Here is a 55757-nt window from a genome sequence, read left to right as displayed (position 1 = left end):
CCAGGACGAATGCAGGCAGCTGCTGAGCTGCTTTCACATACCGTTGCAATACACTGATTCCGGGGCAGACTGCGATCACGATCCAGGCTGGCCGATGGCAATACGTGTGCAACGCGACAGCAATCTGGGCCCATACATCATGTTCGGTGCCGGCGGGCAACCCGCCCTGATGGCCAACGCCCACGAGGCGGTCGAGCTACCGCCGCTGAACAGTTATCTGGCCCGCAAGCTGGTCTTGCGCAGCAGTTTGTGGAGCCGTGTCCTGTCACGAGAGCTAAGCCCGTCAGCATTCGAATGTTTGCTGGACGTGCTTGAGCGTGTCTCCGGGCTGGTCAGCGAGTTGCCGGGCCTGGAGTCGTTGTCGATCGATCCTCTGTACGTCGACGACTCGGGTTTATCGGCACGTGGGGTCAGCGTGACATTAACCAGCTCGTCGATGCTGGTGTCCCCCGAGACCTCGGGGTATCGCCACATGGCCATTCACCCTTATCCGCGCCGGCTGGTGCAGTCCAAAACGTTTTCTGACGGCATGGCCTGGATGCTCAGGCCGATACGGCCCGAAGATGCCGAAGCCCTGCAGACGTTCATACGTGGCCTGTCCGACCAGTCACGCTATATGCGCTTTGTGTCCATGATGCGCGAGCTGACCCCCCGCATGCTGGCCCGCTACACTCACATCGATTACGACCGTGAACTGGCACTGGTGGCCACCGTGCAGGTTCCCAACCCCGAGAACCGTGGATTCCCCCAAGAGCAGATCGTGGGTTTTGCCCACTATTTGCGTAATGCTGACGGACGGGGCGCGGAATACGCACTGGTCATCGGCGATGACTGGCAGCGGCGCGGCCTTGGGGCGCAACTGATGAGGGGGCTGATAGACGCCGCGCAGGAGCAGGGGCTGACCTATATAGATGGACTGGTGCTGTCCAGCAATCAGCCCATGCTGGGCCTGATGACCTACCTGGGTTTTCAGGTGGATGCCGATCGCGACGATCCAACCATGCGGCGCGTCTGGCTGGATCTGGGTGAAACGCGGCAGTACAGCTAGGGCCGGTTGATAGGCCCTAGGCCAATACCTTGCGCAGGAAGGCCGCGATGGCGACGACCTCTTCCAGGCATACCGAGTGCGGCATGTTGTAGGTATTCCAGGCAAGTGAGTAGCCCATGTCCTGCAAAGCCTGGCGCGAAGCTTCGGCGCGGGCCAGTACCACGACGGGATCCATGACGCCATGGGCCAGGAAGATGGGGGTGTCCTGGTTGGCAGGGTGTCGTTCGTGGTCGACCTTGTCGATCATGGGCAGATAGCCCGACAGGCCGATCAGGCCGGCCAGCTTCCGTGGGTGGCGCAAACCGGTTTGCAAGGTCATGGCGCAACCCTGCGAAAATCCTGCCAGCACGATCCGTTCGTCGGGAATCCCGCGCTGGTTCTCACGTGCAATCAGTGCTTCGATGGCCTGTTGCGATTGGACCAGCCCGGCTTCATCTTCGCGGCGTACCAGCTCGGGGGTGAATATGTCGTACCACGCACGCATGGACATGCCATTGTTGATGGTGACGGGGCGTACGGGAGCATGTGGAAACACGAAGCGGATGGCGGGCATGTCGCCCAGCTTGAGCTCCGGGACCAGCGGTGCAAAGTCGTTGCCGTCTGCCCCAAGGCCGTGCAGCCATATCACGGCACGCTCCGGATTGGGGCCGGTTTCCATCTCTATGCATTCCAGCAGTTCTTGGTCGTTCATTGGGACTCCGAGTCATTAAGCGATTTAAGCGCCTGGAACAGCGCCCGATAGTGTTTGCGTTGGGGATCCTGCCCCGGCTGCAGCAAGGCGTTGGCCTTGGCTTCCTTGCGTCCTTCCCGGATCAGGGTGCGCAGGCGCTGGATGTCGGCACCGGGGTATTCGTTCAACAGGCCGGTCAGCGCGTCATCGTCGGTCAGCAGCAGGTCGCGCAGCGCTTCCAGGCGATGCATTGCACGAGTCTGTTCGCGCGAGCCATTCTTCCAGATATCAAGTTGCTGTCGTATGGCATCGGCATCTGCTTCGCGCATCAGTTTGCCGACATAGTGAATCTGCCTTCGCCGGCCCTCCCGGCTGGTCGTGCGCTGTGCCAGACGTACTGCGTCGTGGAGCTTCTCGGCCAGGGGCAACTGCTTGAGCTGATCGGGCGAGAGCTCGACCAGCTGCTTGCCCAGCTCTTGCAGCGCCAGCATTTCGCGCTTTACCTGCGACTTGCTGGGGCCGTCGTAGCCGTGGTCGTCATCTTCTGGAGTATCGGTAGGAATATTTGACATATGAATGGAAAAAGGTGCGATGACCGAGAGTCTTTTCTGCACAGAAGGAATATAAGGCGTATCGTATCTTAAACCTGAAACCGGGCCGAATTACGGCGCGGTACAGCAGGTACAATTCCAGACCTAGTCTTTTGCCTGAGCCTCCATGAGCGACCAATCTGCATCCTTTCTTCCTATCGCCCAGAACCAGGCGCGTTTCCGCGAACTGGTCAGCGAAGCGTTGTCCCATGCCAAAGCCCTGGGAGCCTCTGATGCGACCGCCGAAGTGTCCGAAAGCCGCGGGCTTTCGGTCTCGGTGCGCAACAACGATATCGAAACCGTCGAACAGACTCGCGATCGCTCGCTTGATGTCACTGTGTTTGCCGGCCAACGGCGCGGTTCGGCGTCTACTTCCGACTTTTCTCCCGAAGCGCTGCGCGAGACGGTTGCGGCTGCCTGGCACATCGCGAGCTATACCGCTGCCGATCCGGCAGCAGGTTTGCCCGAGGCCGGCCTGCTCGCCACCGAGTTCCCCGACCTGTCACTGCATCACCCGTGGGATATTTCCGCCGAGGGTGCCGCAGAGCTGGCCATTCAGGCCGAGCGTGCTGCCAACAAGACCAGCAAGCTGATCACCAACACCGACGGCGCTTCAGTCGACACCTACGAAGGCCATTTCGTGCTGGGCAACAGCCGGGGCTTCATGGGAGGGTATCCGTATTCCCGCCACAGCCTGTCAGTAGCGCCGATAGCAGGGCGCGGCGCCAACATGCAGCGTGACTACTGGTATACAACGGCACGTGCGGCAAGCGATCTGGCCGACCCGGCCGCTGTGGGGCGCTACGCTGCCGAACGTACCCTGGCGCGCCTGTCGGCGCGACGCATCAAGACCGGACGCTTTCCGGTGCTGTTCGAAGCTCCGCTGGCTATCGGCCTGCTGGGTGCGTTGGTACAGGCCACCAGCGGCGGGGCGCTCTATCGCAAGGCCAGCTTCCTGCTTGATTCGCTGGGCCGGCAAGTACTGGCCGATCACCTTGACGTAACCGAGAACCCGCACATTCCGGGCGCCATGGGTAGTTCTGCCTTTGATAGTGAAGGGGTACGCACCGCTGCGCGTGACGTGGTCGTTGCCGGAGCGCTGCAAGGTTATTTTCTGTCTACCTATACCGCACGCAAGCTGAACATGCAGACCACCGGCAACGCGGGCGGCTCGCATAACCTTTCCCTCACCTCGCGACTCACCCGGCCAGATGACGACTTTCGCGCCATGCTTAAGAAAATGGATACGGGCTTTCTGGTCACCGAACTGATCGGGCAGGGGGTCAACTATGTGACCGGCGACTACTCGCGCGGTGCCTTCGGCTATTGGGTGAAAGGCGGTGAAATTCAGCATGCGGTACAAGAGGTCACCATCGCAGGCAATCTGGCCGATATGCTGCGCCAGATCGTTGCGGTAGGGGCCGACACCATTACCCGGGGATCCAAAACCACGGGGTCCATACTCATAGAGCAAATGGCTATTGCCGGGCAGTAATTGGTTACAACCCGTGTGGCTCGGTGTAATATCGTGGCTGTCGTACTTTGCAAAAATATTTGAATGCCGAAAGGAGAGCTTTACATGCAGCGTCGTTCATTTCTAAAAAAAGCGGGCTTCGGAGCCGTGGCAGGTTCCGCTGCCGTAGCCGCACCCGTCTTTGCCCAAAGCAACCCCAAGATCAGCTGGAAGATGACGTCCACCTACGGGCCGTCGCTTCCTCCTCTTTTCTCCACGGCGGAAATGTTCTGCAAGATGGTCGAAGAAGCTTCCGATGGCAACTTCTCGATCCGTCTGTATCCGGCCGGTGAAATCGTTCCGGGCTTTGGCGTCATGGACGCCGTCGGCAATCGCACGGTAGAGTGTGGCCAGACCGCGTCTTACTACTACTATGGCAAAGATCCTTCTTTCTGCTTCGACACCGCAGTTCCATTTGGGCTGAATGCCCGTCAGCTGAACGCCTGGATGTACGAAGCCGATGGCCTGAAGCTCATGCGTGAATTGTTCGCGCCGCGTAACATCATCAACTTCCCCTTCGGTAACACCGGTACCCAAATGGGTGGCTGGTACCGCAAGGAAATCAAGTCCATCGCCGACCTGAACGGCCTGAAAATGCGTACCGCCGGTTTTGCCGGAGAAGTTCTCTCCCGCATGGGCGTGGTGCCTCAGCAAATTCCTCCTGGCGATATCTATCCCTCGCTGGAAAAGGGCACGCTCGACGCGGTCGAATTTGTCGGTCCGGTCGATGATGAAAAGCTGGGTTTCCAGAAAGTCGCCAAATACTACTACTACCCCGGCTGGTGGGAAGGCTCCGCACAACTTTCCTTGTATGTCAATGACACGGCCTACAACGAACTGCCCAAGCAGTATCAGTCGCTGATCGATACCGCCACGCGCGCTGCAGGTTCACGCCTGATCAGCAACTACGATGCGAACAACCCGGCTGCGCTGCGTCGCCTGATCGGCAGTGGCGCCGTGCTCAAGGCCTTCCCGCGCGATGTCATGGATGCTTCCTTCAAGGCTTCCAACGAAGTCTATAAAGAATTCTGCGACAAGAATGCCGGCTTCAAGAAAATTCACGACAGCTACATGGGCTTCCGCGACGGCATCGTGCCCTGGTTCCGTGTTGCCGAAGGCTCTTACGATAACTACCTGGGCCTGGCTCTGGCCAACCAGAAGAAGTAAGGTTTTTGCCCTGGCCCGGTTCACCGGGCCGCAATTGCCCCGCCAGCCAGTCGCTCATCTGGTTGCCGGGGCTTTTTTCATCCCCTGAAATCTGCGGGGGCATGGATTTTGTGGCAAGGCCGCCTCGTTTTGCTGTCTGCCGGCGCTTTGGCTTGGCTCTTGGCTGGCAAAAATGCGCTAATGTGTTAAGATTATGGGCTTTTCTGGCTAATTGCACGGGCGAAACACAACGCTTAGGCAGGTTGGAACGAATATTCCGGCTGGAAAAATCCTTTGTTTTTTGCTGAAAACCCGGCAAAAAGAGTTTGCATGACGCCATCACGGTTGCCTTGGGCGCCGGGCACGCAAACTATTTTCTTCTATTAGGAACCATCATGAAGACCTTTGTGGCCAAGCCGCATGAAGTCAAACGTGACTGGTACGTGATTGACGCCAAGGGCAAAGTCCTCGGTCGTGTGGCCAGCGAAGTCGCACGTCGTTTGCGCGGCAAGCACAAGCCAGAATTCACGCCCCACGTTGACACCGGCGATTACATCGTCATCATCAACGCTGCCGATATCGTTGTTACCGGTAATAAGTCGCAAGACAAAAAATACTATCGCCACTCGGGCTTCCCCGGCGGTATTACCGAGACCAACTTTCAGAAACTGCAAGAGCGTTTCCCCGGTCGCGCCATCCAGAAAGCCGTCAAAGGCATGCTGCCCAAAGGGCCGCTGGGTTACGCCATGGCCAAGAAGCTCAAGGTTTATGCCGGCGCCGAGCATCCTCACAGTGCTCAGCAGCCCAAACCGCTGGAAATCTAAGGATAGGTCATGATCGGTAATTGGAACTATGGAACTGGGCGCCGTAAAACGTCGGTCGCTCGCGTGTTCTTGAAAAAGGGCTCGGGCAAGATCGTGGTAAACGGCAAGCCTGTTGATGAATACTTCGCTCGCGAAACCGGCCGTATGGTCGTGCGCCAGCCGCTGGAACTCACCAACCACCTGGAATCGTTTGATTTTCACATCAACGTTCACGGCGGCGGTGAAAGCGGTCAGGCAGGTGCAGTGCGTCACGGTATTACCCGCGCACTCATCGACTACGACGAGTCGCTCAAGTCGCCTCTGAAACAGGCCGGCTTCGTCACTCGCGATGCTCGTGAAGTCGAACGCAAGAAAGTCGGTTTCCACAAAGCACGTCGCCGCAAACAGTTCAGCAAGCGTTAATCTGCTGTACTCGGGCCTCAGGGCCTTGCAACACAAAGCCCTCAGCCCAGCTGGGGGCTTTTGTCTTGGACGTCCGCCAGCGTCGTACCGTGCAACAGCAAGTTTGTGCTACGGGAATACCCCATACGCCTCGCGCTTGTTGCATAATCTTAATTGTTGATGAACGTTTTTTTGGGATTAATTATGACTTCGGCAGCGGTATCACGGATCAAAGTGGGCATAGTAGGTGGCACAGGCTATACGGGCGTCGAGCTCTTGCGTCTGCTTGCCCAGCACCCCTATGTTGACCTGACGGCCATTACTTCCCGCAAGGAAGACGGCATGCCGGTGTCCGACATGTATCCCAATTTGCGCGGCCACGTGAACATCAGCTTTCAGTCGCCCGACAAGGCTGCGCTCGAAGAATGCGACGTCGTGTTTTTTGCCACACCCCACGGTGTGGCCATGAGCCAGGCCGAACACCTGCTCAAGCACAACGTGCGCATCATCGACCTGGCCGCCGATTTTCGCCTGCAAGATACGCAGGTGTTTGAACGCTGGTACAAAATGCCGCATTCATGTCCGTCGGTGCTGGCTGATTCTGTCTACGGCCTGGTCGAGCTGAATCGCAATCAAATCGCCAATGCCAGGGTCATCGGTAATCCGGGTTGCTATCCCACTACGGTCCTGCTGGGGCTTGCCCCCGTGCTCGAGGGTGGACGCAAGCTGGTCGATACCGCCAATATCATTGCCGATTGCAAGTCGGGGGTGTCGGGAGCGGGTCGCAAGGCTGAAGTCAGCACACTGTTCTCCGAAGCCAGCGATAACTTCAAGGCCTACGGTGTGGCCGGCCACCGCCATCATCCTGAAATTTCCGAGCAGTTGCAGAAGCTTGCCGGCGGGCCGGTAGGGTTGGTGTTCGTGCCGCATCTGGTCCCCATGATACGCGGCATGTTCTCGACCCTGTATATGCGCATCCTGCCTGAAGCCCGCGATACCGACTTCCAGGCACTGTTCGAACAGCGCTACGCCAACGAAGCCTTTGTCGATGTCATGCCGGCAGGTAGCCTGCCTGAAACCCGTTCTGTGCGTGCTTCCAACCAATTGCGCATTGCCGTGCATCGTCCCGGTGGCGGCGATCAGCTGATCGTTCTGGTCATCCAGGATAATCTGGTCAAGGGCGCATCCGGGCAGGCTGTTCAGAACATGAACCTGATGTTTGGCTTTCCGGAGTCGGCCGGGCTTACCCATGTGGCAGTCCTGCCGTAACACCTGATTGCCGTATAAGGGGAACTCGCGCTCGTCCAGGCAGTCTGTTCCTGCATGAATCATAAAAATCCGGCACCAGAAGGTCAGGCAGTACCCGCATCCAGTCGTTCGGCTGCGGTGCTGCTTGCCGTGCTGGCACTGCTGCTGGGCCTGGCAGCGGGTATATTCGGCGCCAGGTACTGGCTTCAGACCGAGGCCAGTCGTGAGTACGACACCATGAGGCAGGGCCTGCAAAGCCAGCTTGATGAGCGCGATACGCAGCTGGCGGGGGCGCTTGCCCAGGTCGACGCGCTTACCGGCAAGCTCGTGGTCGAGGAAAGTACACGCAAAGGGCTGGAAGCCAGCCTGCAGGCCGCTCAGACCGAGCTGGGGGCTGCACGAGATCAATTGGCTTTCTTTGACCAGTTGCTGCCGCCGGGCCCCAAAGGGGCTGTCAGCATCCGCGCTCTTGAAGTCCTGCGGCTTGGCCCCAGCTTACAATACAAGACCTTGCTGATGCGCAATGCCCCCGAAGACAGCCTGTTCTCGGGCGAGCTGCAGTTTACGGCGAGCGGCAAGCAGGCCGACGGAAAAAAGGCCAAGGTGATACTCGAGGCCGTGCTGGCCCCCGGTTCTGATGAGACAGCCGCATCAGAAGCCAATCCCGAGAACAGCCGGCTTGCCATCAGCTTCGACGAGTTCCAGCGCTCCAGCGGCTTGCTGGCTATCCCCCAGGGGTTCACGCCGGAAAGCGTAACGCTGAATGTGCTGGAAGGAAAAAAGGTGCGTGTGTCGCGCACCGTGAAATTGCCCGACCTGCCTGCGCCCGAATAGCGCAACCCGCAAGCAGGCACTGAATATTTCATCACTGGCAGGGTGCCCTTGTCGGCATTGCTTCATGGCCAGTGGTATAGTTGTTTCATATCTAGCAACCGCCTTATGGTTGCCACGGAGTACCAAATGATTGCTCAAACCGAAACCGTTGACCTGCAGGCCCCGCCGTCACCCCTTATTTTCACCGACGCTGCGGCAAGCAAGGTAAAAGAACTCCTGGCCGACGAAGACAACCCCGATCTCAAGTTGCGCGTATTCGTGCAGGGCGGTGGTTGCTCGGGCTTCCAGTATGGCTTTACGTTCGACGAAACCATCAACGACGACGACACCACCATCGACAAGGAAGGCGTACAGCTGCTGGTCGACCCCATGAGCTTCCAGTATCTGGTCGGCGCAGAAATCGACTACAAAGATGACCTGGAAGGCGCCCAGTTTGTTATTCGCAACCCCAACGCCAACTCCACCTGCGGTTGCGGCTCTTCGTTCGCGCCCTGATACACCTGCCTGCGTCCCGGCCTAGGCCGGGTATTTGCATCCCAGCACCGTAACCTGACCGGCCCCTGTTACTGCAGGCAGGCCGGCGGCGTGCCCGTGGTCGTGCGCCCAGGCCAGCCAGGCAAAGGCCAGCGCCTCGACCAACTGCACCGGTACACCAAGGTCCGAACTGGGACGGACGTGCGCCTGCAACAGGCTTTGCAGATCCCGCATCAAGCCTTTGTTCAGTGCACCTCCGCCGCAGACAATGACCTCGCAGGTGTCGGGCGCTTGCCCGGCAATAGCCTGAGCCACCGTATGTGCCGTGAGTCGTTGCAGCGTTGCCTGGATGTCCTGGTCGCCGGCAGCGCGTGCGCCAAACTGTTCCAGACGCTGAGTCAGCCATTGCCAGTTGAACAGGTCACGGCCTGTGGACTTGGGTGGGGCCAGCGCAAACCATGGTTCACTGCCCACCAGATATTCCAGCAGCTCGGGGCTGTACTGCCCTGTGGCGGCCCAGGCGCCATCCGCGTCATAGGTATGGCCTGTTTTCGCGTGCACCCACAGATCAAGCAGCACATTGGCCGGCCCCGTGTCGAAACCACGGATGCCGTTTTCGGCATCGAGCAGGGTGACGTTCGCGATACCGCCCAGATTCAGCACGGCGCGAGGCTGCGTATCGGAAAAAATCGCATGGTGAAAGGCGGGTACCAGGGGCGCGCCCTGGCCCCGTGCCGCCACGTCGCGCGAACGAAAGTCGGCAATCACGGCAATACCGGTACGTTGGGCAAGCAGGGCGGGTGAGTTGATCTGTATGGTATAGCCCGCGGCGGGGTTATGTCTTACGGTCTGGCCATGCGCGCCGATTGCGCGAACCTGGGCAGGTTTAACGCCGGCCGATTCAAGCATCGCCAGAGTGGCCTGTGCGTACAGCTCTGCCAGCGCATTGCCGGCCAGTGCAGCGCGTTCCAGCTCGTTCGGGCCGGGCATGTTCAGCGCCAGAAACTCTTCACGTAGCGCCCGGGGCATAGGCAGAGAGATCGAGCCCAGAATGGCGGGCCGATCGCTGGCGGCAAAGTCGGCCAGGACGGCGTCCACGCCGTCGGTGCTCGTGCCCGACATCAGGCCGATATACAACGAAGCTTGGGTCATGAGGAAAGAGGCTGCGGCGCGCCGGTCAGTTGCGGGCGACCTGGACGGTCCCGCCCTGCATCTGTGCCAGGTAGCCGATGTGATCCTTGTATTGCGCTATGGCCTTATCAAACGCTTTCTTCTGCGCCGGCTCGAGTGTGCGCGCAACGGGCAGCTCGATGGACAGTGGGTCGATAGGCTTGTTATTGACCCGGAACTCGTAGTGCAGGTGTGGGCCGGTAGCCCAGCCGGTGGAACCTACATAGCCTATCAGCTGACCCTGGCTTACCTTGTCGCCTTTCTTCAGGCCTTTGGCATAGCGGCTTTGATGGGCATAGAGCGTGCTGTAGCCATTGTGATGCTTGAGGATGATGGTGTTGCCATAGCCTCTTTTCGAGCCTTTGAATTCAACCACGCCGTCGGCGGTGGCATGGATTGGGGTGCCGGTGCGAGCCGCGTAGTCGACCCCGCTGTGGCCGCGCCAGCCGCCGTGCACGGGATGCTTGCGCATGCCGAAGGTGGAGCTGATGCGAGTGAACTTGAGTGCAGTGCGCAAGAAGGCTCCCTTCAGGCTGGCACCGTTGAAATCGTAGTAGCTGCCAGACTGACCCTCTGGTGCGAACCATACCGCTTCATAGGTTTTGTTGCGGTTGGTGAATTCAAGCGCAAGGATGCGGCCGGCACCGACTTCCTGGCCTTCGTGCGAGTATGTTTCGTAAATGATGCGGAAGTGGTCGTCCGTGCGCAGATCGCGGATGAAATCAATCTTGCTGCCCAGAATTTCAGTCATCTGCATGGTGATGGCGTCAGGAATGTCGGCCTGGTCGGTGGCGCCGAACAGGGAATTCTTGATGGTGCCTTCGGCGATTCGCGTTTGTACGCTGACTGCCTGGGTTTTCTCGGCGGCGGTGAAGCCGCCCTGCTCGTCGGGTGTGATCTCCAGCCAGCGCGAGACGGCCTGACCTTTTTCCGTGGCGTAGGGTGTGTGCTGGTAACGCAGCCAGGCCAGGTTGCCGTGCTGGTCGTGGGCCGCCTGCACATTGCGCCCTGGATAGAGCTTGTAGATGGAGCGGGCGTTCTTGTCCTGGATAAGGAAGGGCAGCAAGCCCGATTCACGCACGCGCAAGCGCTGAAGCAGTGCCGCCAGCGTATCGCCCGAGCGGATCTCGGTCTGGCTGATGAATGGAACGGAATAATTGTTCTGTGCTTCAGGGAAGGGGCTGGGCAGATCCAGGGTAAGTCGGGCTTCGTAAACAGCAGGGGTTTCAGGCGGTTGGACCACGGCCAGGGCCGCAGCAGCCGCAAACAGCGCCAAGGCAACGAAAACAAGGCCGTTGCGAAACAGGTGATGAGGGCGGTGGTTACGAACAATGGTTCGATAAGAGGGATTGGGCGGGGTCCCTTTCTTGAACATAAAGCAAAACCTAGAAATGCGCTGCTGAATTAGACGAATATTGCGCCGGCACGTTATGCTAGCGTATTAAGCCTGATTTTTCGAGCATTTTTTTACCTTTCCCCTTTTTTGAATCCTGTTCTTATGTCGTCGACCGAAGCGCCCATTACCCCACAAATCGAAGAATACCTGCGTATTGCCAAAAGAGGTTGCGACGAATTGCTGGTAGAGTCCGAGTTTGCCAGGAAGCTCGCCCGCAGCGAGAGCACCGGCACACCCTTGCGTATCAAGCTGGGGCTGGATCCTACCGCGCCGGATATTCACCTTGGCCACACGGTCGTGCTCAACAAAATGCGCCAACTGCAAGACCTGGGCCACACAGTGATTTTCCTGATCGGTGACTTCACGTCCATGATCGGAGACCCCAGCGGACGCAACGCCACCCGGCCCCCGCTGACCGCCGAGCAAATCCAGGAAAATGCCAAAACCTATTACGCCCAGGCCAGTCTGGTGCTGGATCCCGCGCGTACCGAAATCCGCTACAACTCCGAATGGTGCGATCCCCTGGGCGCGCGCGGCCTGATACAGCTGGCGTCCCGCTATACGGTGGCGCGCATGATGGAGCGTGAAGACTTCACGCGGCGGTTCAAGGGCGGGATACCCATTTCGGTCCACGAATTCCTGTATCCGCTGATGCAGGGTTATGACTCGGTTGCCCTGAAGGCCGACCTTGAACTGGGTGGCACCGATCAGAAATTCAACCTGCTGGTAGGCCGCGAGCTGCAAAAGGAATACGGACAAGAGCCGCAATGCATTCTGACCATGCCGCTGCTCGAGGGCACCGATGGCGTGGACAAGATGTCCAAATCCAAAGGAAATTACATAGGCATTACCGAGGCGCCGGAATCCATGTTCGGCAAGCTCATGTCCATCTCGGACACCTTGATGTGGAAATATTTCGAGTTGCTGTCGTTCAGGTCCATGGATGATATCGCGCGGCTGCAAAATCAGGTAAAAGAGGGCATGAACCCACGGGATGCCAAGGTCATGCTGGGTCAGGAAATCGTCGCGCGCTTTCATACGCAGCAGGCGGCACACGATGCACTGGCTGCGTTCGAAGCACGGTTTCGCGATGGCGCCATCCCCGAGAACATGCCGGAAGTGCAATTGGGGGCGGCTCCGCTGGGCATACTCAAGGTGCTGCGTGAAGCAGGGCTGGTTGCCTCGGGCTCCGAAGCGCAGCGCAATGTCGAACAAGGGGGTGTCAGGGTTGATGGCGTCCGCATCGAGGATAAATCGTTGCAGCTTGCGGCCGGCACCTATGTAGTTCAGGTGGGCAAGCGCAAGTTTGCCCGTGTCACATTAACTGGCTAAAACGCCATCTGGCGGCAGCCGCCATAGGAGTTCACCATGAAACTTACCAGTGAATCTTTTGCAGACCAGGGCAATATCCCGGAACGCAATGCCTTCGGCAAGATCGACGGACAAAATCATGTCGCGCTTGCAGGCAATGCCAATCCCCATCTGGCCTGGTCAGACGCGCCTGCCGCAACCCAATCGTTTGTCGTGATCTGCCACGACCCCGATGTACCCAGCAAACCCGACGACGTCAATCAAGAGGGCCGTGAGATTCCCGAGACCTTGCCACGTGTGGATTTCTACCACTGGGCTCTGATCGACCTGCCGGCGACTACCGTCCAGATTGCCGAAGCGGCATACTCCGACGGTATTACGCCGCGCGGCAAGGCCGGGCCGCTGGCGCTTGACGGTACGCGTCAGGGGGTCAATGACTTTACGGTATGGTTCGCAGCCGATCGCGATATGAACGGCGATTATTTCGGCTACGACGGACCATGCCCTCCCTGGAACGACGCCATCGTGCATCGTTATATTTTTACGGTTTACGCGCTGGATATCCCCGAACTGCCCTTCGAGGGCCGGTTTACCGGGGCGGATGTCATCAAGGCCATACAGGGGCACGTGCTGGCGCAGGCCTCGATCACGGGCATCTATACACTCAATCCACGACTGGCCGGATCTGCTGCTTAAAACTAACGCGCATAAGGCCATGAACCCGGTGTGCACTTGAACGGCGCACCGGTGTATTCAAGCTAAAATATGCGCTTATTCTTCGCCATACGCGCACTAACCTTCAGGATATATCCATGTTTGACCGCACTCGTACTCTCGATCTCGTCGATGCCGACGTCTGGGCAGCCGTTCAGAAAGAAAACGTTCGTCAAGAACAGCACATCGAACTGATCGCGTCTGAAAACTACACCAGTCCCGCAGTCATGCAGGCGCAGGGTACGCAGCTTACAAACAAGTACGCCGAAGGTTATCCCGGCAAGCGCTATTACGGCGGTTGCGAATACGTCGACATCGTCGAGCAGCTGGCTATAGACCGCCTGAAGGAAATCTTTGGTGCAGAGGCAGCCAACGTGCAGCCCAACTCGGGTTCCCAGGCCAACCAGGGCGTGTACATGGCGGTGCTCAAGCCCGGTGATACCGTTCTGGGCATGAGCCTGGCCGAGGGCGGACACCTTACCCATGGTTCGCCTGTCAACGCTTCCGGCAAACTCTACAATTTCGTGTCCTATGGTCTGGACGCTAACGAAGAGCTCGACTACGACCAGCTGGAAAAGCTGGCCAAAGAGCACAAGCCCAAGCTCATCGTGGGTGGCGCTTCGGCCTATTCGCTGCGCATAGACTTCGAGCGCATGGCACGCATTGCACACGAGAACGGCGCCTTGTTCATGGTCGATATCGCCCATTACGCCGGCCTGGTTGCCGGTGGCGTGTATCCCAACCCGGTACCGCATGCCGACTTTGTCACGTCGACCACGCACAAATCGCTGCGCGGTCCGCGCGGCGGCGTCATCATGATGAAGGCCGAGCACGAAAAAATCATCAATTCGGCCATCTTCCCCGGCATACAGGGCGGCCCCCTCATGCACGTGATCGCCGCCAAGGCGGTTGCCTTCAAGGAAGCGCTGTCTCCCGAGTTCAAGGACTACGCAGCCCAAGTTATCAAGAACGCCGACGTGCTGGCACGCACCCTGGTCGAGCGCGGCCTGCGTATCGTGTCGGGCCGTACCGAAAGCCACGTCATGCTGGTCGATCTGCGTGCCAAGGGCATCACCGGCAAGGAAGCCGAAGCCGCGCTGGGCGAAGCCCATATCACCGTCAACAAGAACGCCATTCCCAACGATCCTGAAAAGCCGTTTGTCACCAGCGGCGTGCGTTTGGGTACGCCGGCCATGACTACCCGCGGATTCAAGGAAGCCGAGGCCGAACTCACCGGGCATCTGATTGCCGATGTGCTTGATAATCCACGCGACGAAGCCAATATTGCCGCTGTACGCCAGCGTGTTAACGAGCTGACTGCACGCTTGCCGGTTTACCGTTAATACCCTCAGCCACCATGAAATGCCCATTTTGCAGCAGTTTCGATACCCAGGTTATTGATTCGCGGGTCTCGGAAGAGGGCGACACCATACGCCGCCGACGGCGGTGTACGGCATGTGACCGGCGCTTCACCACCTACGAGCGTGCCGAACTCGTCATGCCGGCGGTGGTCAAGCGCAACGGCACGCGGGTCGAATTCGACATCAACAAACTCCGTGCGAGCCTGAGCCTGGCGCTGCGCAAGCGCCCGGTCAGCACCGAAGACGTTGATGCCGCGGTTGCCCGCATTGAGGAAAACCTGCTGGTAAGCGGCTTGCGCGAAGTCGAGTCCGGCAAGGTCGGCGAACTGGTCATGAGTGAACTCAGAAAACTCGACCAGGTTGCCTATGTACGATTTGCATCGGTGTACAAAAGCTTTGAAGACATAGGCGAATTCGTCAAGGCCATCGATGAAATTCAGGTTCCGCCCAGGCCGTGACGCTGGAACAGACGCTGCGTGACGAACGCTGGATGCGCCAGGCCCTGACGCTGGCTGCAAGCGTGCTGTATGTTACGGCGCCCAATCCGCGTGTTGCCTGCCTGATCGTGCGCGATGAGCGGTTGCTGGCGTCGGGCGCGACCCAGAAGGCGGGAGGCCCGCACGCTGAAGTCATGGCGCTGCGCCAGGCGGCCGAGCAGGGCGTATCAATAGCGGGTACCACCGTCTATGTCACACTCGAACCTTGCAGCCATCATGGGCGTACACCGCCATGCGTGGATGCCCTGATCGCAGCCAGGCCGGCCCGCGTGGTGATCGCCATGACTGACCCCAATCCACTGGTGGGCGGGCAGGGCGTGGCCAGGCTCAGGGCTGCGGGCATTCCCGTTACCACTGATATCTGCACCGAAGAGGCATTGGCGCTTAACCCGGGCTTTGTTGCCCGGATGACCCGCAAGACCCCATGGGCATGGCTCAAGCTGGCGGCTTCGCTCGACGGACGCATTGCCTTGCCCAACGGCGAGTCTCAGTGGATTACGGGCCCGGCGGCGCGGGCCGACGGCCATCATTGGCGCGCCCGCAGCTGTGTGGTGCTGACCGGCGTGGGGACTGTCCTGGCCGATGACCCGCAGATGAACGTCAGGCACGTCGAAACTGCCCGGCCACCCATAAAAGCCATCGTCGATACCCGGTTCCAGGTAGCAGAGCATGCACGAATTTTCGATGGAACGCCGGCCTGGGTGTTTACCTGTCTGTCAGATCCGGAAAAAGCCGCAAGGCTTGCTGACCGTAATGTCCGGGTGATCGAGTTGCCGTCGGCCGGCGGTCGTGTTGATCTGTCTGCCATGATGCGCTGGATGGGCGAGCAAAGTATCAACGAAGTCCACGTCGAAGCCGGAGCACGGCTGTCGGGTGCGCTGGCGCAGGCGCATTGCGCCGACGAGCTGCTGGTCTACATGGCCCCCATGCTGCTGGGCGATGGCATAGGTATGGCCAGCCTGGAGCCCTTGCAGAAATTGGCGCAAGCGCAGCGTTTCGAGTTCGTGGAGACTACCAGGCTGGCGCCCGATGTGCGCTTGAGGGCGCGCCAGCCGGATCACTGGAATACTTTGCTGCAGGCGTTGCAGCATTTGAATTGAAAGGTAAGGTATGTTTACAGGCATTGTGGCTGCGGTTGGCAGCATCACCGAGGTTGTTCCCTTCAATGACGGCCAGCAGGACGCGGGTGTTCGTTTGAAAGTGCAGGTGCAGGATTTCCTGTGCGAAAGCACCAAGCTGGGTGATTCCATCGCCATACAGGGCGCATGCATGACGGTGGTGGCCCTGGCACACGACACCTTCAGCGTGGACGTATCGCGCGAAAGCCTTAACCGCACAACCGGCCTGGACGCCGTAGGCGAAGTCAATCTTGAGCACGCGTTGCGGCTGGGCGATACACTGGACGGCCATCTGGTCTCGGGACATGTCGATGGACTGGGAGAGGTCAGCTGGTTCGAACCTGTGGGTGAATCCTGGGATCTGCGCATAAGCGTGCCGCAAAACCTGGCCAGGTATATGGCCTACAAGGGATCGGTGACGGTCAATGGTGTGAGCCTGACCGTCAACCAGGTGGATGACCAGCCCGAAGGCTGCGAGATCCGTATCAATCTCATCCCGCATACGGTGCAAGTCACTACCCTTAAGAATCTGGTTGCAGGCGCTCAGGTTAATCTTGAAATCGACACCATCGCGCGTTATGTGGAGCGTATGGTTGCACTGGGAAGCGCCGGCGGCTAGCCTGGCCAGACCTGTTCCAGCGCCGTCAGGCCATTGGCCATGGCAGGCGTTCCTGGCATTGAATGCAGGGGAAATCTCGATGGTATTTCGTCGCCGGCATTGCTACAGTAGCAGGCAAAAGGAGAGAAAATGCCAGAACTGGAGTTCGACTACGTTATCGTGGGCGCCGGAACCGCGGGCTGCCTGCTGGCCAATCGCCTGAGCGCCGATCCGTCGAATCGTGTCTTGCTGATCGAGGCCGGCGGCAAAGATAACTATCACTGGATACGCATCCCGGTCGGTTATTTGTACTGCATCGGCAACCAGCGCACCGACTGGCTCTATAACACCGAGCCCGATCAGGGGCTGAATGGCCGGGTGCTGCGATACCCGCGCGGCAAGACACTTGGCGGATGCTCCAGCATCAACGGCATGATCTACATGCGCGGCCAGTCCCGCGATTACGACGGCTGGGCAGAACTGGTCGGCGACGATGACTGGGCCTGGGAAAGCTGCCTGGCCGATTTCAAGGCCCACGAAGATCACTACAAGCTCGATCCGGCCGGCAAGGAAACCACGGCGGCGTCATTTGGCCAGTTCCATGCCGCAGGCGGTGAATGGCGCATCGACAAGCAACGCCTGCGCTGGGATATTCTTGACGCCTTTGCGGCTGCGGCGCAGCAGGCAGGCATTGCCGCGACCGACGATTTCAACCGTGGCAACAACGAAGGCGTAGGCTACTTCGAGGTCAACCAGAAAAACGGCTGGCGCTGGAATGCAGCGAAGGCGTTTCTCAGGCCCGCTTGCACATCACGCGCCAACTTCACAGTCTGGACACACTCCCAAACCGAGCGTCTGGTATTCGAGCGCCTGCCAGACGGGCGCCCCCGATGCGCAGGCGCCCTGGTGCGTCGCAATGGAAGCACTGTTACCGTCAAGGCAAGAAAAGAACTGGTGCTGAGCGCCGGCAGCATAGGCACGCCACAGTTGCTTCAACTTTCTGGAATAGGCCCGAGTACCCTTTTGCAACAACACGATATTCCGGTGCTGGCCGACCGGCCGGGCGTAGGTGCGAACCTGCAAGACCACTTGCAAATACGCACTGTGTTCAAAGTGCGCGGCGTAAAAACACTTAATGACATTGCCTCCAGCTTGTGGGGCAAAGCCATGATAGGGCTGGAATATGCCGTCAAGCGCAGCGGGCCCATGAGCATGGCGCCATCGCAGCTGGGCGCATTCACGCGCAGCGACCCCGCGCAGCCCTACGCCAACCTTGAGTACCACGTCCAGCCCCTGAGCCTGGAAGCCTTCGGCGAACCCCTGCATCGCTTCAACGCCTTTACCGCCAGCGTATGCAATCTGAATCCGGGCAGCCGGGGCAGCGTCAACATCAAAAGCGGCAACATAGACGACGCACCGGCCATCGCCCCAAACTATCTAAGCACACCTCAAGACCGCAAAGTCGCTGCCGACTCGCTGCGTGTTACGCGCAATATTGTTGCCCAGCCGGCCCTCGCCGCCTACCAGCCCGAAGAATACAAGCCAGGTGTGCAGTTTCAGACTGACGAGGAACTCGCCAGGCTGGCGGGTGACATCGCGACAACCATTTTTCACCCGGTGGGTACGGCAAAGATGGGCCGGGCCGATGATCCGGCTGCAGTGGTCGATGCACACCTGAAGGTATACGGCGTGGAGGGGCTGCGAGTGGTCGATGCCAGCATCATGCCGACCATTACCAGTGGCAATACCAACAGCCCGACGCTGATGATCGCGGAAAAAGCCGCCAAATGGATATTGGCGGGAGTGTAAGATCGCCGGCAAATGCACAGAAGGCTCAGATTCTGATAGAATGGCGGACTTCGCTTTATCTAGATGCAAAGATAAGCCAAAATCAGGACAGGTGGCCGAGTGGTTGAAGGCGCACGCCTGGAAAGCGTGTATACGTGAATAGCGTATCGGGGGTTCGAATCCCCCTCTGTCCGCCAGGAATTCGTCTACAACAGTAGATAACAGTATCAAAACCCGCATGTTTAACGCATTGCGGGTTTTTTTACGTACGCCAGAATGGCACAGATTCTGCCAAATTGACCATAAATTGTTGATGCATTACGATATTTAAAATCGTAATACCCTCATTTTTTAAGGCTCACCATGGCGGATGCAACCACTCTGACATCAAAAGGGCAAGTCACTGTACCCAAGGAAATACGGCAACGTATGGGCCTGAAGCCCGGCGATAGAATTGCTTTCTCGCTGCTTAGCGATGGGACCTTGGTCGTGCGTCCCAAAGTTAGGCGTGTAACAGACTTGGCTGGACTGCTGCATCAACCAGGCCAAAAGCCAGTGCCTCTCCAGGGCATGACTGTTGACCTGACGGTCGATGACGCCGCTTCATGAGCATCGCCGTAGATACGAACGTACTCGTCCGCCTCTTGACTCGCGACGATGAGGCTCAGTGTGCAGCAGCCGTTCGAGCTGTACAGGCCGCAGCAGAAGTCGGTGCACCGGCGCTGATCTCATCCGGGGTGCTGCTGGAAACGGAATGGGTGCTCCATAGTCGCTACAAGCTTTCGCCGGTGCAGATCCAGCAAGCTTTTGGTGCAATCCTGGAGACATACGAGCTTGTAGTGCAGGAACAGGCCACAGTGGAAGAAGCTCTTATGCTTTGGCGCAATTGGCCTGGCTCCGACTTCGCCGACTGCATGCATGTTGCCAACGCGGCCCGGCATGCGTGCACTCTGGTGACGTTTGATCAGGGTGCCGCGAAGTTGCCAGGGACTGCAATCGTCCCCTACTAAGTAAATCGCAAGCGGCCTTGTACCTGTGTACTTGGCGCGCCTGCACAAAGTCTGATGGTGCGCAATGCGCTCAAGCGATCTCGGGAATGGTTTCCTTGATCGCTTTCAGCAGCTTAAGCGACAGCTCATCCAAATCTGCTGCTGTCATGGCAAGGCTCAAATAGACATCGCCTCGACCGGCCAGCCGTATGCCCTGTTCCATGCATCGTAATAGCAGCAATCGACGGAATGCTATTGTTTTTTCGGTGACATCGGCTGCGCGTAGCGGGCGATCCTGACCATAGTGCAAGGAGAACATTGAGCCATGGCCAGTCAAATGTACGGGAAGGCCGGCAGCGGCAATTTGTGTTTCCAGCGACTGCTTGAATGCCTCTGTCAATTCATGAAATGCCTGGGCGCGCTCTGGTGTGTATACCGTGGTCAGCCCCGCTAGGCCGGCAGACATTGAGATAACATTGTTGTTGAAAGTCCCGGCATGTTTCAGGCTGGCTGTGGAGCGCGGGTCAAAGCGCTCCATGATTTCTTGTTTGCCACCAAAAGCACCAAAGGGCATTCCGCCTCCGACATACTTACCCAGGGTTGTTAGGTCGGGAGTCAACTTGACGAGACCTTGCACACCTTGCGGGCTGCAGCGCGACGTCTTCACTTCATCAAAAATGAGCAGGCTCTTGGAGGCACTCGTAGCTTCGCGCAAAACTGTCAGAAACTCATCAGTACCGGGAATGTTTCCGCCTGCGCCGAGTATGGGTTCCACCAGAACAGCGGCAATCTGTTCTCCTTGTTTCTCGAACAGAGCTCGAACCGCCGCAGGGTCGTTGTAGGGCAAGACGATATAGTCAAAAGGGACATTCATGGGGCTGCCACCCCCCGCGAATGTCATAACACCGCCATGGTAGGCGCCGTCGAATACGACGATATAGTCGCGTTTTGTATAGGCTCGTGCTGTAACGAGTGCAAAGAGATTGGCTTCAGTTCCCGAGTTGCAGAAACGCACTTTATCGATCGAGTCGAAACGCTTGCAAATGAGTTCGGCCAGCTCCGCTTCCCACGTATTGGGCCCGCCCAGGGTCAGGCCACCCTTCAAAGCAAGCTCTATCGCACGATGGATGGCCGGTTGCTGATGCCCATAGAGCCCGGCAGAGAACTCACCAACGCAGTCAAGATATTCCAAGCCGTCCACGTCGATTACCCGGCTGCCTTTACCTTCTCTGATTACGAGCGGAAAGGGATCATAATGAAGCACAGTGCGCGTGTTGCCACCGGGCATCCATTGACTGGCGTTATTCATCGCCTCCATGCTGCGTGGGTGCGTGGCAATGTAACGCTCCGTCAGGCGCTGCAGCGCGTCTTTGTATTCGGGGGTCATATCAGTCTCGTGTCAGTGGGCAAAGTGGTTAGCGCGGCATCCAATGCTTTGGAAAACAGCCGGGTGACTTCCAGAATGTCAGCGCTGCTTATGTTGTACGCTGGTGCAAATACGACGTGGTCTCCGCGTATTCCATCTATCGTGCCACCCCCGGGGTATACCATCAGGCCCTGTTGCAATGCACTCTGCTTGATACGGGCGTGCATCTGCAGGGCTGGGTCGAACGGTGTTTTACTGTTGGTATCGGCTACCAGCTCAACGCCGATGAACAGGCCACGTCCCCGAACATCGCCTACATGAGGGTGGTCGGACAGTTGTTCGGATAAACTGTCGCGGAGCAGCGCACCTTGCTTGCGGACGTTGTCGAGCAGGTTGTCTTGTGCGATCACCTGTTGAACGGCGAGTGCCGCCGCGCAGGCAACAGGGTGTCCCATATAGGTGAATCCGTGCTTCAGCGTACCGCTGCCGTCCGTCAGCGCCTCCACCACGCGCTTGCCTACGAGCGTGGCTCCAATAGGTTGATACCCACCACCAAGGCCCTTGGCGATAGTCAGGATATCGGGGGCGACGCCATCGATCGCGCAGGCGTACATCTGACCTGCACGACCGCTGCCACACATGATTTCGTCTAGTACCAGCAGCACGTCATAGTGATCGCAGATCTGGCGTATGCGTTTAAGGTATCCAGGCGCCGCTGGAGCGCAGCCTAGTGTTGCGCCGACTACAGGTTCTGCGAAGAATGCTGCAACGTTGTCCGGACCCAGCTCGATGATTGCGGCCTCCAGTGCATTGGCTGCCCGCAGGCCGTAGTCATCGTCTGATTCATCCGGGCGACGCAACCGGTATGAATAGCAAGGATCGATGAAATGAGCGTCGAACAGCATGGGGGCGTAGGTCGACCGGCGACCTGGGTTGCCGCTGATGGATAGCGCACCCATTGTCGCGCCGTGATAGCTCTGGCGGCGCGCGATGATGCGAGACTTCTCGGGTTTGCCGCGTTCCACCCATGTTTGCCGTACCAGCTTTAATGCAGCTTCAATGCTTTCCGAACCGCCGGAGGAAAACACGACACGCTCCATTCCTGCTGGAGCGTCCTTCAGCAGCATGGTAGCCAACTCCTCGGCCGGCTCGGAAGTAAAGAATGATCCATGGCTATACGCGATACGACTTAATTGTGTCGCGATGGCTTCAGCAATGCGCGGTTCGCCATGCCCCAGGCACGAGACTGCCGCGCCGCCGGAAACGGCATCGAGATACTCTCGCCCATCTTTGTCGTATAGCCGGACGCCTTGGCCGGAAACAACTGTTGGCAATTGATTTTGCAACTGACGATGCAGGATTCGTGTCATATCAGGCCTGTTGCTTGTAGTAGCCATTTCGATAGTCGATTTCGAGTGATGCAGGGTCGCGTTCCGCGGGGTCACCATAGCCACCACCGCCAGGCGTGTTGATTTCAATCCAGTCCCCGGCCTGTAATGCAAAGTCCTCGCCTTTTGACAAGTGTTCCGGTGTGGTGAGTTGTCCGTTTTGGCTGATGTGGATCGTGTTGGGGGCGCCGGGTTGACCGCCCAGTATGCCCGGAGGGCCTGTGCGGCCGTGCTCCATCAAGAATGAGGCTTTGCCGGTGCCACGCAGCAAGCGAATCCGATAATTCACGCCGAATCCACCCCGGAATTTGCCCTCGCCACCAGAGCTCTCGCGCAGCTTGTAGTGCTCGAACAATAGAGGATATCTTTGTTCAAGGATTTCAACCGGCTGGCTTTTGGATATGCCGATTGTGGAGCAACCGTTGGTTACACCGTCTCCGTCCCACCAGCCTCCGTAGCCGCCTCCGGAGAAGTAGTACATGATGTAATCGTGGCCTTCTTCAGGATCAAAGCCTCCCAGGCCCAGATTCCCGCTGGTTCCGGCAGGAGCAGCGAAAAGGCGGTGGGGGATGGCATTGGCCAACGCTAAAAACACTGCCTCCATGATCCGTTGCGATACCTCTGCAGCACAACCTGCGACTGGCCTGGGGTACTCGGCATAAAGGAAGGTGTTATGCGGTTTCTTGACATGCACCGGACGGAAGCATCCGGCATTGAGGGGTACATCGGGGAAAACATGTTTCATGGCCAAATAGACCGATGAGAGCGTAGTTGCCCAAACGGAATTCAGCGGGCCGGCGCAAGGTGCACTGGAGCGTGACAGATCAAAGTGAATGTCCGATCCAGAAACGACGATGTCCACGCATATTTCAAGAGGCTCGTTCACGATGCCGTCGCTATCCATATAGGCCGTGGCACTGTAGCTTCCATCCGGGATACTGTCGATATGTGCACGCATGATGCGTTCGGAACGTACCTCCAATTCCTGAATGGCAGCTTCTACAGTATCCTGGCCATAGCGATCCAGCAGGCCGGTCAGACGTTTGGCTCCAGCCGTCAAGGCTGCTATCTGTGCTTTGATATCGCCGATCCGCTCGTCTGCCACGCGGATATTTGCCAGCACCAGTTTGACGATCTCGGGATTCATGATCCCGCGGTCTACCAATTTGATGGGCGGAATCCGCAGGCCCTCCTGGTGGATTTCGGTTGCTGTGCTGCTAAAGCCGCCCGGCACCATTCCACCCGTATCGGGCCAGTGGCCGGTATTGGACAGATGGCACCAGAGTTTGCCTTTGTAATAGAAGGGTCGCACCATCTTGACGTCCATCAGATGTGTGCCGCCCAGATAAGGGTCGTTGACCAGAATGACGTCTCCGTCATTCAGGTCATCTCGTTCGGCGCAGACGCAGCGCGTGGTTTCCTGCATGACGCCTACAAAAATGGGTAAACCCAGGGCGCCTTGCGAAATCAATCTGCCGTCGGCAGGCCCATAAATGCCATTGGAGCGATCGAACGACTCGGAGATGACCGGAGAAAAAGAGGTTTTCTCGTGCACCAGATCCATTTCGTTGCAGACTTGCTGAAGACCTTTTTCAATGACAGTCAGAGTCACAGGGTCAAGTGATTTTTCGATTGACATGAGTGTGTTAGACCTTTTGACTGGTTTCATGAGAAAGGACTGCAGAGGCTTGTTTGCTTACGTTGATCAGGATATTTCCGAAGGCGTCAATGATGCATGTGGCGCCCGGGTCAATCACAATGGTTGTGTCAGATTGCTCCACAATCGCAGGGCCTTCAAAATGGCTTTCTGCAGGCAGCAGGTCGCGGTTATAGATGGAGGTTTCATGCCATGCCCCGCCGAAGTAAACCTGTCTTGTTCCGGTTTTGGCTTCCGCCAGCGTGCCAGCCACGGGTTGGAAAATATTCAGATCTATCTTCTGGCGTATGCCGATGACGGTTGTACGTACGTTTACCAGCACCGGCCGCATCTCGGGCAACGACAGATCAAAGCGCTCCAGATACGCCGCCGCAAAATCGTCTCTGACCTGCTGGACGTCGAACTCGCCGGTGGGGACAGGGATGCGCAAGACATGAGACTGGCCCCTGTACAGCAGGTCCACTTCATTGCGTATTTCCACATCGGACAGCACGACATTTTCACGCTCAAGCAGCTCCTTCCCTTCCTGTGCTTGAGCCGCCATGAGCGCTCTTATCTGTTGGGCGTCGATTTCGTCAAACGGCTGATTGACCGTCTGGACGAAGTCATGGCGAACATTCGCCATGATGCAGCCCAGTGCCGATGTCAAGCCGGGGAAGCGGGGAACAATGATGCTGGGAATGCCGAGTTCACGGGCAATGGCCACAGCATGGAGCGGGCCAGCTCCGCCATAGGGCATGAGTGCAAAATCACGAGGGTCGTGGCCGCGCTCGATGGAGACCAGTCGTATAGCGCCGGCAAGATCATTTACTGCGACGTCGATAATCGCTGAGGCAACCTCCAGGGCGTTCATGCCCAATTCTTTGCCAAGCTGTTCTTCCATGGCGAGCTTGATTTTTTCAAGGGACGCCTGGGCGTTGGAACCGGTTATGGAATGTGGATTGATACGCCCGAGCAGGAAATTGGCGTCGGTGATGGTTGGCCGTTCCCCACCACGGTCGTAGCCGATGGGGCCCGGGTACGATCCTGCACTCTCCGGGCCGACACGCAGCATTCCCGCCTTGTCCAGGCGCGCGATGCTGCCGCCGCCCGAGCCGATGCTGTGAATGTCTATCATCGGGATACGGATGGGTACAGCGTACGCGAGATCCTTTTCTGCGGTGATGATGGGTTCACCGTCTACAACCAAGGCTACATCGTAGCTGGTGCCGCCCATGTCGCCGGTAATGACATGCCGTATGTCCGAGGCCTTGGCTATTTCGGCGGCGGCCAGTACGCCCGCTGCCGGCCCCGACATCACGGTGTAGGCGGCATGCTGGCCAACAATTGACGACGCCATCATTCCGCCATTGGCCTGCATGATCAGCAGTTCATTGGCAAACCCTTCATCCTTCAATCGGTCGGCCACACGTTTGATGTATTCAGTCACAATAGGGCGGATGGATGCATGGATCGCTGCGGTGGAGCCTCTTTCGAATTCCCGCATTTCACGCACGATCTCGTGCCCGGCAACGACGTTTTCGTTATGCCACATGGAGCGTACGATTTCGGCGCAGCGTGCTTCATGTTCCGGATTGACGTACGAGTGCAGGAAATGAATGACGATGGATTCAACCCCAGATGCTTTCAGATGTTCTACGGCAGTACGCACGTCGTCTTCATTCAGTGATTCAACGACTTGACCTTTGGCATCCAGGCGTTCGCGCACCTCATAGCGGTCGCAGCGTTCAATCAGTGGCTGGAAGCTTCCTGACAAGCCGTATGCGTTTGGGCGGGTACGGCGCCCCAGTTCCAGCACATCACGGAATCCTTTCGTGGTGATGAGGCCGCAGCGTGCGCCTTTGCGTTCCAGTACAGCATTGGTGCCTGCGGTTGTCCCGTGCACCAGCCAGTCGATAGTAGATGGTGGCACGGCCATCTCGTGTATGCCCTGCATGAAACCGTTGGCTCTGTCGTCCACCGTAGTAGGGACCTTGGCGGTACGAAGTGTGCCGTTGTGGCTGTCGACCAAGATGAAGTCGGTGTACGTGCCGCCAACATCAACTCCTACATTGATACTGCTCATGGTGCGCCCTTTTTATTTCGAAAAACGGAATATAGTTATGATTATCGAGATTAAACATTTTTTGAGTGTTTAGTGTCAATCAGGAACATACGCATTGACTCGGATTTATATTCGTGTCATAACCGCAGCCTCACACGCCACAAGCGTGCTTAAGTAGGGAATAACTGCATGTCTGAAAACCGGCAAGGCCCGCTGGAGCGGTATCTATCCATACTGGAGATCGTTGCTGCCTCGAATCACAGCTTGAGTCTCACAGAGCTTTCCGCCCTGATGAATCTGCCCAAGCCGACTATCCATCGCTTGGTGGGAGTGCTGCAAAAGGCTGGCGCCTTGCAGGCGGATGATGCACGCCAGAGGGGCTTTCGAATCGGCACACGTATGTGGCGAATACTGCAACTTGGCCAGGACCAGGACGTGGTAACAAATTACGCACAAATTGTGTGTGATCGCCTGACTGAACGCATTAGGGAAACCTGCTATGCGGTAAAGCTTGGTGTGGATGCGGTACATACCATTGCACGGTCCGTGCCTGACCAAGGCTACAGGTTGCATGTGTATCCTGGTGAGGAGCTTCCGCCACATGCGGCCGCATCGGCGAAGGCGATTCTGGCCTACCAAGATGAAAAGGTATTGGATGCGATCCTGCACGAACCTTTAGTGCGTTTGACTGATAAAACAAAAACAACCATTTCTGAGGCTCACAGCGAGCTTGAGCGGGTTCGCGAGCAAGGGTATGCCGTTTGTAACCGCGAAATTGACTGGGATATCATGGCTTTTGGTTGTCCCGTCTTTTTGGATGGGGCCGGCGTGCTTTACAGTCTTGGTGTCACTGGCCCTTGCAGTCGACTGGAGCAGCAGCCGGTTGAGCATTGGGTGGAAGCACTTCAGGAGGGGGCCCGGCAATTCGCTAACCTATTAAGCGGTGCCAGGCCCTAGCCTTAAGGTTGGTGCAGGCTCGTTGAACATGCCTGTCACCGCGTGGTTCAGAACAGCATTCGCGGCAGAGCCAAGATGATTTCCGGAAAAATCATCATAAGTACGATCGCCAGAATCATAAGCGTAATAAACGGTAGGACCGATTTGTAGATATCCGGCATCGTAATGGAAGGTGGCGCCACACCGCGCAGATAGAACAGGTTGTATCCGAATGGTGGTGAAAGGAAGCCGATCTCCATATTTATGATGAACAGAATGCCGAACCAGACGGGATCAAAGCCGAGCTTGATGATGATAGGAACAAAAATAGGCACGGTGATCATGATGATGCCTACCGTATCCAGGACCATGCCCATCAACAGCAGGAGCAACTGCATGCCGATCAGGATGACGTAGCGGTTTACGTCCAGTCCGAGTACAAATGATTCGATCATGCGTCCGGCACCCATGCCGGTGTAGAACGTCGACAAGGCGGATGCACCGATGATGATCCAGAAGATCATGCAACTTAGCATCAGCGTTTCATGGCAGGCCTCCACGACGCCTTTCCAGTGAAAGCGCTTCAACACGATCGCCGATACAATCGCACCCATGGCACCTACCGCAGCAGACTCCGATACGCTGGCGATTCCTGTCAGCATGGAGCCAAGGACAGCGACTACGATCAGGATAGGCAATACCAGCCCTTTCACGCTGCTGAGCTTTTCGGCCCAAGTGTAATGGCGTAATGTCTCTCCTCCGGAGATCTCGGGCTGCAGCCGGCCGCGAATCAAAAGATAGATGCAGAACATGACTGCAAGCAGCAGTCCTGGCAGCAGGCCTCCAGCGTATAGCTTGCCCACCGATGTGCCTGATACCAGACCGTATACGATCATGGTTACGCTCGGAGGAATCAGGATGCCCAGTGAGCCGCCGGCTGCGACCGTACCCAGTGCCATGTCTTTGCCGTAGCCACGCGCCAGCATGGCCGGTATCGCCAGCATACCCATCGAAACTGTCGCGGCGCCGCTGATGCCGGCCATGCAAGCAAAGATGGTACAGATAGCTACCGTACCGATGGCCAGGCCGCCGCGTACAGAACCAAAGAAACGTTCCATTGCGTTGTACATGTCATCGGCAATTTGTGCTTTCTGAAGCATGGAGGCCATGAACACAAACAATGGGATGGCCATGTATTCAAAGCTGGATGTCGTGGAGAAGGCACGCATGGGAACCATGCTCAAGGCCATCGGACTCCAGAAATTCGCAATCATCGCAATGCTGATGCCAGCCAGCCCAATGGCAATTGGTACTCCCAGCGCAAGGAAAAAAATCATGCCGCCAAAAAGCAGCGTCGTAACGAGAACCGGATCTGCCATCATTTACATCCCTAGTGTCGAAGAGCCGTCAGAGCCGGAAGCATCAGAAGTCGGGTGGATCACGTCGTGCCAGGCTCGTACGATATGCGCGAACCAGGCGAATCCGAGCATGACGCCGCCCAGAGGTATCATCGACTTGGCTACCCATACGGGCCCACTCCAGGACCCCGTGGCGGAGCGTTCGTCCATGGCGAAGGACGCTAGGAAGAAACTACCTCCTTTGTCCACGAGCACCCACACAAAAAGGCCAATGAGCACCGTTGAGAAAATGGTATCGACCAGCGCTTTATTCCTGGGATTCAAGCGTGCGAAAAAGATGTCAACGCGCACGAATTGGCCGCGCAGTAATGCATAGGGGCCACCGATCATGACCAGTATGGTCAACAACCATGCACAGAGGTCCTGGACCCATGGCAGGGAGTAGCCAAGCACGCCGCGAGAGAACATTTCGGTGACAACCAATGCAATCATGACCAATACCAACAATGCGACGGCGTGGCCAATCGTGGTGATTACACGCTCAATAGCGCGCGTTAATGTGTTGAGCATGAGTTTTCCTCGATCTCTGAGTCAAGGTTGAAGACGGAGTACATGTGGTAAGGACGTGGATGCGTGTGCGCATCCACATCCTCTACTATGTTGCAACCTTAACGGCCCAGTTCAGCCAGGTACTCGTTGAGCAGCTTGACACCGCGAGCGGGAAGGTCGCCCTCTTTTTCATAGGCGCGCCATAGTTCGCGTGCGGCTGCCTCCATCTTTGCAAACTCCTCGGGCGGGATGGTGGATATCTCGACGCCCGCTTGTTGCATTTTTTGCATGGCGGCGGTATCAGTCATATCGCCCAGGGCCAGATAGTCGAAAGAGGATGCAATAGCGGCTTCATTCAGAATTGCCTGCATGTCGGGAGGCAATTGATCCCAGGCTTGTTTGTTAACAGCGAAAAAGTTGTTGGGCACAGGCAGCGGTGATGGCTGCACATAGTACTTGGCAACTTCGTGAAAGGAGTTGTTGTAGTTGCCTGCGGGGCTGGACCACCGGGCAGCGTCAATGACTCCGGTGGCCAGTGCCGTATAGATCTCGCCACCACCCAGGAATACGGGCTGCGCACCCATGTTTTCATACCATTTGGCCTCCAGTCCAAAGGAGCGGATCTTCAGGCCCTTGAAATCAGCCATGGAGGTAATGGGTTTCTTGGATATGATGTCCCAGCGCGGGGAGAGTTGCGGCCCCAAATAATAAACACCGTACTTGCCGTAGGCCTCTCGCGCCAGATCAATGAAGCCCTTTTTATAGAAGAAATTGTAGCGTTCCAACGGTGTGCGTAGGGCGCCGGGTACACCGCTTTCCAGACTGGCGAAAGGACCGATTTTGCCCGCATAGTATCCGCCGGTAAGCAGTGCCGCTTCGGCCAGACCGCTGCCTACCGCCTCAAGCCCGTCACTGACGGGAAAAAGAGCGCCTACCGGAAAGATGTCGAAGGTAATCCGTCCGCCAGACATTTCGGTGGCCAGCTTGGCAAATTTCTCCTGGACGGCAATGTAGCCCGGTTCACCGGTATTCAGATTGCTTTGCAGGCGCCAATGCCATTTGTCCTGAGCCTGTGCCGTCGCGGCGAAGCCAAGTATGGTTGCGGTACACACAATTAGGGCCTTAAGTTTGCCTATACGCATCATTATTCGTGCTCCTGTAGGGGTGGCTTATAGATAAAATTACGAAAAACGGAACTTAATTTCGATTTTCGATTTATTCTGCGGTATTTCACCAGACTTTGAATGCTTTGGACATAGGTGTAAATACTGCGTGCCTTGGACTGGCTTATCAGTATTCGTTAGCCATAGCGAGGGCCATGGGCTGACAATGTCAGCTCATGGCATGCAGGTCTTGATGGTGGATTCTGTAAAGGCAGGTGCCGGTCAGGCTCTGTGAGCTGTCCAGAAGATGTGGGGTCTGAGAAAAATCGGGTTGAAAGTAGCTCGTTCGCTACTCTCCCAATGCAGCCCGTAATCGCCCAGACTGCACACTCAGCTCTTCGTCTGACGCCCGTGGCGCAGTCCTGAAGGTCAGGTCCTTCTGCTCGATATAGGCCACCGATGTAACATCGGTGGAAGTAAACAAAGGCACCAGGTGTGCGTGCACGTGGGCAACGTCGGTGCCGGTGCACAGGAAGCCTACGCGCTCGACGCCGTGTATGCTTTTCATGGCCTTGGCAAAGCGCTGGCCCAGCTGTATCAGGCGGGCGGCCAGCTCTGGCGGCAGGTCGTCGAAATAGGCGTGATGTGCACGCGAGACGATCAGCACGTGGCCGGGGCGTATGGGATGAATATCCAGGAAGGCCACGAAATCATCGTCTTCATAAACAATGTTTGCCGGAATTTTCTTGCTTGTTATGGCGCAGAAAATACATGGCTTGGGCGAGGTTTCCTGCCCGGCTGTGGCGGCTGATGTCATGGCGGCGGCTTCCTGGAATGAACATGAGATTGTTCAGCACTTTACCAGCTTGTGTGCTGCCTGGCAGCATGGATCGTTCGCCTAATGCGTTCCCGGATCCACCTTGCCCCGCATGCGCTTGACTTCGCCGCGTGCGGTTTTATGCTGCAGCCGCCTGCGCTGCGAGCCCAGGGTGGGCCGGGTTGGCCGGCGCGGCTTGGGTGGTGCGGAAACGCTGTCCACCAGTTCCTGCAGGCGTGCAATGGCTTGTAGTTTGTTTTGCTCCTGGCTGCGGCTGCTCTGTGCCTTGATCACCACGACTCCCTCTGCCGTGATGCGATGGTCGCGCAGGGCCAGCAGCCTTGCCTTGACGGGTTCGGGCAGGGAAGACTCGGGAATGGAAAAGCGCAGGTGTATTGCACTGGATACCTTGTTCACGTTCTGTCCGCCCGCACCCTGGGAGCGTATGGCGGTGAAGACAATTTCGTCTTCGGGAACAGGTATCTGTGGTGTGTGCATGGCGTAGACCGCTCAGGGCTGGTCGGGCGGAGACGCTACCGGTAGTTCAGTCATGTTCTGCTCCCACTGTGCCAACGGTAATGGTGGCTTTTGTTGCCAGACGCGCCGGATGACGGGCCGCAGTTCGGCCATGCCGCGCTCGCGTGGCCAATAGACGGGTGTGATGGCTTGCCAGCTGTAGCTGGGGCCGGTGCGCTCGGCCATTGCGAAGCGGAATGAATAGTGGCCGGTAGCCAGCCCCATGCGCAAGTCCGACGCCACCATTTGGCCATTGATGACATCGTAGCGCAGCCAGTCGCCAGTAAACCAGCGCAAGCCCGCCAGCTGCGTGGAACCCGACAAGCCATCGGCCAGGTCGGTGTTGAGCGGCAGCTTGATGTGTTCCGGCGTGCTGCGGTCCAGCAGGCTGCTTATGGTTTCTATGTAGTGGTCATCCGCTGTACGGGCAACGACTCGCCAAAGCAGAATGTTGAAGGGTTCAGGCGTGGAAAATACCGACACCACGGTTTCACCCTTCTGGGCCAGCATGTGCTGCACACGCGCTTCGATGGTGATTTTGGCGGCGACGGAGGCAGCCAGATAGCAGGTGCTCAGTGCCAATCCCCAGCACAAGGTACGCGTCAGGGCAGGGCGTGCGCCCATGATCAGGCCGGCAACGACCACCGCAAGCAAGGGCAGGGTGTAGAAGGGATCGATGATGAACAGGCTGGACCACGCTGTGGGTACAGGCATCAGTGGCCACAGCAGCTGGGTGCCATAGGCGGTAAAGGCATCCAGCAAGGTGTGGGTGATCAGCACCAGCCAAATGGCCAGAAACAGGCGGCCGGCTCCGTAATCCGGGCAGGGCCGCCAGCGCCGGGCCAATAAGGTGATCAGCGCCGCCACGGCAGTCAGCACGAATAATGAGTGCGAGAAACCCCGGTGGTTGATCATGTTCAACACGGGGTCGCCGTAGTCGATCAGTACATCCAGGTCGGGAAGCGTGCCCAGCAGGGCGCCGGCCACCAAGGCCTTGCGTCCATGAAAACGGCCGAGCATGGCGCCTTGAATGCCGGCGCCAAGCACGGCCTGTGTCAGTGAATCCATACCGCCAATGTAAGGTAAATGAAGGGAGTTAGCTGCAGTTTACGCTGATTACTACATCTTGTTCGTCCACGCGCAGGTTCAGCCGTTGCGGGTTGTACTCCATGGTGATGACGTCCCGCGGCCTGAGTATGCGGGCCAACTGGGCTCCGGCTTCCTTCCGGTAGCTTTCCAGTACTGTGGCATCGGCTTTCTGGCCTACGGCTGATTCGGCCAGGTCGGAATTGCACTCTCGCCCGTTGGTGCTGGATGAAGTTGATGTGGCAGATGTGTTGGACGCGGCGCCTTGTGTGCCGGTAGCGCATCCGGCCAGCGTGGCGGCGGCCAGGACAGCGCCAAGTAACAATATGCGTGTCATAAGCAATCCTATGAGTTGTCCAGAACGTACCAATATAGTAATGGAAACGTGGCTATCCTTAGTGTCGGGGCACGATAACGTTAAAATAGAGGCAGTTGCGCCTGGTTCGTCCGGGCCAGGGCATTACAGATCTCACTTTCAAGGTTATGGCTAATTTTATTGTTGCGGCACTCTATAAGTTTGTGACGCTCTCCGATTTCAAGGCAATGCAGCAGCCGCTGTTCGACTTTTGCGACTCGCAGCAGGTCAAGGGTACGTTGTTGCTTGCCGAAGAAGGCATCAACGGTACTATTGCGGGTTCGCAAGAAGGTATCGATGCCGTGCTGGCCTATTTGCGCAGCGATCCGCGTCTGGCCACGCTCGAGCACAAGGAATCATGGGCTGAAAAAATGCCCTTTTATCGCCTGAAGATCAAGCTCAAGCGCGAAATCGTGACCATGGGGGTGCCCAATATCCAGCCCGACACCATGGCGGGTACCTATGTCAGCCCCGAAGACTGGAACGCACTGATCGACGATCCTGATGTCGTGGTCATTGATACGCGCAACGACTACGAGGTTGCCATCGGTACTTTCAACCGGGCGATCAATCCGCACACCAGCAGCTTCTCTGAGTTTCCCAAATGGGTGCAAGAGCAGTCCGGCAAAGACGGCGTACTGGGCAAGGGTGCCAAGGTGGCCATGTTCTGCACCGGTGGCATTCGCTGCGAAAAATCCACCGCCTATCTGCGCTCCCAGGGCTTTGACGAGGTCTACCATCTGCAAGGCGGTATATTGAAGTACCTGGAAACGGTGCCGGAAGAAGAAAGCCGCTGGGACGGTGACTGTTTTGTTTTCGACGAGCGTGTTTCCGTGCGGCACGGACTCGAGCCGGGCGACTACGAACTGTGTCGCGCCTGCAGGCTGCCGCTGGACGCACAAGACAAGGCGTCCGGGCTATACGAAGAAGGTGTCAGTTGTCCGCATTGCCATGGCACGCATACCGAAGAGCAATTGCAGCGTTTCCGCGAGCGCCAGAAGCAGGTGGAACTGGCCCGCAAACGTCGTCAACGCCATATCGGCGTACGCATTTGAAACCCGTCCTGTATTCGTTCCGGCGCTGTCCCTATGCCATGCGGGCCCGGCTGGCCATTGCCGCCAGCGCGCGTCCGTGTGAATTACGGGAAGTGGTCCTGCGCAACAAGCCGCAGGCCATGCTGACCGCGTCGCCGAAGGGAACGGTGCCCGTCCTGATCGACACAGATGGCAAGGTCGTAGATCAGAGCCTGGACATCATGTTCTGGGCCTTGGAGCAAAATGATCCTGGCCTGTGGCTGACGCCGCAGCAGGGTACGCTACAGGCGATGCAGGCCCTGATCGGCGAATGCGACGGCCCCTTCAAGCATGCACTGGATCGCTACAAGTATCCCCAGCGCTACGACGATGTGAACGGCACCGATTATCGTGACAGCGTTGTAAGCTGGCTGGCCGACCTTGATAAGCGGCTGACAGCCAGTGACTATCTTTTTGGGAACCGTCCGGCCTTGGCCGACATGGCCATCGCGCCTTTTGTGCGGCAATTTGCGCACACGGACAAGGACTGGTTTCTGGCTCAGCCCTGGGCAGGGCTGACGCGGTGGTTGCAGGCCTGGATGCAAAGCGACCTGTTCGAGCGGATCATGCACAAGTATCCGCCCTGGCAGGAAGGCATGCCGGGGCAAGCCTTCCCTTAAGCCCGATTTATTCCATGCCTGGAACGATGGTAGAGAAACCACCGTCTACATGGGTGATTTCACCGGTAATGCCAGCGGCCAGGTCGGACATCATGAATGCCGCCACGTTGCCGACATCTTCGATGGTGATGTTGCGGCGCAGGGGGGCGTGGGTTTCGACAAACTTCAGTATGGTCGAAAAATCCTTGATGCCGCTGGCTGCCAGGGTTTTGATGGGGCCGGCCGAAATACCGTTGGCGCGTATGCCCAAGGGGCCCAGTGAAGCCGCCATGTAGCGTACGCTGGCTTCCAGCGAAGCCTTGGCCAGTCCCATGGTGTTGTAGTTGGGGATGGCTTTTTCTGCACCCAGGTAGGTCAGGGTCAGCACCGAGCTGTTGCGTCCTTTGAGCAGGGGCAGGGCGGCCTTGGTCATGGCTGGAAAGCTGTACGCCGAAATATCGTGCGCAATGCGGAAGTTCTCGCGAGTCATTCCGTCGAGGAAGTCGCCGGAAATGGATTCGCGTGGCGCAAAGCCGATGGAGTGCACCAGGCCGTCCAGGCCGTCCCAGCGCTCCCTGAGTTCGCTGAAGGCGGTTTCGATCTGTGCGTCTTCGGATACGTCACAGGAAATGACGATATCGCTGCCCAATTCGTTGGCATATTCAGTCACACGTTCTTTAAAGCGCTCGCCCACATATGTGAAGGCAAGTTCGGCGCCCTGCTCTTTGCAGGCGTGTGCGATACCGTAGGCAATAGAGCGGTTGGACAGTACGCCCGTAACCAGAATGCGTTTACCGTTCAGGAAACCCATAAGATGATCCTTTTCTTGTATAAATATTTAGCCGCGTATGCCCGTGCCGGGCACGCGCAGCCGTTTACCCTTGGACAGCTTGTCACCTTTCAGGTTGTTAAGCTTGCGTAATTCATTGACCGAGGTGTTGTAGCGTTTGGCCAGGGCAAAGAGGGTATCGCCACCTTTAACGGTGTGAGTGCGTACGTTGGCCCCGCGCCGCAGCACGCGCACATCCTGCTTCCTGGTTACTTTCGTGCCACTGGCGGTGTTGGGGCTGGCCGGTGCTTCCAGCGATGCCAGCTGGATGCTGCCACGTGAATGACGGGCCGGTACCAGCAGTGTTTGCGCAAGTGCGCGGCTTTGTTTTTTGCTTAAGCCATTGGCGGCGCGCAGCGTACCCAGGCTGATGCCATGGCGCTTGGCGATGGCCGCATACGATTCGCCCTTTTTGCTTTTGTAGGTATCCCAGGAGCTGAGCTCGCCCTTGTAGGCCTGCAGGTTCGTATTGAAAATATCGACGCGGTCCGTGGGCAGCAGCAGGGTGGGGTTGTGCTCGGCCAGAATAACGGGACGATTGAACGAGGCATTCAGGGCCTTGAATTCCTCGAGAGGCATTTCGGCCAGCTGTGCCGCCACCTCAATGTCGATGTCCTTCTTTTTCTTGACGGCGGTGAAATAGGGAGTGTTGCTGACCGGGGGCAGCGTGATGCCAAACTTGTCGGGCGCAGCAATAATATTCTTGATGGCTTGCAGCTTGGGCACGTAGTTGCGCGTTTCCGCCGGCATATTGATGGATGCGTAATCGGTCAGCATGCCAGTACTGGCGTTTTTTTCCATTGCCCGCTTGACCGAGCCTTCACCCCAGTTGTACGAGGCCAGTGCCAGATACCAGTCGCCCTGAAAGTCATACAGATAGGTCAGGTAGTCCAGGGCGGCATTGGTCGATGCAACAGGGTCGCGCCGCTGGTCGCGCCACGAATCCTGTTGCAGGTTGTACTGCCGGCCCGTACTCGGTATGAATTGCCACAGGCCTGAAGCCTTGGCGCGCGAGTAAGCCGTGGGGTTATAGGCGCTTTCGACGAAGGGCAGCAGGGCCAGCTCGGTGGGCAGGCCACGGCGCTCGAGTTCGTCGACGATGTAATACAGGTATTTGCTGGCACGCTCGCTCATGGTCAGCACCGACTGTGGATGCGAAGCGTAATACAGCGTCCATTGTTCAGTCAGGTCGCTGTCGAGATTGGGTATGGCAAAGCCGCGTCGTATGCGATCCCACATGTCGCGCGGCGGGTGTGTCAGGTCGATGGTGCGGGAGGTTTCGGCTGCCGTGTACTGCTTTTTGGCGTGACCATATGGATCTTGTGAGTTCTGGGTGGCACAACCGGCCAGTACTGCTACGATAAGCAGAATGAATAGTCGTAAGCAGTTCATTGGCAATTCATCAGAAATTATTTTTCCATTCGCGCAAACAGGCAAAAATATCTACGGACGTGTCCAGCCTGGCCTTTGCATAGTCGGCGGCCGCCTTTGCCACAGAAGTTTGCGATACTCTCAAAAAAGGGTTGGTGTCGAGCTCGAGCGCCATGGTTGACGGCAGTGTAGGCACGCCATCAGACCGTAGCTGCGAATCTGCTTTCCACCTTTGCTGCAATACCGGATTGCCGGGCTCTACCTGCAAGGCCCAGCGCAAATTTGCCAGGGTGTACTCATGCGCACAGCACACGAGTGTCTCGGGCGGCAAAGCCCGTAGTTTACCCAGAGAATTCAGCATTTGGGCAGGCGTGCCTTCAAATAAACGGCCACAACCGGCCGCAAACAAGGTGTCGCCACAAAAAACTAAGGGTTTACCCGAGGGCAGTGTGCCGAAATAGGCAATGTGTCCGGCAGTATGGCCAGGCACATCAAGCACGCTCAGTTGCAGCCCGACAGCGGGAAATTGTACCGTATCTCCTTCCTGAAGCCGGTGGTCGCAGGCGGGCAGCTTTTCCGACGCCGGCCCATAGACGGTTGCACCGGTTCGCTGTTGTAATGCCAGCACCCCGCCAACGTGGTCTGCATGATGATGGGTCAGTAAAATGGCATCCAGCACCAGATTGTGCTCGTCGAGAACAGCCTGAACCGGAGCAGACTGGCCAGGGTCTACCACGACGGCATGGCCGTCTTTGCATACCAACCATATATAGTTGTCCGTGAAAGCGGGTACCGGGATAAGTTCAGTAGTTACCATAACGCCAGGGAGTCAATGTGGTGGATCAACCTCTTATTTTAGAGCTTGCCGAGTGGCTGGACACGCCACCAGGCTTGTATGCGCGAGGCTGGGAGCAAAAGCAGATAGACGCTATGGTCTGCAATGCTTTTGGCTATCATGCCATACAAATTGGTCTGCCACAGTGGGATCTGCTGCAAGCCAACCGCATTCCTTTCAAGGGGCGCACACGAGTGCTGTTCGAGCAGGCGACCGAACAGGGCGCCGTCGTGGTGGCCAATCCGGAGTCTCTGCCGTTCGAGTCGCAAAGCGTGGATTTGCTGGTGCTGCCCCATACGCTCGAGTGCTCCACCGACCCGCACCAGATCCTGCGCGAAGCCGAGCGCGTGCTGGTACCGGAAGGGCGCATCGTTGTGTCGGGCTTCAATCCCTGGAGTCTATGGGGCGTGAGCGACCGTATTCCCGGGCTTGACCCCTTGCTGCCCATTCCGGCCGATCAGCAAGTATCGCTGCACAGGCTGAAGGATTGGTTCAAGCTGTTATCCTTCGACCTCGATCGTGGGCGCTTCGGATGTTATGCACCTCCTTGCAACGACCAGCTCTGGCTGAATCGCTGGTCATTCATGGAAAAGGCCGGTGACCGCTGGTGGCCGGTATGCGGCGCCGTCTATGTGGTCTCTGCCGTCAAGCGAGTGGCGGGCATGCGGCTGGTGGGCCCCAAATGGAAGAAAAGCAAATCAAAACGCGTCAGGCGTCAGGCGGTTGTCACCGGCCGCCATTTTCAGCAAGCAGCAGACAAACAATCTAGCAATGAATAGTAATCAAGTTGAAATCTGGACCGACGGCGCTTGTAAAGGCAATCCGGGCATGGGAGGCTGGGGCGCCTTGCTGCGCCAGGGCCGTCATGAAAAAACCCTGTTCGGTGGCGAGCCCGATACCACCAATAACCGGATGGAGCTGATGGCTGTCATTCAGGCATTGAAGGCCTTGAAGCGGCCCTGTCAGGTGACGGTGCACACCGATTCACAGTATGTGCAAAAGGGCATGAACGAATGGCTGGCCAACTGGAAGCGGCGTGGCTGGCGCACTGCCGATAAAAAGCCCGTAAAAAATGCGGATCTCTGGCAGGCGCTGGAAGCTGAGGTGGCGTTGCATGAGCTGACCTGGCGCTGGGTGCGCGGACACGCAGGTGATCCGGGCAACGAGCGTGCCGACGAGCTGGCCAATCAGGGGGTCGAGCACGCGCGCATGCTGCAAAGGCAAAGCATTGGTTAATATTGCTGCAAAAAGAATCAAACCAATGCTAAAGTCACCAATTGTGTTGGCATAGTCCTTTCGTTTTTCTGATGAAAAATTCCTTTGTTGGTTTCGTGCTGGTCCTGGTAACAGGGCTGGTGATAGGCGCTGCCGGTCTGCGTTGGTACGAAGGTCGTGCCACGACCGCGCCCAAAGACGCTACGCCGGTCGCGGCGACGCCTGCGCCCGCCAGCAAGGCGATTGCGGTCGAGGTGGCAACGGTAAAAAAGATACCCCTGGCACGTGGCGTGTCGGCGGTAGGTACCTTGCGCTCTGAAAACTCCGTCATGCTGCGGCCCGAGGTAACCGGCCGGATCGTCGAGATCAACTTCGAAGAGGGTGGAAAAGTCAGCAAGGGCCAGGTTCTGGTGCGTCTTGACGACAGCGTAACCAAGGCGCAGCTGCAGCAAGCTCAGGCCAACCTCAGTCTGGCCAGCAGCCAATACCGGCGTGCCGAGGAACTGACCAAACAAGGGTTCATCAGCAAGCAGGCACGTGATGAGTCGGCCAGCCAGCTTAAAGTGCAGCAGGCGGCCGTTGCGCTCGCCAAGGCCCAGCTCGAGAAAACCGCCATTCTGGCGCCTTTCGACGGCATGATAGGTCTGCGCAACGTTTCGGTTGGTGATTATGTCAGCCCGGGTATCGATCTGGTCCCCATTGAATCGGTCGATCCGCTTAAGGTTGATTTTCGGATTCCCGAGCAGTTTCTGGGACAGGTGCAGGTCGGCGCCAGACTGGCGCTCAGCTTTGATGCGCTGCCCGGACAACAGCGCGAAGGAGAGGTCGGCGCGATCAGCCCCCTGGTCGACGTAGGCGGGCGATCCATTCTGTTGCGTGCCGAAGTGCCCAATGGCGACGAATTGCTGCGCCCGGGCATGTTCGCCCGCGTGCGCTTGCAGTTTGCCGATGCACAAGGTTTGGTTGTGCCTGAAACATCGCTGGTGCCTTCGGGCGAACAACAATTTGTTTATCGTGTTGAAGACGGTCATGCCAAACGCGTTGTGGTCAAGCTGGGCGAGCGGCGCGGCGGCCAGATCGAAGTGCTTGAAGGCCTCCAGGCGGGCGATCGGGTTCTGACGACGGGGCTGCAGAAGGTGCGTGACGGCGATGCGGTCGAGCCTCAGGCCGCGCCATCCGCCAGCACGCCCGCCAACACCTGATCGGCGGACACAGCCATGGTCTTATCTGAAGTTTGCATCAAGCGGCCGGTCTTTGCCACAGTGCTGTCACTGATCATCGTGCTGGTCGGGCTGATCTCCTACGACAGGCTGACCGTGCGCGAATATCCCGCCATCGATGAGCCAGTGGTGTCCGTGCGTACCGACTACAAGGGCGCTTCACCCGAGGTGGTCGAGTCTCAGGTGACCAAGCCGCTGGAAGACCAGTTGGCCGGTATTGAGGGCGTAGACGTCATGACCTCGCGCAGCCGGTCAGAGCGCAGCTATATCAATATCAAGTTCAACCTTAGCCGCGACCCCGATGCGGCCGCCGCCGATGTGCGCGACAAGGTGTCGCGCGCGCGGCGCTACCTGCCCGATGAAATCGACGAACCCATTATCAGCAAGGTCGAAGCCGATTCCTCGCCTATCGTGTATGTGGGCGTGGGCATGGGTACATACAGCCAGCTGGAAGCGTCGGACTACATAAACCGCTATATCAAGACGCGCCTGTCGGTATTGCCCGGCGCGGCCGAAGTGCGCATCTACGGCGAACGGCTGCCGTCCATGCGCATCTATATAGACCGTGCCAAACTGGCGGCCTACGGCCTGATCGTACAAGACGTGGAAACGGCGCTGCGCCAGCAAAACGTGCTGATTCCTGCAGGACGCATTGAATCGCAACAGCGCGAGTTCACGGTTACGTCATCCACCGACTTGCAATCGACAGAACAGTTTCGCAATGTCATTGTGGCCACTGTGAATGGCTATCCGGTGCGTCTGTCTGATGTGGCCGATGTGCAGATAGGACCGCTGGATGAGCGGGTGCTGGCGCGCTTCAACGGGGGCTCCAGCCTGACCATAGGCATCACCAAGCAGGCCACGGCCAACCCGCTCGAGCTGTCCAGTTACGTGCGCCAGGAAGTCGAGGAAATCAACAAGAACCTGCCGGCAGGTATGAAACTGGCGGTGACTTACGACTCGTCGGTGTTCATTCAGGAATCCATCAAGTCGGTGTATGCCACCGTGATCGAGGCCATTATTCTGGTCGTACTGGTCATATTCTTTTTCCTGCGCAGCCTGCGGGCCAGCCTGATTCCCATCGTCACCATCCCCGTGTCGCTCATCGGCGCCTGCGGCATCATGTATTTCATGGGCTTTTCCATCAACACGCTTACCTTGCTGTCGATGGTGCTGGCCATAGGTCTGGTGGTGGATGACGCCATCGTTGTGCTCGAGAACATCTTCCGGCATATCGAAGAAGGCAAGACACGCATAGAAGCCGCCTTTCTGGGGGCCAAGGAAATCGGCTTTGCCATCGTCGCCATGACCCTTACCCTGGTGACCGTTTACGCGCCGCTGGCCTTTGCCACCGGTCGCACCGGACGCCTGTTCATCGAGTTCGCGCTCACGCTGGCCAGTGCGGTGCTGGTATCGGGATTCGTGGCACTGACCCTTACACCCATGATGTGCTCGACCATGCTGCGTCATCAGGCCGGCCATGGCCGTGTCTATCTATTCATCGAAAACTTTCTGGACTGGCTGACCAATAGTTACCGCAACGGGCTGGCACGCGCCTTGCGTCATCGTCTGCTCATAGTGTTGCTGGGAGTGGCTGTGGCTGCCTGCAGCGGCGTGCTGTTCAAAGTGGTTAAAAGCGAGCTGGCACCGCTGGAAGATCGTGGCGTGATCTACGGCATGCTCAATGGCCCGGAAGGGGCCACCATCGATTACATGATGCAAAGCGTGGAGCGCGTTGAGAAGTTGTATGAATCAGTGCCGGAAATGGAGGCCAGCCAATCTTTCGTTGGCTTTCCCACCGTTACCGACGGCATCGTCATCATGCGCCTGAAGCCCTGGGATCAGCGCGAGCGGGCCCAGCAAAGCATAGCCAGCGAACTGCAGCCGCATCTCTCGGCACTTTCGGGTGTCAAGGCCTACCCCGTCAACCCGCCGTCGCTGGGGCAACGCTCCACCTCCAAACCCATAGATTTCGTGATTATGAGCCAGGTCTCGTATCCCGAAATGGATAGAATGGTTAACGAATTCGTCAGTATCTTGCGCGATTATCCCGGCTTGCAGAATATCGACACCGACTTGCGACTGAACACCCCCGAACTGCGCGTAGAGGTTCAGCGTGACAAGCTGGCCGATGTGGGCGTGGATGTGGGCGATGTCGGCCGAACGTTGGAATCCATGCTGGGCGGGCGTCAGGTCACCCGCTTTCGCGACAGCGGCGAACAATACGACGTTATCGTTCAGGTCAAGAAGCAAGACCGCGCCGACCCGGCCGATATTTCCGATATCTATGTGCGCACCGACGAAGGCGGCATGGTGCAGATGTCCAACTTCCTGAACGTCTATGAAAGCGTATCGCCGCAATCATTGAATCACTTCAACCGGCTGCGTGCCGTCAAGGTGCAGGCGTCCATCGCGCCCGGATACGCACTGGGTGAAGTGCTTGAACACATGAATCAGGTTGCGCGCGACACGCTGCCCGCAACCGTGCAGCTGGACCTGGACGGCCAATCGCGCGAATTCCGCGACTCAGCCGGCAGCATCTACCTGGTGTTTGCCATGGCGCTGGCCTTCATCTACCTGGTGCTTGCCGCCCAGTTCGAAAGCTGGCGCAACCCGCTGATCATCATGCTTTCCGTACCGCTGTCGATGACCGGCGGGCTGCTCGCCCTGTGGCTGACCGGCGGAACACTGTCCATTTACAGCCAGATCGGACTCATCACCCTGGTGGGCCTGATTACCAAGCACGGGATTCTGATCGTTGAGTTCACCAATCAGTTGCGTGCCGAAGGCATGGAAATGTTCGAAGCCGTCGTACAGGCATGCGTGATGCGGCTACGGCCTATACTGATGACCACCGGCGCCATGGTGCTGGGTGTATTGCCACTGGCATTCGCCGCCGGCGCGGGCGCCGAGTCGCGCCAGCAAATCGGCTGGGTACTGGTGGGCGGCCTGAGCCTGGGTACCCTCCTGACACTGTTCGTGGTGCCCGTGGCCTACACTTTGATAGCCGGGCCGGTCAAATCCAGGGCCACCGTTGCCGTGGCCGATCACCCCGTCGAGCCCCAGCCTGAACCGTCAGCTCACTAAGTCATATAGATACACAGGAAGTTATGCGTCAGATAATGCTTGATACCGAAACCACCGGGCTGGACCCGGCACAGGGCCACCGCATTGTGGAGCTGGCTTGTGTCGAGTTGGAAAACCGCAGCCTTACAGGACGGCATCTGCACTTGTACCTGAACCCCGACCGCGACAGCGATCCGGAAGCCCTGGCCGTACACGGCCTGACCACCGAATTCCTGTCCGGCCATCCCCGTTTCGAAGAGGTTGCACAGCAACTGGTCGATTACGTGAAGGGAGCGGAAGTGATCATTCACAACGCCGCCTTTGACGTCAAATTCCTGAATGCCGAACTGACCCGCGCCGGGTTGCCGCTATTCAATACCCTGTGCGGCAAGATCACCGACTCGCTGCTTTACGCCCGCGAGCTCCATCCGGGCAAACGCAACTCGCTGGATGCGCTATGCGAGCGCTACGGAATTTCGAACGCCCATCGTACCTTGCACGGCGCCTTGCTCGACTCCGAGCTGCTGGCCGATGTCTGGCTGGCCATGACGCGCGGGCAGGATGCCCTGCTGATGGACTTTGAAGATGACGGCGGCGCCGGCGCCGACGGCATACGACTCGAGCAGTTCGATGCGTCGGTGCTGAAGGTCGTTGCGGCCGACGCGGCTGCCTTGCAGGCGCATGATGCCTATCTGGACGCGCTGGACAAGGCGGCGGGCAAACCCTGCGTATGGCGGGCTGCGCAAGAGGCGTGATGGCAGGGTGTCAGGCCATGCACTTGTGATAAAATTCCGCCTCTATTCTCGAAAGCCCGTATTCTTCGGGCTTCCGGGCGGTTAGCTCAGTGGTAGAGCACTGCCTTCACACGGCAGGGGTCACTGGTTCGAACCCAGTACCGCCCACCAAATTATGCCTTACTTTGTACCGTCCAGCCGTGTGACGACAGGCTCTTCCCCATTTATTGAACTGACCCCAATTAGTTGGACAATTGAAGCGGAAGTAGCAGCCATGTTTCATATTAAAACCGGAATTCAGTAGCAAACCCGCCAACATGCCGTATAATAAATTGAACGACCGATTTATTAATTGGAAGAAGCAGGAGGAGTGATATGGAACACGTGGCGATTGTAGGAGCGGGCCAAGCCGGCGCGGCGCTGGCCATCTGCTTGCGTAAAAACGGGTACGATGGCCAGATCACGATTTACGGCAATGAAAACGATCCGCCCTATCAGCGGCCGCCATTGTCCAAGAAGTATCTCTCGGGCGAATGGGATAGAGAACGGCTTTGGCTGCGTCCTCTCGAGTTCTGGCAGGAACAAGGAATATGGCTTAGATTAGGGCGGGCAGTACAGAAGTTGTCGCCAGCGGATCGTTCGCTGGTCTGGGGGGACGAAACCTATTCTTGGACCAAGCTGGCGCTCACCACGGGCGCACGGCCCCGCCCCCTGCCTGAGGAATTCCAGAACCGCACAAACGTTTTTGAATTGCGCAACCTTGCCGATGTGGATAAATTGCGCGCAACATTCTCTCCAGGCGCTCGCCTTCTGATTGTGGGCGGTGGCTATATTGGCCTGGAAACCGCTGCCGTTGCAGCACAGGTGGGCTTGCGGGTCGATGTCATCGAGCGGGCGCCACGTGTTCTTGAACGCGTGGCTTGCGTCGAAACGGCCGATGCCATCTGTGAACTGCACAAGCAGAACGGTGTCGCCATCCACGAAGGCCGCTCGGTCGTGGGCACAGAAGGAAGTGAAGCCCTCAGGGCGGTGACCCTCGATAACGGAGTTCGGCTGGAATGCGACCTGGTGGTGGTCGGCGTGGGAGTGCTTCCCGACACGCGCCTGGCGGGAGCTGCCGGCATGTGCTGCGACACGGGCATCGTGGTGGATCAATTTGGACGTACGTCGGCTCCAGACATCTGGGCCGCAGGCGACTGCACCCGGCTACCTCTGTTGGGCGCCTCCGTCACATTGGAAAGCGTGCAGAACGCCATTGATCAGGCGGAAACCGTGGCCTATGACATGCTGGGAACCGCACAGCCGTACGAACCGGTGCCCTGGTTTTGGTCCGATCAATATAATACGAAATTGCAGATCGTGGGCTTGAGCCGTGGTTACGACAGAGTGGTCAGTCGAGCGTCCGAGAAAGGGCATTCCAACTGGTATTTCCGAAATAATCGCTTGATCGCGGTTGATGCGCTTAACGATGGCCGCGCGTATATGTTGGGCAAAAAACTGCTGGAGGCTGGCAAAGAAATCAATCCTGATCTGATCAGCCGACCTGACTTCGATCCCATGGCGCTGCTACGCGCGTAAGCTGATTTCCGCCTTCTGGAGCTAAACAGCGCCCCTAAGGGGCGTTGATCGTTTGAACAACCGGGGTAAAGAAACCCGCCGGGCTGCTCAACCTAAAGTTTGGCAGGAATATGGGTATAGCCTTCCAAGAATAACTCCACGGCGCGTTCTGCCAGTTCCTCAGGTGCGACGGCTCCATCGGCCTTGTACCAAGTATAGGTGAAGTTGATCATGCCAAAGAAGAGCATGGTGTCAACACGCAGCAGCTTCTGATTGCCCTTCATATCGGGGCGATGCTGCAGGAGCGTATCGCGAATAAACGCTATCAGCTCGCGTTGCTTGGTAATCAGTGCTGCTCGGTGTTCTTGTGATAACGCATCAAGGCAGGTCAGCATGACCACATGCTGATTACGCGAAGTCGCATAAATTTTAAGGAAGAGTTTGACGATTTTTATGAAATGATTTCTAGGCTCTTCTGTGCTGATGACCTCGCGGCATCGTTCAAGCAATTCATCAACATGCGTGGTGAGCATATCATGGAGAATGGCTTCTTTATTATCAAAATAGTGGTACAGGCGAGACTTCGAACAATCGCAAGCATGAGCGATGTCGCCGATTGAAGTCGCCGAATAGCCCTGCCGAGCAAAGAGCTTTGCGGCGCTTTCCATAATATCGTCACGAATATTATCGTAGTCTGAAGAGCGAGTGCGGGCCAAAACATCTCCAAATAAGTGAGTGCGAGTCACCTCGCAAAGGCGTCGTTCTTGAAATTAGACCGTCCGTTCGAAGTATAGCGGCCAGAACATTGCGTCGCAATTTGGCAGATCTAACCGCCAGTATCAGGTATTACATACCAAGATAAGCCGATCGAACGCGTTCATCGGCAATCAGGCTTTCGGCAGTTCCGTCTAGCGTGACGGTGCCGGTCTCCATAACATAACCTCGATCCGAAATGTTCAGAGCTCCATAGGCATTCTGCTCCACAAGCAGTACGGTCACCCCGAGCGATTTAAGCTCACGTATCACGTCGAAAATCTGCTGGACGATGATGGGTGCTAGTCCCATCGAAGGCTCATCAAGCAGTAGGCATGATGGTCGTCCCATCAAAGCGCGTGTAATCGCTAGCATCTGTTGCTGGCCGCCCGATAACCCTCCCGCCATCACATTGCGCTTTTCTTTGAGAATCGGAAACATCTGAAATGCGTCTTCCATGTCTTTCTCAACACGGTCATCGTCGAAGATATAGGCGCCCAATCGAAGGTTCTCTTCTACGCTTAGATTAGTGAATACCTGCCGGCCTTCGGGAGAATGAGCCAGGCCGCGTCCGATGCGAAGATGAGCTGCGACGGTCGTGAGATTTTCTCCTCGGAACGTGATTGTGCCTGCCGAGACCGGCTGCACGCCTGACAGGCAGCGCAATAAAGTAGTTTTACCAGCACCATTGGCACCCACTACGGCCACGATCTCACCACTGTTTACGTGTAGGTCGATGCCGTGCAGTACTTCAATGCGTCCGTAACAGGAACGAAGCTCTTGTACGGTCAGCATGCCAACTCTCCTTGTGTTTCGTTGCCCAAGTAGGCGGCGATGACTGTCGGATTCCGACTGACCTCCGCTGGTGAGCCTTCGGCAATCTTCTGGCCTTGATCAAGTACCACAATATGCTTTGAGATGCGCATGACCATCTTCATGTCATGCTCCACCAGTAATACAGCAATTCCATTGGCGGCTACTTCGGTAATCAGCTCGTCGATCTCTGAGGTTTCAACGGCATTGCAGCCTGCAGCCGGCTCATCAAGTAGCAATACCTTGGGTTCCATTGCAAGTGCGCGGGCGATCTCCAATCGTTTGAGCGAACCATAAGACAGGCTGCTGGCCTCCCGCTCCGCCGCACGCCCTAAACCCACGCGCTCCAACAGTGCTCGTGCGCCTTCTTCTGCGCGGCGCGCCCGGGAGCGTGATGAGGGTAGGTTGAACAGATCGGGAAGAAGGGGACCAGCTTCTTGAAGATGGAAACCGGTCATTGCGTTCTCTAGAACCGTCATGTTCTGAAAGATCTGCAGATTCTGAAAAGTGCGCGACAGGCCACGCCGGGCGAGCAGGTAGGGTGCCATGCCGGTCACGACTTCTTGGTCGAGCGTCACGGAGCCAGTGTCAGCCTGATAAATGCCCGACACGATATTGAACAGCGTGGTCTTACCCGCGCCGTTAGGTCCGATTATCGACACCACCTCCCCACGCTGGAGAGAAAAACTTACGTCATGCACTGCGCGCAGACCACCAAATGAAATACCTAATCCGTCGACTTTTAGAAGGCTCATTTTCTTCTTCCTCGAAAGATGCGAAGTACTGATGGAATCAGTCCTTGAGGTAGGAAAATCATCACTGTCATCATGGTGAGGCCTAGGATGATGGCCTGATACTCTGCGAATATGGTCAGAATTTGCGGAAGTAGTGTGAGGATTCCTGCACCCACTACGGCACCGGCCACCGAACCGACACCACCTAGTACCGCCATGGTGACCATCTCGATCGAATGCATGAAGCTCGCTGCATCGGGTGTAATGAAGCGGTTCTGCAGGGCGAGCAATGAGCCGGAGACCGATGCGTAAAGGGCAGAGACGACAAACGCGCGCAACTTGGCCGCCGCAATGTCGACACCAACGGTGCTGGCAGCGACCTCAGATCCGTGCACAGCGCGTAGGGCACGCCCCGTAGGGCTGTGACGTATATTCTGGGCGAGCCACGCGCCGGTCAGCAAGGTAACCCCGGTGGCGGCATACCAGAACTCGCCGTTCGAGAGGTTCAGCCCCCAATCTTTGAGCAGGCTACGCAAGCCCAGGTCGGGCACGCTTATACCATCCGGCCCCTTTGTTAGATGGCGCTCGTTATTGAGCGTCATGCCTATTAGGATTCCGAACCCGAGCGAAGCTACCCCCAGGTAATAGCCTTTCAGCCGGAGAATTGGCCGCCCCACGAGCCAGGCGAGCACGCCGGAAAAGAGCATACCTAACACGATGGCCAGCGCAGGAGGCACGTTCCAATAAACTGGGGCAAGTGCACAGGTATAGCCGCCGATCCCCGCAAAGCCCGCATGGCCAAGACTAATCTGGCCTGCATAACCAGTGAGAATCACGATGCCCATGACCGCGATCGCGTTCACGAACAGCGTCGAGCCCACCCGGAAATAATAGGCAGATGGGAAGAACAGAGGTGCCAGCGCAATAATAAGCGCTAGTACTATGAGCGTTCGATACTTGGCAGAAATCGTCATGCTTACACCCGCTCCGCAGATTTACGCCCGAACAGCCCTTGCGGCATGAAGAACAGCACTGCAAGAATCAAAATGAACGCCGCAGCGTCTTTGTACTGTGATGAGATGTAGCCCGCCGTCACTGATTCGAGCAGTCCCAGCAGCAAGCCGCCCGCAAGCGCGCCCTTAGGGTTACCCATTCCGCCCAGCATGGCGGCGGCGAATCCTTTAAGCGCCAGAAACAAGCCAATGTCGTAAGAGGTCAACGTAATCGGGGTAATCAGTACGCCCGCCAGCGCGCCAATGGCTGCTGAGAGTGCAAACGAAAGCGTCATGATCAAATTGGTGTTGATGCCTACCAGACGTGCAGCAAGGCGGTTGTTCGATGTCGCCAGCAGGCCCTTTCCAGTCAGTGTTTTGGTGAAGAAGATCCACAGCGCGATGAACACGACGATGCCTCCGCCGATGGTCCACAGGCTTTGCGGCAAGATGGTTGCGCCCATCAAATGTATCGGGTTGTCCCCCGAGAATGCAGGCAGGCTGTGAACTTGCTTGCCGAATAGTACTTGAGCGACCCCGCGAATGAAGATCGACGCGCCGATCGTGATAATGATAAGCCCAACCACCGAGGCGCTCCGTGCCGGTTCAATCGCAAACTTGTTGAGTAGCACGCCCGCCAGCGCAGTGATGGCGATGGCAGCTAGGGCGGCCAGAGGCAGGTTGAACCCCGAGGTATACGCAAAGACGGTCAGCATGCCGCCCAGCATCACAAACTCGCCTTGGGCAAAGTTAACGACGTCGGTCGCGTTGTAGATGATGGCGAAGCCCAGCGCGACCAGTGCATACACTGCGCCGACCGTCAGCCCGGAAAACAGAAATTGCGTGAGTTCCGACATAGGATCTCCGATAAAGTGTCGAGAGATAAACGCGGCCCGCCCAGCACGCTAAGCAGGACCGCCAGTTCGGTCAGGGGCTTAGTCGATGATGTGCCACTTTCCGTCGCGGATCTGCAGAAGGCGGAAAGCGGAAAGATCTAGGCCCAGATGATCAGTAGGTGAGAAGGTGTAGATACCGGTCGTGCCAACCAGACCTTTCGTTTCTTCGATGGCATTACGGATGTCAGCGGGGTCGGCTGATTTTGCGCGAGAGACGGCATCCATCAAGATACGGAAGGCGTCATATGCGTAGCCGCCAAAAGTGCCCACCGGCATGCCGGTGCGCTCTTCGAAAGCCTTCTTGTACGCCATGGAAGGGGCTTTCTGTGGATCGTTTTCGGCCAGCATGCTAGCAACCAGAAGTGCTGTGCCCGGCAGGCGCACGCCCTCCAATACATCGGCGCCAGCCAAGTCGATGTAGCCTTGCGAGGCATTGCCGTGCGAGGCATAGTACGGTAGCTCCATGCCCATCTGCCGATAATTGCGAGCCATGACCGCGGCGCTTTGCCCGAAGCCGGCATTGATCACTGCATGCACATCAGCCGTGCTGCGAATCTTGGCTAGTTGCGCCGTCATATCGACGTCGCGCGGATCGTACGTTTCGTCGGCAACAATCTTGATGCCGTAATCAGGTGCAACGGCCTTGCATTGGGCCTGCATCGACGCGCCGAAACCATCGGTCGAGCCGATAAGCGCAGCATTTGTCCAACTGTTTTTTTGCATGTCGTCGAAGATTTTTGCGCAGGCCATGCGATCGGTGTGCGGGGTCTTGAACGTGTAAGGCTTCACTGGATCAATGATTTCTAGACCTCCGGCCAGTGAAATAAAGGGAATCTCGGCATCTTCTGCCACCGATGAAATCGACATCGAAGTCCCTGTAGTCGTCCCGCCGATAATAGCCTGCACTTCGTCATCTTCGATCAGGCGTGTGGCAAAAGTGCGCGACTTGTTTGCATCGCTGCCGTCGTCGTACATGAAGAGTCGAATCTTTGCGCCATCAATTCCGCCTTTCGAATTGATTTCCTCGACCAGCATTTCCAGCGTTCGCGTCTCTAGGTCGCCGAGAGTGCCGGCTGGGCCGGTGGCCGACAGCGAAGCGCCGAGCCTGAGCTCCGCGGCGGCCGGCATGGCAACGCCGAGCGCGACCAAGCCAGTTATTAGTACTTTCTTAGCGTTCATGGTTATCTCCAGTTGGTAGAAATACCCCAGCAATAGGGCTTATGATTAATCGTCCGTTCGTTTAATTTAACAGCGACTTTGCCAATTGACTAGACCATCGTCATTGATATCGAGAATATCTAGCATCAAGATGATCAATATTAAACCTATAAATTTCAATTATTTAGATCTTGTTTTATGAATGAATAGGCTTTGAACTAGGGGTTTTCCATACTCAACATGCATACTAGGGTATCGATTCAAACTTCATTTCTAGTATTGACATTCGAGAATTAAATAGACTATAAAAGATCGACCGTTCGTATTATATTTTCTAAAAAAGGAGGTAGAAATGTCGATTACCACCGACGAAATCGACTACAGCGCGCTAATTCAGCCCGCCAGGGTCAACAGCAGGCTCTATATCGACAAAGAGATTTTTCAGGAAGAAATAGAGAAGATCTGGAACACGACTTGGGTGTATGTGGGGCATGTTAGCGAAGTGCCCAACCGGAATGACTACATCACGAAAAGCATCGGCACTACACCTGTGCTGCTGTTGCGTGATCGTCACGGCGAGATCCGTCTGCTCCTGAACAAGTGCCCGCACCGGGGCAATCAGCTCTGTGCTTACAAGGAAGGCAATCGCTCGACGTTCACCTGTCCGTACCACGCATGGACCTTCTCGAATACCGGTGACCTCATGGGAGTTGCCTTGCCAGACGGCTATGAGGGCATGTCGAAGGAAGGCCTCGGCCTGGGCAAGGTGCCGCGCCTCGGCATCTACCGTGGCTTTGTGTTCGGCTCTTTCGCAGAAACCGGCCCGAGCCTCGACGAGCACCTAGGTGGCGCTAAGGCAGCCATTGATCAGCTGTGCGACAACTCACCGGCTGGTGAGCTCGACCTGAGGGCGGGCTACCTGAAGCATCGCACCAAAGCAAACTGGAAGTTCATGCTCGAGAACGAGACCGACGGCTATCACCCCGGCTTCGTGCATGGCTCCATCTTCCAGGTCACGAGCACTCGCATAGCCGAGCTGTATAGCAAAGATTCCAGTGCACTGACCCGCGATTATGGCAACGGCCACACGGAATTTGACCTGCGCGGCGAATGGCGCAGGATCGATAAACCGTTGCACTGGTTCGGCTCGTCGGCCGAGCAGCAACCTGCCTATGTGAAGGCGATGGAGGAGGCCTACGGTCCAGAGCGCGCTCGCAAGATCATGATCGACGGCACGCCTCACACCATGATTTTCCCAAATCTCTTCATTGCCGAAATCCAGATCTTCGTACTGCAGCCGGTGGCCGTGGATGAAACTATCCAGCATGTCACGGCGGTGCAGTTCAAAGACGCGCCCGAGATCAATCGTCGCTTGCGGCAACAGACCATGGGCTCGGTCGGACCAGCAGGGATGCTGCTGGCCGACGATACCGAGATGTACGAACGTAACCACCGCGGCGCATGGGTACGTGACCCGGAATGGTTGGTCTTATCGCGCGGGCAGCTCCGCGAGCGCAAAGACGAGAACGGATATACCGTGGGCCATGTCACCGATGAAGTGCCACAAAGGGGTATCTGGCGCCATTACCTAAAGCTGATGCAGGAGTGAGCTCAATGAATGCACAAATCGAGATCAATCCGACAGAGCGCGGGCTGGACGTTTGCGATGAGATCGAGCTCTACCACAGCGTCGCGAAATTTCTCTACCTTGAGGCGCGTCTGCAAGACACCCACGACTATGACGGTTGGGAAGCATTATGGGAAGAAGATGCTATCTATTGGATTCCGGCCAATGGCTCCGACACCGATCCCGAGCAGCAGATGTCGATCATCTACGACAACCGCTCGCGTATCGGCGTGCGTGTCGCGCAACTGAAAACCGGTCGACGGCATACCCAGACGCCTCGTTCAGAGCTCGCACGAATCATCTCGAACATTGAGGTGGTGCACGTCGAGGGCAACGAGGTCGAGGTCAGGGCCAACGCCCAGATTCATGAAGAGAATTTGCGTGGCACCACCCTTTGGGCGGCCCGCAATGAGTACCTACTTAGAAATGTCGAAGGCGCCTTCCGTCTGGTGCGCAAAAAGGTTGTATTAGTCAATAACGAGAAGCCGGTGTTTACGCTTTCGTTCCTGGTATGAGGTGGTGTAATGAATGAAGAAAATAGGCAGGTATGGATCGGCGAAGGCCCGGTGCTACTCGATTATGCCGATCATGTGGCGCGTATAACGCTGAACCGGCCGGAATCTTCCAACGGCATGAATATCGAGTTCATGAAGGCCTTGCATCAGGCCGTGATGCGTTGTCATCGCGAGCCCGATGTGCGCGTGGTGTTGTTGCGCGGGCTGGGCAAGAATTTCTGCGCGGGAGGCGATGTTCGCGAGTTCGCCAGCAAGGGGGAGGAACTGGGCGACTTCCTGCGCGAGGTCACCGCATGGCTGCAGATGGCGGTGGGCGCACTAATTCGCCTGCAAGCTGTCGTGGTCACACAGGTTCAAGGCTTTGCTGCCGGTGGCGGCGGGCTGGGTCTGGTTTGCGCCTCCGATATCGTGATCGCGGGGCAAGGCGCCAAGTTCCTGCCAGGGGCCACCCGTGTAGGCATGGCGCCCGATGCTGGCTCATCAGTCATACTGCCGTATCTGGTCGGTTTCCGGCAGGCCATGGAAATGATGCTGTCAAACCGTATCGTCGGCGCCGACGAGGCCTTACAGATGGGCCTGGTTACGCAAGTCGTGCCTGATGAAGAGCTCGATGCCGCCGCCGTGGCGCTGACCGCGCGTTTCGCCGATGGTGCACCACTCGCCCAGGCTGCGACCAAGCGTTTGTTGTGGAACACCTTAAACGTTGAAACCGCCTTGCCGGAAGAAGCCCGCACAGTTTCATCGCTGTCGGCCACGGCAGACAGCCGGGAAGGACTAACGGCAGTGCTGGAAAAGCGCAAACCGGTATTCAGGGGCAACTAGCGATGCGTCGGGCATTGGTAACGGGCGGGGCCAACGGAATCGGGGCGGCCACGGTGCACAAGCTGAGTGGCAGCGGCTTCAACGTCACGTTCTGTGATCGCGACGCTGCGGCCGGCGCAGCGCTCGCGGCCGAAACCGGCACGACCTTTATTGAGCTGAATGCTGTCGATTTCGATGCGGTGGCTCGCTTTTTTGACAAATCCGACCCCTTCGATGTTTTGGTAAACAATGTCGGCGTTGATCAGCATTCGTTCTTTTCGGATACTGGCCCGTCAGACTGGCGGCACTTTCTTGCCGTGAACCTGGAAAGCGCCTTTGCATTCACGCTAGGGGTCTTGCCGGGCATGCAGTCCGCTCGCTACGGTCGCATCGTGAATGTGTCGTCCGAAGCCGGCCGCCTCGGCTCCCGGGGCGGGGCCATCTATGCTTCCGCCAAGGCGGGCCTGCTGGGCTTCACCTGCTCCATCGCCCGGGAAAACGCGCGCTATGGCGTGACCGCCAATGCTGTTCTGCCCGGTCCGATCGAGACGCCGATGGTTAAGCGTGCTGTTGAGTTGGCAGGCGAAAAAATGCGGTTAGACCTTCAGGGGCTGACCTTGCTGCGACGGCTGGGCCAGCCTGAGGAGGTGGCGGCCACCATCGCTTTCCTGTGCTCCGAAGACGCCGGCTTTATCACCGGAGAATCGCTTGGCGTTTCCGGCGGAATGGGATGCAGAATCTGAAATCTTGGGAAGTACTATGACAACTATTGTATTCATTACGGGTGATGAAGAGCGCCACATCGTTGAGGCCACAGATGGCCTCAGCGTGATGGAATGCGCCAGACGCGCAAACGTGCCTGGGATTATTGCCGAGTGCGGAGGTGCCTGTACCTGTGCAACATGCCACGTACATATTGCGTCTGAATGGATGCCTGTAGTGGGCGAGTCCAGCGATATGGAGCACGATATGCTCGATTTCGCCACCGATGTACGAGCGGAGTCCCGCCTTTCGTGCCAGATCACTGTAGGGCCGGCGCTTAATGGCCTGATCGTAAAGGTTCCCAACGCTGCATAGCGGAATCGCTGAAGATGTCTAAGGAGCACAAAATGTCAGCCACTTTGCAAGGTTTACGCATCATCGAAATGGTGGGTCTGGGCCCCGCGCCCTTTGCCGCCATGATGCTTGCAGACCATGGCGCAGAGGTGGTGCGCATCCATCCGGCAAAGCGAAAAGCCGATTTCCCCTTGCTAGACACCCGGTTCGACGTGCTGGCGCGCGGCCGCAAGTCGCTGGCGGTCGATCTGCGTGCGCCGGCAGGAAGTGAGCTGTTGCTCGAGCTGATATCAAATGCAGACGGCCTGATCGAAGGATTTCGCCCCGGCGTCATGGAGCGCCTGGGCTTGTCGCCGGAAGTCTGTCTTGCGCGTAACCCAAAGCTGGTGTACGGCCGTATGACGGGCTGGGGACAGACCGGCCCCCTGGCCAATCAGGTGGGGCACGACTTGAACTATCTGGGCATTACCGGTGCACTACATGCCATCGGGCCGGCCGACGGCCCGCCGACTGTGCCGCTGAACTATGTGGCTGACTTCGGCGGGGGTGGTATGTTGCTCGCCTTCGGCATGGTGGCCGCGCTGCTCGCAGTGCGAGGTGGCGGTTCGGGGCAGGTGGTCGATGCTGCTATGACCGACGGAGTCGGCCTGCTGTCGTCGATGTTCTGGGGATTCAGGGCCGGCGGCGCATGGCCCAACGGGCGCGGGCAGAACTTGCTCGACGGCGGGGCGTACTTCTACGCCACCTATGCCTGTGCAGACGGCCGCTATCTGGCTGTCGCATGCGTTGAGAAACGCTTCCACGACATCTTGGTGGAACGGTTGGCGTTAGAACCGGAAGAGTTCACGCACGATCGACAACCTGCGCGCTGGCCGTCATTGCGGCAGAAGTTGGCTGAACTGTTTGCCACAAAGCCGCGCGACCATTGGGTGAGCCTTTTTGAAGGCACCGATGGCTGCGTGACGCCGATACTCGATTGGAGCGAGGCGGTCGCGCATCCGCATGCCACTCGGCGTAATGCTTTTGTGGATGTTGAAGGCGTAATCCAACCCGCGCCGGCTCCCCGGT

Annotated in this window: 56 protein-coding genes and 2 tRNA genes (2 of these 58 only partly in view); 34 read left to right on the top strand and 24 right to left on the bottom strand. The window is 57.5% G+C overall.

Going from position 1 to position 55757, the window contains the following annotated elements; all coding sequences use genetic code 11:
- Positions 1–1048, top strand: partial view of a GNAT family N-acetyltransferase gene (locus LKR43_RS11880; protein WP_227684279.1) — the 3' portion only. It extends 1412 nt beyond the left edge of the window; 1048 of the gene's 2460 nt are visible here — the last part of the coding sequence; the start codon falls outside the window, past its left edge; its stop codon occupies positions 1046–1048.
- Between the two features lie 16 nt (positions 1049–1064).
- Here LKR43_RS11880 and LKR43_RS11875 read toward each other — a convergent pair whose 3' ends face one another.
- Both LKR43_RS11875 and yjgA read right to left on the bottom strand, forming a co-directional pair.
- A complete protein-coding gene (locus LKR43_RS11875) occupies positions 1065–1739 on the bottom strand; it encodes an alpha/beta hydrolase (protein WP_227684278.1) in 675 nt (224 codons plus the stop codon).
- Positions 1736–2290, bottom strand: coding sequence for a ribosome biogenesis factor YjgA (yjgA, locus tag LKR43_RS11870; protein ID WP_227684277.1), 555 nt, complete (start codon positions 2288–2290; stop codon positions 1736–1738). The genes LKR43_RS11875 and yjgA overlap by 4 nt, the downstream gene beginning before the upstream one ends.
- 145 nt (positions 2291–2435) lie before the next feature.
- Between yjgA and pmbA the strand changes: the two genes are divergently transcribed.
- The 7 genes from pmbA (at position 2436) to erpA (ending at position 8749) form a co-directional block, all read left to right on the top strand.
- Positions 2436–3803, top strand: a complete 1368-nt coding sequence (pmbA, locus tag LKR43_RS11865; RefSeq protein WP_227684276.1) for a metalloprotease PmbA — start codon at positions 2436–2438, stop codon at positions 3801–3803.
- A gap of 84 nt (positions 3804–3887) precedes the next feature.
- Positions 3888–4988 carry a TRAP transporter substrate-binding protein gene (locus tag LKR43_RS11860; protein WP_227684275.1) on the top strand — a complete coding sequence of 367 codons (1101 nt, stop codon included), beginning with the start codon at positions 3888–3890 and terminating at the stop codon, positions 4986–4988.
- A gap of 374 nt (positions 4989–5362) precedes the next feature.
- Positions 5363–5791, top strand: a complete 429-nt coding sequence (gene rplM, locus LKR43_RS11855) for a 50S ribosomal protein L13 (protein WP_227684274.1) — start codon at positions 5363–5365, stop codon at positions 5789–5791.
- 9 nt (positions 5792–5800) lie between these two features.
- Complete coding sequence (gene rpsI / locus LKR43_RS11850) at positions 5801–6193, top strand: 30S ribosomal protein S9 (protein ID WP_227684273.1); 393 nt, start codon at positions 5801–5803, stop codon at positions 6191–6193.
- A 183-nt stretch (positions 6194–6376) separates the two neighbouring features.
- On the top strand, positions 6377–7441 hold the full coding sequence (gene argC, locus LKR43_RS11845) for an N-acetyl-gamma-glutamyl-phosphate reductase (protein ID WP_227684272.1): 1065 nt from the start codon (positions 6377–6379) through the stop codon (positions 7439–7441).
- A 54-nt stretch (positions 7442–7495) separates the two neighbouring features.
- Complete coding sequence (locus LKR43_RS11840; RefSeq protein ID WP_227684271.1) at positions 7496–8254, top strand: DUF6776 family protein; 759 nt, start codon at positions 7496–7498, stop codon at positions 8252–8254.
- Between the two features lie 126 nt (positions 8255–8380).
- Entirely contained in the window at positions 8381–8749 is a 369-nt protein-coding gene (gene erpA, locus LKR43_RS11835; RefSeq protein ID WP_227684270.1) for an iron-sulfur cluster insertion protein ErpA, read from the top strand.
- Between the two features lie 21 nt (positions 8750–8770).
- Here the strand turns inward: erpA and LKR43_RS11830 are convergent, their stop codons facing one another.
- Together LKR43_RS11830 and LKR43_RS11825 are read right to left on the bottom strand one after the other, a co-directional pair.
- Positions 8771–9880: an anhydro-N-acetylmuramic acid kinase gene (locus LKR43_RS11830; protein ID WP_227684269.1), complete on the bottom strand. Its 1110-nt coding sequence runs from the start codon at positions 9878–9880 to the stop codon at positions 8771–8773.
- Between the two features lie 25 nt (positions 9881–9905).
- The gene (locus LKR43_RS11825) at positions 9906–11273 is read right to left on the bottom strand and encodes a M23 family metallopeptidase (RefSeq protein ID WP_227684268.1); all 1368 of its coding nucleotides are present in this window, start codon (positions 11271–11273) and stop codon (positions 9906–9908) included.
- A 123-nt stretch (positions 11274–11396) separates the two neighbouring features.
- Here LKR43_RS11825 and tyrS point away from each other — a divergent pair, with 123 nt between their 5' ends.
- The 10 genes from tyrS (at position 11397) to LKR43_RS11775 (ending at position 19691) form a co-directional block, all read left to right on the top strand.
- A complete protein-coding gene (gene tyrS, locus LKR43_RS11820; RefSeq protein WP_227684267.1) occupies positions 11397–12626 on the top strand; it encodes a tyrosine--tRNA ligase in 1230 nt (409 codons plus the stop codon).
- A 36-nt stretch (positions 12627–12662) separates the two neighbouring features.
- On the top strand, positions 12663–13301 hold the full coding sequence (locus LKR43_RS11815) for a YbhB/YbcL family Raf kinase inhibitor-like protein (RefSeq protein ID WP_227684266.1): 639 nt from the start codon (positions 12663–12665) through the stop codon (positions 13299–13301).
- Positions 13302–13417: 116 nt separating this feature from the next.
- Positions 13418–14662 carry a serine hydroxymethyltransferase gene (gene glyA / locus LKR43_RS11810; RefSeq protein WP_227684265.1) on the top strand — a complete coding sequence of 415 codons (1245 nt, stop codon included), beginning with the start codon at positions 13418–13420 and terminating at the stop codon, positions 14660–14662.
- Positions 14663–14676: 14 nt separating this feature from the next.
- Positions 14677–15138: a transcriptional regulator NrdR gene (gene nrdR / locus LKR43_RS11805; RefSeq protein WP_227684264.1), complete on the top strand. Its 462-nt coding sequence runs from the start codon at positions 14677–14679 to the stop codon at positions 15136–15138.
- A 32-nt stretch (positions 15139–15170) separates the two neighbouring features.
- Positions 15171–16277, top strand: a complete 1107-nt coding sequence (ribD, locus tag LKR43_RS11800) for a bifunctional diaminohydroxyphosphoribosylaminopyrimidine deaminase/5-amino-6-(5-phosphoribosylamino)uracil reductase RibD (RefSeq protein WP_227684357.1) — start codon at positions 15171–15173, stop codon at positions 16275–16277.
- A gap of 10 nt (positions 16278–16287) precedes the next feature.
- Positions 16288–16914, top strand: coding sequence for a riboflavin synthase (locus LKR43_RS11795; RefSeq protein WP_227684263.1), 627 nt, complete (start codon positions 16288–16290; stop codon positions 16912–16914).
- Positions 16915–17043: 129 nt separating this feature from the next.
- The gene (locus tag LKR43_RS11790) at positions 17044–18702 is read left to right on the top strand and encodes a GMC family oxidoreductase (protein WP_227684262.1); all 1659 of its coding nucleotides are present in this window, start codon (positions 17044–17046) and stop codon (positions 18700–18702) included.
- 85 nt (positions 18703–18787) lie between these two features.
- Positions 18788–18878, top strand: a tRNA-Ser gene (locus tag LKR43_RS11785).
- Between the two features lie 166 nt (positions 18879–19044).
- On the top strand, positions 19045–19290 hold the full coding sequence (locus LKR43_RS11780; protein WP_227684261.1) for an AbrB/MazE/SpoVT family DNA-binding domain-containing protein: 246 nt from the start codon (positions 19045–19047) through the stop codon (positions 19288–19290).
- A complete protein-coding gene (locus LKR43_RS11775; protein WP_227684260.1) occupies positions 19287–19691 on the top strand; it encodes a PIN domain-containing protein in 405 nt (134 codons plus the stop codon). The genes LKR43_RS11780 and LKR43_RS11775 overlap by 4 nt, the downstream gene beginning before the upstream one ends.
- A 70-nt stretch (positions 19692–19761) precedes the next feature.
- Here the strand turns inward: LKR43_RS11775 and LKR43_RS11770 are convergent, their stop codons facing one another.
- From LKR43_RS11770 to LKR43_RS11755, 4 genes are read right to left on the bottom strand one after another with little or no spacing between them, the layout of a single operon-like run.
- The gene (locus LKR43_RS11770) at positions 19762–21057 is read right to left on the bottom strand and encodes an aspartate aminotransferase family protein (RefSeq protein ID WP_227684259.1); all 1296 of its coding nucleotides are present in this window, start codon (positions 21055–21057) and stop codon (positions 19762–19764) included.
- Complete coding sequence (locus LKR43_RS11765; protein WP_227684258.1) at positions 21054–22406, bottom strand: aspartate aminotransferase family protein; 1353 nt, start codon at positions 22404–22406, stop codon at positions 21054–21056. Before LKR43_RS11765 ends, LKR43_RS11770 begins: the two co-directional genes overlap by 4 nt.
- A 1-nt stretch (position 22407) precedes the next feature.
- Positions 22408–24063, bottom strand: a complete 1656-nt coding sequence (locus LKR43_RS11760) for a hydantoinase B/oxoprolinase family protein (protein WP_227684257.1) — start codon at positions 24061–24063, stop codon at positions 22408–22410.
- A gap of 7 nt (positions 24064–24070) precedes the next feature.
- The gene (locus LKR43_RS11755; RefSeq protein WP_227684256.1) at positions 24071–26146 is read right to left on the bottom strand and encodes a hydantoinase/oxoprolinase family protein; all 2076 of its coding nucleotides are present in this window, start codon (positions 26144–26146) and stop codon (positions 24071–24073) included.
- Positions 26147–26314: 168 nt separating this feature from the next.
- Here LKR43_RS11755 and LKR43_RS11750 point away from each other — a divergent pair, with 168 nt between their 5' ends.
- A complete protein-coding gene (locus LKR43_RS11750; RefSeq protein WP_227684255.1) occupies positions 26315–27082 on the top strand; it encodes an IclR family transcriptional regulator in 768 nt (255 codons plus the stop codon).
- 47 nt (positions 27083–27129) lie between these two features.
- Here LKR43_RS11750 and LKR43_RS11745 read toward each other — a convergent pair whose 3' ends face one another.
- From LKR43_RS11745 to LKR43_RS11715, 7 genes are all read right to left on the bottom strand, one after another.
- The gene (locus tag LKR43_RS11745) at positions 27130–28443 is read right to left on the bottom strand and encodes a TRAP transporter large permease subunit (protein WP_227684254.1); all 1314 of its coding nucleotides are present in this window, start codon (positions 28441–28443) and stop codon (positions 27130–27132) included.
- Positions 28444–28989 carry a TRAP transporter small permease subunit gene (locus tag LKR43_RS11740; RefSeq protein ID WP_227684253.1) on the bottom strand — a complete coding sequence of 182 codons (546 nt, stop codon included), beginning with the start codon at positions 28987–28989 and terminating at the stop codon, positions 28444–28446.
- Positions 28990–29087: 98 nt separating this feature from the next.
- The gene (gene dctP / locus LKR43_RS11735) at positions 29088–30113 is read right to left on the bottom strand and encodes a TRAP transporter substrate-binding protein DctP (protein ID WP_227684252.1); all 1026 of its coding nucleotides are present in this window, start codon (positions 30111–30113) and stop codon (positions 29088–29090) included.
- Between the two features lie 307 nt (positions 30114–30420).
- Positions 30421–30888: an HIT family protein gene (locus LKR43_RS11730; RefSeq protein ID WP_227684251.1), complete on the bottom strand. Its 468-nt coding sequence runs from the start codon at positions 30886–30888 to the stop codon at positions 30421–30423.
- A gap of 81 nt (positions 30889–30969) precedes the next feature.
- Positions 30970–31386, bottom strand: coding sequence for an alternative ribosome rescue aminoacyl-tRNA hydrolase ArfB (gene arfB / locus LKR43_RS11725; protein ID WP_227684250.1), 417 nt, complete (start codon positions 31384–31386; stop codon positions 30970–30972).
- Positions 31387–31398: 12 nt separating this feature from the next.
- Positions 31399–32472, bottom strand: coding sequence for a metal-dependent hydrolase (locus tag LKR43_RS11720; RefSeq protein WP_227684249.1), 1074 nt, complete (start codon positions 32470–32472; stop codon positions 31399–31401).
- Between the two features lie 28 nt (positions 32473–32500).
- On the bottom strand, positions 32501–32827 hold the full coding sequence (locus LKR43_RS11715) for an I78 family peptidase inhibitor (RefSeq protein WP_227684248.1): 327 nt from the start codon (positions 32825–32827) through the stop codon (positions 32501–32503).
- A 146-nt stretch (positions 32828–32973) separates the two neighbouring features.
- Here LKR43_RS11715 and LKR43_RS11710 point away from each other — a divergent pair, with 146 nt between their 5' ends.
- Together LKR43_RS11710 and LKR43_RS11705 are read left to right on the top strand one after the other, a co-directional pair.
- Positions 32974–33900, top strand: coding sequence for a rhodanese-related sulfurtransferase (locus tag LKR43_RS11710; protein ID WP_227684247.1), 927 nt, complete (start codon positions 32974–32976; stop codon positions 33898–33900).
- A 38-nt stretch (positions 33901–33938) separates the two neighbouring features.
- Entirely contained in the window at positions 33939–34538 is a 600-nt protein-coding gene (locus tag LKR43_RS11705; RefSeq protein ID WP_255676052.1) for a glutathione S-transferase, read from the top strand.
- Positions 34539–34545: 7 nt separating this feature from the next.
- Here LKR43_RS11705 and fabI read toward each other — a convergent pair whose 3' ends face one another.
- The 3 genes from fabI to gloB are packed head-to-tail and all read right to left on the bottom strand — an operon-like array spanning position 34546 to position 37534.
- A complete protein-coding gene (fabI, locus tag LKR43_RS11700; RefSeq protein WP_227684245.1) occupies positions 34546–35328 on the bottom strand; it encodes an enoyl-ACP reductase FabI in 783 nt (260 codons plus the stop codon).
- A 27-nt stretch (positions 35329–35355) separates the two neighbouring features.
- The gene (locus tag LKR43_RS11695; RefSeq protein ID WP_227684244.1) at positions 35356–36738 is read right to left on the bottom strand and encodes a transglycosylase SLT domain-containing protein; all 1383 of its coding nucleotides are present in this window, start codon (positions 36736–36738) and stop codon (positions 35356–35358) included.
- Positions 36739–36748: 10 nt separating this feature from the next.
- A complete protein-coding gene (gene gloB / locus LKR43_RS11690) occupies positions 36749–37534 on the bottom strand; it encodes a hydroxyacylglutathione hydrolase (protein WP_227684243.1) in 786 nt (261 codons plus the stop codon).
- A 20-nt stretch (positions 37535–37554) separates the two neighbouring features.
- On the opposite strand from gloB, the gene LKR43_RS11685 reads away from it, so the two are divergent.
- The 7 genes from LKR43_RS11685 to LKR43_RS11655 all read left to right on the top strand — a co-directional run bounded on the left by LKR43_RS11685 (position 37555) and on the right by LKR43_RS11655 (position 45365).
- Complete coding sequence (locus tag LKR43_RS11685) at positions 37555–38331, top strand: class I SAM-dependent methyltransferase (RefSeq protein WP_227684242.1); 777 nt, start codon at positions 37555–37557, stop codon at positions 38329–38331.
- A complete protein-coding gene (gene rnhA, locus LKR43_RS11680) occupies positions 38324–38788 on the top strand; it encodes a ribonuclease HI (RefSeq protein WP_227684241.1) in 465 nt (154 codons plus the stop codon). The genes LKR43_RS11685 and rnhA overlap by 8 nt, the downstream gene beginning before the upstream one ends.
- Before the next feature lie 71 nt (positions 38789–38859).
- The gene (locus LKR43_RS11675; RefSeq protein ID WP_227684240.1) at positions 38860–39969 is read left to right on the top strand and encodes an efflux RND transporter periplasmic adaptor subunit; all 1110 of its coding nucleotides are present in this window, start codon (positions 38860–38862) and stop codon (positions 39967–39969) included.
- Between the two features lie 15 nt (positions 39970–39984).
- Positions 39985–43074 carry an efflux RND transporter permease subunit gene (locus LKR43_RS11670; RefSeq protein ID WP_227684239.1) on the top strand — a complete coding sequence of 1030 codons (3090 nt, stop codon included), beginning with the start codon at positions 39985–39987 and terminating at the stop codon, positions 43072–43074.
- Positions 43075–43097: 23 nt separating this feature from the next.
- Positions 43098–43808: a DNA polymerase III subunit epsilon gene (gene dnaQ / locus LKR43_RS11665; RefSeq protein WP_227684238.1), complete on the top strand. Its 711-nt coding sequence runs from the start codon at positions 43098–43100 to the stop codon at positions 43806–43808.
- 75 nt (positions 43809–43883) lie between these two features.
- Positions 43884–43958: transfer RNA gene (locus tag LKR43_RS11660), tRNA-Val, on the top strand.
- A gap of 204 nt (positions 43959–44162) precedes the next feature.
- Positions 44163–45365, top strand: coding sequence for an NAD(P)/FAD-dependent oxidoreductase (locus tag LKR43_RS11655; RefSeq protein WP_227684237.1), 1203 nt, complete (start codon positions 44163–44165; stop codon positions 45363–45365).
- A gap of 92 nt (positions 45366–45457) precedes the next feature.
- Here the strand turns inward: LKR43_RS11655 and LKR43_RS11650 are convergent, their stop codons facing one another.
- From LKR43_RS11650 to LKR43_RS11625, 6 genes are all read right to left on the bottom strand, one after another.
- Positions 45458–46060: a TetR/AcrR family transcriptional regulator gene (locus LKR43_RS11650; RefSeq protein ID WP_227684236.1), complete on the bottom strand. Its 603-nt coding sequence runs from the start codon at positions 46058–46060 to the stop codon at positions 45458–45460.
- Positions 46061–46190: 130 nt separating this feature from the next.
- Complete coding sequence (locus LKR43_RS11645) at positions 46191–46892, bottom strand: ABC transporter ATP-binding protein (protein WP_227684235.1); 702 nt, start codon at positions 46890–46892, stop codon at positions 46191–46193.
- Positions 46886–47665, bottom strand: a complete 780-nt coding sequence (locus tag LKR43_RS11640) for an ABC transporter ATP-binding protein (protein WP_227684234.1) — start codon at positions 47663–47665, stop codon at positions 46886–46888. Before LKR43_RS11640 ends, LKR43_RS11645 begins: the two co-directional genes overlap by 7 nt.
- Positions 47662–48618, bottom strand: a complete 957-nt coding sequence (locus tag LKR43_RS11635) for a branched-chain amino acid ABC transporter permease (RefSeq protein WP_227684233.1) — start codon at positions 48616–48618, stop codon at positions 47662–47664. The genes LKR43_RS11640 and LKR43_RS11635 overlap by 4 nt, the downstream gene beginning before the upstream one ends.
- Before the next feature lie 2 nt (positions 48619–48620).
- Positions 48621–49493 carry a branched-chain amino acid ABC transporter permease gene (locus LKR43_RS11630; RefSeq protein ID WP_227684232.1) on the bottom strand — a complete coding sequence of 291 codons (873 nt, stop codon included), beginning with the start codon at positions 49491–49493 and terminating at the stop codon, positions 48621–48623.
- Between the two features lie 78 nt (positions 49494–49571).
- Positions 49572–50711, bottom strand: a complete 1140-nt coding sequence (locus tag LKR43_RS11625; RefSeq protein ID WP_227684231.1) for an ABC transporter substrate-binding protein — start codon at positions 50709–50711, stop codon at positions 49572–49574.
- A gap of 331 nt (positions 50712–51042) precedes the next feature.
- Between LKR43_RS11625 and LKR43_RS11620 the strand changes: the two genes are divergently transcribed.
- The 6 genes in view from LKR43_RS11620 to LKR43_RS11595 are tightly spaced (at most 32 nt apart) and all read left to right on the top strand, a layout consistent with a single transcriptional unit that may run on beyond the window.
- Positions 51043–52299, top strand: a complete 1257-nt coding sequence (locus LKR43_RS11620; protein WP_227684230.1) for a Rieske 2Fe-2S domain-containing protein — start codon at positions 51043–51045, stop codon at positions 52297–52299.
- A gap of 5 nt (positions 52300–52304) precedes the next feature.
- Positions 52305–52832, top strand: coding sequence for an aromatic-ring-hydroxylating dioxygenase subunit beta (locus LKR43_RS11615; RefSeq protein ID WP_227684229.1), 528 nt, complete (start codon positions 52305–52307; stop codon positions 52830–52832).
- Positions 52833–52841: 9 nt separating this feature from the next.
- Positions 52842–53654, top strand: coding sequence for an enoyl-CoA hydratase/isomerase family protein (locus LKR43_RS11610; RefSeq protein WP_227684228.1), 813 nt, complete (start codon positions 52842–52844; stop codon positions 53652–53654).
- 2 nt (positions 53655–53656) lie between these two features.
- Positions 53657–54376: an SDR family NAD(P)-dependent oxidoreductase gene (locus tag LKR43_RS11605; protein WP_227684227.1), complete on the top strand. Its 720-nt coding sequence runs from the start codon at positions 53657–53659 to the stop codon at positions 54374–54376.
- A 16-nt stretch (positions 54377–54392) separates the two neighbouring features.
- Positions 54393–54710, top strand: a complete 318-nt coding sequence (locus tag LKR43_RS11600) for a 2Fe-2S iron-sulfur cluster-binding protein (protein WP_227684226.1) — start codon at positions 54393–54395, stop codon at positions 54708–54710.
- A 32-nt stretch (positions 54711–54742) separates the two neighbouring features.
- A protein-coding gene (locus tag LKR43_RS11595; RefSeq protein ID WP_227684225.1) for a CaiB/BaiF CoA-transferase family protein crosses the window boundary here: on the top strand, positions 54743–55757 show its 5' portion. 164 nt of this gene lie beyond the right edge of the window; 1015 of the gene's 1179 nt are visible here — the first part of the coding sequence; it begins with the start codon at positions 54743–54745; its stop codon lies beyond the right edge, outside the window.

It is taken from the genome of Pusillimonas sp. MFBS29, from assembly GCF_020687695.1.
Lineage (GTDB): Bacteria > Pseudomonadota > Gammaproteobacteria > Burkholderiales > Burkholderiaceae_B > Pusillimonas_C.
The sequence above is the reverse complement of the archived record's forward strand: the minus strand, read 5'-3'. Positions and strand labels throughout refer to the sequence as shown.

What these genes read in the sequence shown, in the direction of transcription:
- LKR43_RS11875 (WP_227684278.1), bottom strand. Translation starts at nt 1,739, where the DNA reads ATGAACGACCAAGAACTGCTGGAATGCATAGAGATGGAAACCGGCCCC.
- yjgA (WP_227684277.1), bottom strand. Translation starts at nt 2,290, where the DNA reads ATGTCAAATATTCCTACCGATACTCCAGAAGATGACGACCACGGCTAC.
- pmbA (WP_227684276.1), top strand. Translation starts at nt 2,436, where the DNA reads ATGAGCGACCAATCTGCATCCTTTCTTCCTATCGCCCAGAACCAGGCG.
- LKR43_RS11860 (WP_227684275.1), top strand. Translation starts at nt 3,888, where the DNA reads ATGCAGCGTCGTTCATTTCTAAAAAAAGCGGGCTTCGGAGCCGTGGCA.
- rplM (WP_227684274.1), top strand. Translation starts at nt 5,363, where the DNA reads ATGAAGACCTTTGTGGCCAAGCCGCATGAAGTCAAACGTGACTGGTAC.
- rpsI (WP_227684273.1), top strand. Translation starts at nt 5,801, where the DNA reads ATGATCGGTAATTGGAACTATGGAACTGGGCGCCGTAAAACGTCGGTC.
- argC (WP_227684272.1), top strand. Translation starts at nt 6,377, where the DNA reads ATGACTTCGGCAGCGGTATCACGGATCAAAGTGGGCATAGTAGGTGGC.
- LKR43_RS11840 (WP_227684271.1), top strand. Translation starts at nt 7,496, where the DNA reads ATGAATCATAAAAATCCGGCACCAGAAGGTCAGGCAGTACCCGCATCC.
- erpA (WP_227684270.1), top strand. Translation starts at nt 8,381, where the DNA reads ATGATTGCTCAAACCGAAACCGTTGACCTGCAGGCCCCGCCGTCACCC.
- LKR43_RS11830 (WP_227684269.1), bottom strand. Translation starts at nt 9,880, where the DNA reads ATGACCCAAGCTTCGTTGTATATCGGCCTGATGTCGGGCACGAGCACC.
- LKR43_RS11825 (WP_227684268.1), bottom strand. Translation starts at nt 11,273, where the DNA reads ATGTTCAAGAAAGGGACCCCGCCCAATCCCTCTTATCGAACCATTGTT.
- tyrS (WP_227684267.1), top strand. Translation starts at nt 11,397, where the DNA reads ATGTCGTCGACCGAAGCGCCCATTACCCCACAAATCGAAGAATACCTG.
- LKR43_RS11815 (WP_227684266.1), top strand. Translation starts at nt 12,663, where the DNA reads ATGAAACTTACCAGTGAATCTTTTGCAGACCAGGGCAATATCCCGGAA.
- glyA (WP_227684265.1), top strand. Translation starts at nt 13,418, where the DNA reads ATGTTTGACCGCACTCGTACTCTCGATCTCGTCGATGCCGACGTCTGG.
- nrdR (WP_227684264.1), top strand. Translation starts at nt 14,677, where the DNA reads ATGAAATGCCCATTTTGCAGCAGTTTCGATACCCAGGTTATTGATTCG.
- ribD (WP_227684357.1), top strand. Translation starts at nt 15,171, where the DNA reads ATGCGCCAGGCCCTGACGCTGGCTGCAAGCGTGCTGTATGTTACGGCG.
- LKR43_RS11795 (WP_227684263.1), top strand. Translation starts at nt 16,288, where the DNA reads ATGTTTACAGGCATTGTGGCTGCGGTTGGCAGCATCACCGAGGTTGTT.
- LKR43_RS11790 (WP_227684262.1), top strand. Translation starts at nt 17,044, where the DNA reads ATGCCAGAACTGGAGTTCGACTACGTTATCGTGGGCGCCGGAACCGCG.
- LKR43_RS11780 (WP_227684261.1), top strand. Translation starts at nt 19,045, where the DNA reads ATGGCGGATGCAACCACTCTGACATCAAAAGGGCAAGTCACTGTACCC.
- LKR43_RS11775 (WP_227684260.1), top strand. Translation starts at nt 19,287, where the DNA reads ATGAGCATCGCCGTAGATACGAACGTACTCGTCCGCCTCTTGACTCGC.
- LKR43_RS11770 (WP_227684259.1), bottom strand. Translation starts at nt 21,057, where the DNA reads ATGACCCCCGAATACAAAGACGCGCTGCAGCGCCTGACGGAGCGTTAC.
- LKR43_RS11765 (WP_227684258.1), bottom strand. Translation starts at nt 22,406, where the DNA reads ATGACACGAATCCTGCATCGTCAGTTGCAAAATCAATTGCCAACAGTT.
- LKR43_RS11760 (WP_227684257.1), bottom strand. Translation starts at nt 24,063, where the DNA reads ATGTCAATCGAAAAATCACTTGACCCTGTGACTCTGACTGTCATTGAA.
- LKR43_RS11755 (WP_227684256.1), bottom strand. Translation starts at nt 26,146, where the DNA reads ATGAGCAGTATCAATGTAGGAGTTGATGTTGGCGGCACGTACACCGAC.
- LKR43_RS11750 (WP_227684255.1), top strand. Translation starts at nt 26,315, where the DNA reads ATGTCTGAAAACCGGCAAGGCCCGCTGGAGCGGTATCTATCCATACTG.
- LKR43_RS11745 (WP_227684254.1), bottom strand. Translation starts at nt 28,443, where the DNA reads ATGATGGCAGATCCGGTTCTCGTTACGACGCTGCTTTTTGGCGGCATG.
- LKR43_RS11740 (WP_227684253.1), bottom strand. Translation starts at nt 28,989, where the DNA reads ATGCTCAACACATTAACGCGCGCTATTGAGCGTGTAATCACCACGATT.
- dctP (WP_227684252.1), bottom strand. Translation starts at nt 30,113, where the DNA reads ATGATGCGTATAGGCAAACTTAAGGCCCTAATTGTGTGTACCGCAACC.
- LKR43_RS11730 (WP_227684251.1), bottom strand. Translation starts at nt 30,888, where the DNA reads ATGACATCAGCCGCCACAGCCGGGCAGGAAACCTCGCCCAAGCCATGT.
- arfB (WP_227684250.1), bottom strand. Translation starts at nt 31,386, where the DNA reads ATGCACACACCACAGATACCTGTTCCCGAAGACGAAATTGTCTTCACC.
- LKR43_RS11720 (WP_227684249.1), bottom strand. Translation starts at nt 32,472, where the DNA reads ATGGATTCACTGACACAGGCCGTGCTTGGCGCCGGCATTCAAGGCGCC.
- LKR43_RS11715 (WP_227684248.1), bottom strand. Translation starts at nt 32,827, where the DNA reads ATGACACGCATATTGTTACTTGGCGCTGTCCTGGCCGCCGCCACGCTG.
- LKR43_RS11710 (WP_227684247.1), top strand. Translation starts at nt 32,974, where the DNA reads ATGGCTAATTTTATTGTTGCGGCACTCTATAAGTTTGTGACGCTCTCC.
- LKR43_RS11705 (WP_255676052.1), top strand. Translation starts at nt 33,939, where the DNA reads ATGCGGGCCCGGCTGGCCATTGCCGCCAGCGCGCGTCCGTGTGAATTA.
- fabI (WP_227684245.1), bottom strand. Translation starts at nt 35,328, where the DNA reads ATGGGTTTCCTGAACGGTAAACGCATTCTGGTTACGGGCGTACTGTCC.
- LKR43_RS11695 (WP_227684244.1), bottom strand. Translation starts at nt 36,738, where the DNA reads ATGAACTGCTTACGACTATTCATTCTGCTTATCGTAGCAGTACTGGCC.
- gloB (WP_227684243.1), bottom strand. Translation starts at nt 37,534, where the DNA reads ATGGTAACTACTGAACTTATCCCGGTACCCGCTTTCACGGACAACTAT.
- rnhA (WP_227684241.1), top strand. Translation starts at nt 38,324, where the DNA reads ATGAATAGTAATCAAGTTGAAATCTGGACCGACGGCGCTTGTAAAGGC.
- LKR43_RS11675 (WP_227684240.1), top strand. Translation starts at nt 38,860, where the DNA reads ATGAAAAATTCCTTTGTTGGTTTCGTGCTGGTCCTGGTAACAGGGCTG.
- LKR43_RS11670 (WP_227684239.1), top strand. Translation starts at nt 39,985, where the DNA reads ATGGTCTTATCTGAAGTTTGCATCAAGCGGCCGGTCTTTGCCACAGTG.
- dnaQ (WP_227684238.1), top strand. Translation starts at nt 43,098, where the DNA reads ATGCGTCAGATAATGCTTGATACCGAAACCACCGGGCTGGACCCGGCA.
- LKR43_RS11655 (WP_227684237.1), top strand. Translation starts at nt 44,163, where the DNA reads ATGGAACACGTGGCGATTGTAGGAGCGGGCCAAGCCGGCGCGGCGCTG.
- LKR43_RS11645 (WP_227684235.1), bottom strand. Translation starts at nt 46,892, where the DNA reads ATGCTGACCGTACAAGAGCTTCGTTCCTGTTACGGACGCATTGAAGTA.
- LKR43_RS11640 (WP_227684234.1), bottom strand. Translation starts at nt 47,665, where the DNA reads ATGAGCCTTCTAAAAGTCGACGGATTAGGTATTTCATTTGGTGGTCTG.
- LKR43_RS11635 (WP_227684233.1), bottom strand. Translation starts at nt 48,618, where the DNA reads ATGACGATTTCTGCCAAGTATCGAACGCTCATAGTACTAGCGCTTATT.
- LKR43_RS11630 (WP_227684232.1), bottom strand. Translation starts at nt 49,493, where the DNA reads ATGTCGGAACTCACGCAATTTCTGTTTTCCGGGCTGACGGTCGGCGCA.
- LKR43_RS11625 (WP_227684231.1), bottom strand. Translation starts at nt 50,711, where the DNA reads ATGAACGCTAAGAAAGTACTAATAACTGGCTTGGTCGCGCTCGGCGTT.
- LKR43_RS11620 (WP_227684230.1), top strand. Translation starts at nt 51,043, where the DNA reads ATGTCGATTACCACCGACGAAATCGACTACAGCGCGCTAATTCAGCCC.
- LKR43_RS11615 (WP_227684229.1), top strand. Translation starts at nt 52,305, where the DNA reads ATGAATGCACAAATCGAGATCAATCCGACAGAGCGCGGGCTGGACGTT.
- LKR43_RS11610 (WP_227684228.1), top strand. Translation starts at nt 52,842, where the DNA reads ATGAATGAAGAAAATAGGCAGGTATGGATCGGCGAAGGCCCGGTGCTA.
- LKR43_RS11605 (WP_227684227.1), top strand. Translation starts at nt 53,657, where the DNA reads ATGCGTCGGGCATTGGTAACGGGCGGGGCCAACGGAATCGGGGCGGCC.
- LKR43_RS11600 (WP_227684226.1), top strand. Translation starts at nt 54,393, where the DNA reads ATGACAACTATTGTATTCATTACGGGTGATGAAGAGCGCCACATCGTT.